Annotated in this window: 50 protein-coding genes, 1 tRNA gene and 4 pseudogenes (1 of these 55 running past the window's edge); 34 read left to right on the top strand and 21 right to left on the bottom strand. The window is 70.7% G+C overall.

Annotation, left to right across the window (positions count from 1 at the left end; translation table 11 throughout):
• The 4 genes and pseudogenes from RMT89_RS06810 to RMT89_RS06795 form a co-directional block, all read left to right on the top strand.
• A pseudogene (locus RMT89_RS06810) lies at positions 1–257 on the top strand (hypothetical protein); the annotation flags it as partial.
• Between the two features lie 81 nt (positions 258–338).
• Entirely contained in the window at positions 339–1,802 is a 1,464-nt protein-coding gene (locus RMT89_RS06805; RefSeq protein ID WP_315883002.1) for an aminopeptidase P family protein, read from the top strand.
• Positions 1,803–1,827: 25 nt separating this feature from the next.
• Entirely contained in the window at positions 1,828–3,252 is a 1,425-nt protein-coding gene (locus RMT89_RS06800) for a PLP-dependent aminotransferase family protein (RefSeq protein ID WP_399497678.1), read from the top strand.
• Between the two features lie 68 nt (positions 3,253–3,320).
• A complete protein-coding gene (locus tag RMT89_RS06795; protein WP_315883000.1) occupies positions 3,321–4,550 on the top strand; it encodes an MFS transporter in 1,230 nt (409 codons plus the stop codon).
• Here RMT89_RS06795 and RMT89_RS06790 read toward each other — a convergent pair.
• The 5 genes from RMT89_RS06790 to RMT89_RS06770 form a co-directional block, all read right to left on the bottom strand.
• On the bottom strand, positions 4,514–5,332 hold the full coding sequence (locus RMT89_RS06790; RefSeq protein ID WP_399497681.1) for a triphosphoribosyl-dephospho-CoA synthase: 819 nt from the start codon (positions 5,330–5,332) through the stop codon (positions 4,514–4,516). The genes RMT89_RS06795 and RMT89_RS06790 overlap by 37 nt on opposite strands.
• 168 nt (positions 5,333–5,500) lie before the next feature.
• On the bottom strand, positions 5,501–6,184 hold the full coding sequence (locus tag RMT89_RS06785; RefSeq protein ID WP_315882998.1) for an HAD-IB family hydrolase: 684 nt from the start codon (positions 6,182–6,184) through the stop codon (positions 5,501–5,503).
• A gap of 81 nt (positions 6,185–6,265) precedes the next feature.
• Positions 6,266–6,715 (bottom strand): carboxymuconolactone decarboxylase family protein, encoded by a 450-nt coding sequence (locus RMT89_RS06780; protein ID WP_315882997.1) that lies wholly within the window; start codon positions 6,713–6,715, stop codon positions 6,266–6,268.
• Positions 6,712–7,458 (bottom strand): dienelactone hydrolase family protein, encoded by a 747-nt coding sequence (locus RMT89_RS06775; protein WP_315882996.1) that lies wholly within the window; start codon positions 7,456–7,458, stop codon positions 6,712–6,714. The genes RMT89_RS06780 and RMT89_RS06775 overlap by 4 nt, the downstream gene beginning before the upstream one ends.
• A 49-nt stretch (positions 7,459–7,507) precedes the next feature.
• Positions 7,508–7,951, bottom strand: coding sequence for a hotdog fold thioesterase (locus tag RMT89_RS06770; RefSeq protein WP_315882995.1), 444 nt, complete (start codon positions 7,949–7,951; stop codon positions 7,508–7,510).
• Between the two features lie 226 nt (positions 7,952–8,177).
• On the opposite strand from RMT89_RS06770, the gene RMT89_RS06765 reads away from it, so the two are divergent.
• From RMT89_RS06765 to RMT89_RS06725, 9 genes are all read left to right on the top strand, one after another.
• Positions 8,178–9,203, top strand: coding sequence for an AvrD family protein (locus RMT89_RS06765; protein WP_315882994.1), 1,026 nt, complete (start codon positions 8,178–8,180; stop codon positions 9,201–9,203).
• A gap of 39 nt (positions 9,204–9,242) precedes the next feature.
• Positions 9,243–9,956: an AAA family ATPase gene (locus RMT89_RS06760; RefSeq protein WP_315882993.1), complete on the top strand. Its 714-nt coding sequence runs from the start codon at positions 9,243–9,245 to the stop codon at positions 9,954–9,956.
• A complete protein-coding gene (locus tag RMT89_RS06755; protein ID WP_315882992.1) occupies positions 9,953–10,984 on the top strand; it encodes a beta-ketoacyl-ACP synthase III in 1,032 nt (343 codons plus the stop codon). The genes RMT89_RS06760 and RMT89_RS06755 overlap by 4 nt, the downstream gene beginning before the upstream one ends.
• A gap of 90 nt (positions 10,985–11,074) precedes the next feature.
• A complete protein-coding gene (locus tag RMT89_RS06750; RefSeq protein ID WP_315882991.1) occupies positions 11,075–11,314 on the top strand; it encodes an acyl carrier protein in 240 nt (79 codons plus the stop codon).
• Positions 11,311–12,246, top strand: coding sequence for an NADP-dependent oxidoreductase (locus tag RMT89_RS06745; protein ID WP_399497674.1), 936 nt, complete (start codon positions 11,311–11,313; stop codon positions 12,244–12,246). The genes RMT89_RS06750 and RMT89_RS06745 overlap by 4 nt, the downstream gene beginning before the upstream one ends.
• 86 nt (positions 12,247–12,332) lie before the next feature.
• Positions 12,333–13,592: an MFS transporter gene (locus RMT89_RS06740; protein ID WP_315882990.1), complete on the top strand. Its 1,260-nt coding sequence runs from the start codon at positions 12,333–12,335 to the stop codon at positions 13,590–13,592.
• Between the two features lie 33 nt (positions 13,593–13,625).
• On the top strand, positions 13,626–15,185 hold the full coding sequence (locus RMT89_RS06735) for an MFS transporter (RefSeq protein ID WP_315882989.1): 1,560 nt from the start codon (positions 13,626–13,628) through the stop codon (positions 15,183–15,185).
• Positions 15,182–16,699 carry an FAD-dependent monooxygenase gene (locus RMT89_RS06730; protein WP_315882988.1) on the top strand — a complete coding sequence of 506 codons (1,518 nt, stop codon included), beginning with the start codon at positions 15,182–15,184 and terminating at the stop codon, positions 16,697–16,699. Before RMT89_RS06735 ends, RMT89_RS06730 begins: the two co-directional genes overlap by 4 nt.
• The gene (locus RMT89_RS06725; protein ID WP_315882987.1) at positions 16,696–17,097 is read left to right on the top strand and encodes a nuclear transport factor 2 family protein; all 402 of its coding nucleotides are present in this window, start codon (positions 16,696–16,698) and stop codon (positions 17,095–17,097) included. The genes RMT89_RS06730 and RMT89_RS06725 overlap by 4 nt, the downstream gene beginning before the upstream one ends.
• Here RMT89_RS06725 and RMT89_RS06720 read toward each other — a convergent pair.
• Together RMT89_RS06720 and RMT89_RS06715 are read right to left on the bottom strand one after the other, a co-directional pair.
• Positions 17,064–17,993 (bottom strand): helix-turn-helix transcriptional regulator, encoded by a 930-nt coding sequence (locus tag RMT89_RS06720; RefSeq protein WP_315882986.1) that lies wholly within the window; start codon positions 17,991–17,993, stop codon positions 17,064–17,066. The two genes, RMT89_RS06725 and RMT89_RS06720, sit on opposite strands and share 34 nt — an antisense overlap.
• 283 nt (positions 17,994–18,276) lie before the next feature.
• Positions 18,277–18,729 (bottom strand): ATP-binding protein, encoded by a 453-nt coding sequence (locus RMT89_RS06715; protein ID WP_315882985.1) that lies wholly within the window; start codon positions 18,727–18,729, stop codon positions 18,277–18,279.
• 223 nt (positions 18,730–18,952) lie between these two features.
• Here RMT89_RS06715 and RMT89_RS06710 point away from each other — a divergent pair, with 223 nt between their 5' ends.
• The 9 genes and pseudogenes from RMT89_RS06710 (at position 18,953) to RMT89_RS06670 (ending at position 27,980) form a co-directional block, all read left to right on the top strand.
• Complete coding sequence (locus RMT89_RS06710; RefSeq protein ID WP_315882984.1) at positions 18,953–19,738, top strand: hypothetical protein; 786 nt, start codon at positions 18,953–18,955, stop codon at positions 19,736–19,738.
• A 48-nt stretch (positions 19,739–19,786) separates the two neighbouring features.
• Positions 19,787–20,017: pseudogene (locus tag RMT89_RS06705) on the top strand (hypothetical protein); the annotation flags it as partial.
• Positions 20,018–20,085: 68 nt separating this feature from the next.
• Positions 20,086–20,739 (top strand): SCO family protein, encoded by a 654-nt coding sequence (locus tag RMT89_RS06700; RefSeq protein WP_315882983.1) that lies wholly within the window; start codon positions 20,086–20,088, stop codon positions 20,737–20,739.
• Positions 20,736–21,182: a copper chaperone PCu(A)C gene (locus tag RMT89_RS06695; protein ID WP_315882982.1), complete on the top strand. Its 447-nt coding sequence runs from the start codon at positions 20,736–20,738 to the stop codon at positions 21,180–21,182. The genes RMT89_RS06700 and RMT89_RS06695 overlap by 4 nt, the downstream gene beginning before the upstream one ends.
• A 13-nt stretch (positions 21,183–21,195) precedes the next feature.
• The gene (locus RMT89_RS06690) at positions 21,196–23,085 is read left to right on the top strand and encodes a copper resistance protein CopC (protein ID WP_315882981.1); all 1,890 of its coding nucleotides are present in this window, start codon (positions 21,196–21,198) and stop codon (positions 23,083–23,085) included.
• Positions 23,086–23,090: 5 nt separating this feature from the next.
• The gene (efeB, locus tag RMT89_RS06685) at positions 23,091–24,374 is read left to right on the top strand and encodes an iron uptake transporter deferrochelatase/peroxidase subunit (protein ID WP_315882980.1); all 1,284 of its coding nucleotides are present in this window, start codon (positions 23,091–23,093) and stop codon (positions 24,372–24,374) included.
• 69 nt (positions 24,375–24,443) lie between these two features.
• Positions 24,444–25,376: a prephenate dehydratase gene (pheA, locus tag RMT89_RS06680; protein WP_315882979.1), complete on the top strand. Its 933-nt coding sequence runs from the start codon at positions 24,444–24,446 to the stop codon at positions 25,374–25,376.
• A gap of 532 nt (positions 25,377–25,908) precedes the next feature.
• Positions 25,909–27,186, top strand: a complete 1,278-nt coding sequence (gene serS / locus RMT89_RS06675; RefSeq protein ID WP_315882978.1) for a serine--tRNA ligase — start codon at positions 25,909–25,911, stop codon at positions 27,184–27,186.
• Positions 27,183–27,980: an HAD family hydrolase gene (locus RMT89_RS06670; RefSeq protein WP_315882977.1), complete on the top strand. Its 798-nt coding sequence runs from the start codon at positions 27,183–27,185 to the stop codon at positions 27,978–27,980. Before serS ends, RMT89_RS06670 begins: the two co-directional genes overlap by 4 nt.
• 82 nt (positions 27,981–28,062) lie before the next feature.
• Here RMT89_RS06670 and RMT89_RS06665 read toward each other — a convergent pair.
• The 6 genes from RMT89_RS06665 to RMT89_RS06640 form a co-directional block, all read right to left on the bottom strand.
• Positions 28,063–28,147, bottom strand: a tRNA-Ser gene (locus RMT89_RS06665).
• A 208-nt stretch (positions 28,148–28,355) separates the two neighbouring features.
• A complete protein-coding gene (locus RMT89_RS06660; RefSeq protein WP_315883008.1) occupies positions 28,356–28,550 on the bottom strand; it encodes a hypothetical protein in 195 nt (64 codons plus the stop codon).
• An 84-nt stretch (positions 28,551–28,634) separates the two neighbouring features.
• Complete coding sequence (locus tag RMT89_RS06655) at positions 28,635–29,354, bottom strand: ABC transporter permease (RefSeq protein WP_315882976.1); 720 nt, start codon at positions 29,352–29,354, stop codon at positions 28,635–28,637.
• A 10-nt stretch (positions 29,355–29,364) separates the two neighbouring features.
• Positions 29,365–30,276: an ABC transporter ATP-binding protein gene (locus RMT89_RS06650; RefSeq protein WP_315882975.1), complete on the bottom strand. Its 912-nt coding sequence runs from the start codon at positions 30,274–30,276 to the stop codon at positions 29,365–29,367.
• A complete protein-coding gene (locus RMT89_RS06645; RefSeq protein ID WP_315882974.1) occupies positions 30,273–31,172 on the bottom strand; it encodes an ABC transporter permease in 900 nt (299 codons plus the stop codon). Before RMT89_RS06645 ends, RMT89_RS06650 begins: the two co-directional genes overlap by 4 nt.
• Positions 31,162–32,124 carry an ABC transporter ATP-binding protein gene (locus RMT89_RS06640; protein WP_315883006.1) on the bottom strand — a complete coding sequence of 321 codons (963 nt, stop codon included), beginning with the start codon at positions 32,122–32,124 and terminating at the stop codon, positions 31,162–31,164. The genes RMT89_RS06645 and RMT89_RS06640 overlap by 11 nt, the downstream gene beginning before the upstream one ends.
• Before the next feature lie 227 nt (positions 32,125–32,351).
• On the opposite strand from RMT89_RS06640, the gene RMT89_RS06635 reads away from it, so the two are divergent.
• The 4 genes and pseudogenes from RMT89_RS06635 to RMT89_RS06620 all read left to right on the top strand — a co-directional run.
• Entirely contained in the window at positions 32,352–33,194 is an 843-nt protein-coding gene (locus RMT89_RS06635; RefSeq protein WP_315882973.1) for a M24 family metallopeptidase, read from the top strand.
• Positions 33,191–34,948: an SDR family oxidoreductase gene (locus RMT89_RS06630; protein WP_315882972.1), complete on the top strand. Its 1,758-nt coding sequence runs from the start codon at positions 33,191–33,193 to the stop codon at positions 34,946–34,948. The genes RMT89_RS06635 and RMT89_RS06630 overlap by 4 nt, the downstream gene beginning before the upstream one ends.
• A gap of 176 nt (positions 34,949–35,124) precedes the next feature.
• Positions 35,125–35,700 carry an RNA 2'-phosphotransferase gene (locus RMT89_RS06625; protein WP_315882971.1) on the top strand — a complete coding sequence of 192 codons (576 nt, stop codon included), beginning with the start codon at positions 35,125–35,127 and terminating at the stop codon, positions 35,698–35,700.
• Positions 35,697–35,990, top strand: a pseudogene (locus tag RMT89_RS06620) (LLM class flavin-dependent oxidoreductase); the annotation flags it as partial. The gene RMT89_RS06625 and the pseudogene RMT89_RS06620, both read left to right, overlap by 4 nt.
• 57 nt (positions 35,991–36,047) lie before the next feature.
• On the opposite strand, the gene RMT89_RS06615 reads toward RMT89_RS06620, so the two are convergent.
• Together RMT89_RS06615 and RMT89_RS06610 are read right to left on the bottom strand one after the other, a co-directional pair.
• Positions 36,048–36,449: a DNA-binding protein gene (locus RMT89_RS06615; RefSeq protein ID WP_315882969.1), complete on the bottom strand. Its 402-nt coding sequence runs from the start codon at positions 36,447–36,449 to the stop codon at positions 36,048–36,050.
• Positions 36,446–36,694, bottom strand: coding sequence for a hypothetical protein (locus RMT89_RS06610; RefSeq protein ID WP_315882968.1), 249 nt, complete (start codon positions 36,692–36,694; stop codon positions 36,446–36,448). The genes RMT89_RS06615 and RMT89_RS06610 overlap by 4 nt, the downstream gene beginning before the upstream one ends.
• A gap of 377 nt (positions 36,695–37,071) precedes the next feature.
• Between RMT89_RS06610 and RMT89_RS06605 the strand changes: the two genes are divergently transcribed.
• The 4 genes from RMT89_RS06605 to RMT89_RS06590 all read left to right on the top strand — a co-directional run bounded on the left by RMT89_RS06605 (position 37,072) and on the right by RMT89_RS06590 (position 44,139).
• The gene (locus tag RMT89_RS06605; protein WP_315882967.1) at positions 37,072–39,306 is read left to right on the top strand and encodes a plasmid pRiA4b ORF-3 family protein; all 2,235 of its coding nucleotides are present in this window, start codon (positions 37,072–37,074) and stop codon (positions 39,304–39,306) included.
• Positions 39,307–39,435: 129 nt separating this feature from the next.
• The gene (locus tag RMT89_RS06600; RefSeq protein ID WP_315883005.1) at positions 39,436–42,273 is read left to right on the top strand and encodes a DEAD/DEAH box helicase; all 2,838 of its coding nucleotides are present in this window, start codon (positions 39,436–39,438) and stop codon (positions 42,271–42,273) included.
• The gene (locus RMT89_RS06595) at positions 42,270–43,502 is read left to right on the top strand and encodes an SWIM zinc finger family protein (RefSeq protein WP_315882966.1); all 1,233 of its coding nucleotides are present in this window, start codon (positions 42,270–42,272) and stop codon (positions 43,500–43,502) included. Before RMT89_RS06600 ends, RMT89_RS06595 begins: the two co-directional genes overlap by 4 nt.
• A gap of 352 nt (positions 43,503–43,854) precedes the next feature.
• Positions 43,855–44,139, top strand: coding sequence for an SHOCT domain-containing protein (locus RMT89_RS06590; protein WP_315882965.1), 285 nt, complete (start codon positions 43,855–43,857; stop codon positions 44,137–44,139).
• A gap of 58 nt (positions 44,140–44,197) precedes the next feature.
• Here RMT89_RS06590 and RMT89_RS06585 read toward each other — a convergent pair whose 3' ends face one another.
• Positions 44,198–45,121 (bottom strand): LLM class flavin-dependent oxidoreductase, encoded by a 924-nt coding sequence (locus tag RMT89_RS06585; RefSeq protein WP_315882964.1) that lies wholly within the window; start codon positions 45,119–45,121, stop codon positions 44,198–44,200.
• 191 nt (positions 45,122–45,312) lie between these two features.
• Between RMT89_RS06585 and RMT89_RS06580 the strand changes: the two are divergent.
• Both RMT89_RS06580 and RMT89_RS06575 read left to right on the top strand, forming a co-directional pair.
• A pseudogene (locus tag RMT89_RS06580) lies at positions 45,313–45,447 on the top strand (LLM class flavin-dependent oxidoreductase); the annotation flags it as partial.
• An 87-nt stretch (positions 45,448–45,534) separates the two neighbouring features.
• Entirely contained in the window at positions 45,535–46,422 is an 888-nt protein-coding gene (locus tag RMT89_RS06575) for a Cof-type HAD-IIB family hydrolase (RefSeq protein WP_315882963.1), read from the top strand.
• Here the strand turns inward: RMT89_RS06575 and RMT89_RS06570 are convergent, their stop codons facing one another.
• The 4 genes from RMT89_RS06570 to RMT89_RS06555 form a co-directional block, all read right to left on the bottom strand.
• The gene (locus RMT89_RS06570) at positions 46,423–47,469 is read right to left on the bottom strand and encodes a M23 family metallopeptidase (protein ID WP_315882962.1); all 1,047 of its coding nucleotides are present in this window, start codon (positions 47,467–47,469) and stop codon (positions 46,423–46,425) included.
• 166 nt (positions 47,470–47,635) lie between these two features.
• A complete protein-coding gene (gene cydD, locus RMT89_RS06565) occupies positions 47,636–51,124 on the bottom strand; it encodes a thiol reductant ABC exporter subunit CydD (protein WP_315882961.1) in 3,489 nt (1,162 codons plus the stop codon).
• A 59-nt stretch (positions 51,125–51,183) separates the two neighbouring features.
• Positions 51,184–52,188, bottom strand: coding sequence for a cytochrome d ubiquinol oxidase subunit II (gene cydB, locus RMT89_RS06560; RefSeq protein ID WP_315882960.1), 1,005 nt, complete (start codon positions 52,186–52,188; stop codon positions 51,184–51,186).
• 20 nt (positions 52,189–52,208) lie between these two features.
• Positions 52,209–53,717 carry a cytochrome ubiquinol oxidase subunit I gene (locus tag RMT89_RS06555; protein ID WP_315882959.1) on the bottom strand — a complete coding sequence of 503 codons (1,509 nt, stop codon included), beginning with the start codon at positions 53,715–53,717 and terminating at the stop codon, positions 52,209–52,211.
• A 220-nt stretch (positions 53,718–53,937) separates the two neighbouring features.
• On the opposite strand from RMT89_RS06555, the gene RMT89_RS06550 reads away from it, so the two are divergent.
• Positions 53,938–54,321, top strand: a complete 384-nt coding sequence (locus tag RMT89_RS06550; RefSeq protein ID WP_315882958.1) for a cyclophilin-like fold protein — start codon at positions 53,938–53,940, stop codon at positions 54,319–54,321.
• On the opposite strand, the gene hisC is transcribed toward RMT89_RS06550, so the two are convergent.
• Entirely contained in the window at positions 54,318–55,412 is a 1,095-nt protein-coding gene (hisC, locus tag RMT89_RS06545; protein ID WP_315882957.1) for a histidinol-phosphate transaminase, read from the bottom strand. The two genes, RMT89_RS06550 and hisC, sit on opposite strands and share 4 nt — an antisense overlap.
• Positions 55,413–55,839: 427 nt before the next feature.
• Here hisC and RMT89_RS06540 point away from each other — a divergent pair, with 427 nt between their 5' ends.
• On the top strand, positions 55,840–56,531 hold the 5' portion of the coding sequence (locus tag RMT89_RS06540) for a LacI family DNA-binding transcriptional regulator (protein WP_315882956.1). 421 nt of this gene lie beyond the right edge of the window; the window shows 692 of its 1,113 coding nt (coding positions 1–692); the start codon lies at positions 55,840–55,842; its stop codon lies off the right edge, out of view.

The raw sequence follows: 56,531 nt of genomic DNA, 5'->3' as shown, positions 1-56,531 counted from the left end.
GGGCAGCGCGGAGGACGTGGTGCTGCTCGCCGCGCGCTTCGAATGACGTCGGTAACAGGTCCTTCGGCCCTGGGCCCGCCGACGCCACGGACCGGGCCTTCGCGCGGCTGCACACGGCCGCGGCGAGCGTCCCCCGGGCGATCCGGCACGATCCGGACGCCATCGCCGATCACGTCCTGCGGGCGGTGCTGCCCGACGGTCTCGACGCGGCGGGCAGCGCGGAGGACGTGGTGCTGCTCGCCGCGCGCTTCGAATGACGTCGGTAACAGGTCCTTCGGCCCTGGGCCCCCTTCCGTACGACCGTACGATGGAGGGGGCCCAGTGCCGTATCAAGGAGGATGACCGTGGCGGAAGAGCTCACTCCGGAGACCCCGGAAGAAGCTGAGGAGCCGATCGAGCAGCGAAAGAACGGCCTGTACCCGGGCGTGTCCGACGAGCTCGCCGAGAACATGAAGTCCGGCTGGGCCGACACCGAGCTGCACGACCTGCAGCCGATCCCGCAGGCCGCCGAGACCGCCGCCCGGCGCGCCGCGCTGTCGGCCCGGTTCCCCGGTGAGCGTCTGGTCGTCCCCGCGGGCAATCTGAAGACCCGCTCCAACGACACCGAGTACCCCTTCCGGGCGTCGGTCGAGTACACCTACCTCACCGGCAACCAGACCGAGGACGGCGTCCTCGTCATGGAGCCCGTCGCCGACGGTCACAAGGCGACGATCTACCTGCTGCCCCGCTCCGACCGCGAGAACGGCGAGTTCTGGCTCTCCGGCCAGGGCGAGCTGTGGGTCGGCCGCCGGCACTCCTTGAGCGAGGCCGAGAAGCTCTACGGCATCCCCGCCTCCGATGTGCGTGAGCTGGCGGACGCGCTGCGCGAGGCCAGGGGTCCGGTCCGGGTCGTCCGCGGTTACGACGCCGGGATCGAGGCCGCGCTGACCGACAAGGTCACCGCCGAGCGGGACGAGGAGCTGCGGGTCTTCCTGTCCGAGGCGCGGCTGGTCAAGGACGCCTTCGAGATCGGTGAGCTGCAGAAGGCCGTCGACTCGACGGTGCGCGGCTTCGAGGACGTGGTGAAGGTCCTCGACAAGGCCGAGGCCACCTCCGAGCGGTACATCGAGGGCACCTTCTTCCTCCGCGCGCGGGTCGAGGGCAACGACGTCGGCTACGGCTCCATCTGCGCGGCCGGTCCGCACGCGTGCACGCTGCACTGGGTGCGCAATGACGGGCCCGTGCGCCCCGGTGATCTGCTGCTGCTCGACGCGGGCGTCGAGACGCACACGTACTACACCGCCGACGTCACACGGACGCTGCCCGTCGACGGGCGGTACACCGAGATCCAGAAGAAGATCTACGACGCGGTGTACGAGGCCCAGGAGGCCGGGATCGCGGCCGTCAAGCCCGGCGCGAAGTACCGGGACTTCCATGACGCCGCCCAGCGGGTGCTGACCGAGAAGCTCGTGGAGTGGGGTCTGGTCGAGGGGCCCGTGGAGCGGGTGCTGGAGCTCGGGCTTCAGCGGCGGTGGACGCTGCACGGCACCGGGCACATGCTCGGGCTCGACGTCCACGACTGCGCTGCCGCGCGGGTGGAGACGTATGTGGACGGTGTTCTTGAGCCGGGGATGTGTCTGACGGTCGAGCCCGGTCTGTACTTCCAGGCCGATGATCTGACGGTGCCGGAGGAGTACCGGGGTATCGGTGTGCGGATCGAGGACGACATTCTGGTGACGGAGGACGGTCACCGGAATCTGTCCGCCGGGCTTCCTCGGCGGTCGGACGAGGTCGAGGCCTGGATGGCTTCGCTCAAGGGCTGAGTGTTGGATTGATGGCCGGGCACCGATGGGGTGTCCGGCCATCGTCGCGGGCTGCGGGTGTGTGGGGGTTGTTCGCGCAGTTCCCCGCGCCCCTAGGGGGGTTTGTGTGGACCTGCATGTAGAGCTTCTGTCCGCTGAAGGGCGGCGGGCCGGGCTTGAGCGGGCTCTTCGGGATGCTGTGCGGGAAGGGCGGCTGGCTCCTGGGACTCGATTGCCCGCCACCCGGAAGCTCGCTGATGAGCTGGGGGTTTCGCGGAACACCGTCAAGGGGGCCTACGACCAGCTTGTCGCCGAGGGGTACTTCACCGCTCGGCAGGGGTCGGGGACCGAGGTGGCGCCCTTGCCCTCCGATGAGTCCGCGCCCTCGGAAGCTGCCGCACGCGCGCGTGAGCCTCGGTTCGATCTGCGGCCCGGGAGCCCTGATGTGGGGGCGTTTCCTGCGGCTGCCTGGTTGCGTGCGCTGCGCCGCGCCATCGCCACCGCGCCCTCCCTGGCCTACGACTACGGCGACCCCCGGGGGCGGATCGAGCTGCGGACCGCGCTCTCCGGCTATCTCGGGCGGGCGCGGGGGGTGATCGCTCCCCCGGAGCGGATCGTCATCACCTCGGGGTATGTGCAGGGGCTCGCGCTGCTCACGCGCGTGCTGGACGGCGGCGAGCTCGCCATGGAGGATCCGGGGCTGCCGTTCCACCGGGACGTCGTACGGCGCAATGGTGGCGTCGTGGTGCCGGTGCGGGTCGATGAGCGGGGGGCCTGTGTGGACGGTCTCGGGGAGCCCGCGGCCGTCGTGGTGACGCCCGCTCATCAGTATCCGACCGGGGTCACGCTCCACCCCGAGCGGCGACGGGCGCTCACCGACTGGGCACGCGCGCGTGACGGGCTGATCGTCGAGGACGACTACGACGGGGAGTTCCGTTACGACCGGCAGCCCGTCGGGGCGTTGCAGGGCATGGCGCCGGGGCAGGTCGTGTACCTCGGGACCGCGTCCAAGACGCTCGGGCCCGCGCTGCGGCTCGGGTGGATGGTGTTGCCGCCGCGCCTTGTCGACGCGGTCGCCGACGCCAAGCTGCACAGCGACCATCACACCGAGTCGCTCGGGCAGTTGGCGCTCGCCGAACTGATCGGCAGTCATGCCTACGACCGTCATGTGCGCGCCTGCCGGCTGCGGTACCGCAGGCGGCGGGACCAGCTGGTGCACCGGCTCGGCGCGCGGCGAGGGGTGCGGGGGATCGCTGCCGGGCTGCATGCGCTGGTCGAGGTCGGCGACGAGGCCGAGGTGCTGGCGCGGGCCGAGGCGGAGGGGCTCGCGGTGGGGTCGCTCGGGGAACACTGGCACTCACCCGAGGGTGAAGGGCGGCCGCAGGGGCTGGTCGTGGGGTACGGCACGCCTCGGGAGCGGGTGTATCCGGAAGCGTTGGAAGCGCTGGGGAAGGTGCTCGACGCCAGGTGAACTGGGCCAGGTATTTTGGCACTTAGTGGTTCTGCACAGGGATCCAGTCCGCGCCTAGTGTCCTAGGCATGACGAACTCCCTGGTACCGCCCGCGGGTCCGCAACGCGTCCTGGCTCTGGCCCAGTTGGCCAACTCGGTCGGGGACGGCGCCTTCTATGTCACCTCGGCGCTCTACTTCACCCACGTCGTCGGGCTCGACCCCGCGCGCGTGGGGCTCGGGCTGACCGTCGCCTGGGCGGTCGGGTCGCTGGCGGGGGTGCCGATCGGGCGGCTCGCGGACCGGCGGGGGGCGCGGGGGACGGCGGTGCTGCTGGCCTTGGCGACGGGGATGGCGGTCGCCTCCTTCCTGGTCGTACGGGGGTTCTGGCCGTTCGTGGCCGCCGCCGTCGGCTACGCCACCGCGCAGTCCGGGCTCGCGGCGGCTCGGCAGGCCTTGCTGGCGGGGCTGGTGTCCGCCGGGGAGCGGACGGGGTTGCTGGCGCATCTTCAGTCCACGCTCAATGCGGGGCTCGCTGTGGGGGCGGGGCTGGGGGGGCTGGCGCTGCATGTGGGGACGCGGGGGGCTTATCTCGGGGTGTTCGCGTTGGACGCGGTGAGCTTTCTGCTGTGTGCGGGGGTGTTGGTGCGGTTGCCTTCGGTGGCGGCGGTCGGCTCGGTGAAGGGGAACGGGCTCGCGGTGCTGCGTGATCGGCCGTATGTGGTGCTGACGGTGCTCAACACCGTGCTGTTGCTTCGGATGCCGCTGCTGAGTCTTGGGCTGCCCCTGTGGATCGCCGAGCGGACGGCTGCGCCCACCTGGCTGGTGTCCGCGCTTTTCGTGCTCAACACCGGTGCGGTGATGCTGTTCCAGGTGCGGATGGCGCGTGGGGTGACCGGGGTCGCCACGGCCGCGGGAGCGGTGCGGCGGTCGGGGTGGGTGATGCTGGCGGCGTGCGCGGTGTTCGCGTTCTCGGCGGGTGTGCCGACGTGGCCGGCGGTGGGCGTGCTGGTGGCCGGCGCCGTGCTGCTGGTCGTCGCGGAGATGGGGCAGTCGGCGGGGGCCTGGCAACTGTCCTTCGACCTTGCGCCGGATGATCGGGTCGGGGAGTACCAGGGGTTCTTCGGTACGGGGATCACGGTGGCGCGTACGGCTGGGCCGCTGGTGCTGACCACGCTGCTGGTGCAGTGGGGGACGCCTGGGTGGCTGTTGTTGGGTGGGGTGACGTTGGTGGCTTCGTATGCGATGGGGCCGGTGGCGAGGAGGGCGGCACGGCCCCGGAACTACGTGGCGCCGGTCCCGGCACCGGCCCCCGCGTAGGCCACGACCGGAAGCGGGTCCAGGAACAGAGCCCCCGCCAGCAGCCCCGCGCTGCCGCGGGGGCTCCACGCGCGGGTGCGGAGGTCCGTGTCCAGTGCCGCCAGTGCCTCCGCTCCCTCGGCCGTCTCCGTACCCCCCGCGTCCAGCACCCCTCGCGCCGCCGCCTGTACGTGCCGTAGGCCTATCGGGCCCGCCGTGTACAGGAGTTCCGTGTCCTGGAGGGTGGACATGATCGTCAGTAGGGCGTTCAGGCGGCACTGGGGTTCTGGAATATTCGAGGCTCGGGAGGTCGCCAGTGCGGACAGCGCCCGCCGGACGTGGGGGAATCCTGCCCTTGCCTCTCCCCTCGCCCCTGCCGCTCCGTACTTCGCCGACATCGACGAGCCCCGGGAAGGTCTGCGCGGGGCCCCCTTGTCGGGGTGGGCGGCGATTCGCTTGGCCATGGCTGTGGGGTCCCGGGGATCCAGCGCCGCCCCCGCCACCAGCAGCCCCAGCGTCCACAGCGCACCCCGATGACCGCCGCCCGCCAGGCCCACGGAGTGCTCCGTGCCGCGGCCTGTCGCGCCCAGCTCCGCCCGTAGGGCCGGAGTCGGCTCGCCGGTGCGGCGGGCGGCTGCCGACATGGCCGCGAGGCCGGGCGCCAGTGCCTTCGCCGACCAGCGCAGGGCGTTGTGCTCCCGGTGGGACGGGCCCGGCAGCCCCGGCTTCCCGGTCAGCGCCAGCTGGTCCGTCAGCGCGGTCACCGCGGCCCGCGCCGACGCCTCGTCCTCGCGGCTCGTCATCGCCAGCCCGCCCGCCGCCACCGTGCCGCCGGTCACCGCGAGGGCGCGGCGCCTGGTGATCGAAGTGTCCTTGTGGTTTCCCGTCATGCACATGAACGTAGGAACGGCGCCCGTCAGGACCGTGAGCGGCGGCTGTGCGTGGGCTGAGAGTCCTGAGGAAGCTGAAATTCAGCGGGTGAGCGTGGGCGCCGGGGTGCGCGGCCACACCGTCCAGCCGTGGCGGCGGGCCTGTTCCCGCATCTCCGGGTCGTCGCCGACCACGACCGCCCGGCCGGTCATGCGCAGCAGCGGCAGGTCGGAGCTGTGGTCGCCGTACGACGTGGATGCAGCCAGGTCCAGCCTGCCCGTGGTCGCGAGGGCGCGGACCGCGTCCGCCTTCGCCTCGCCGATCATCGGGCGTTCCACCTGACCGGTGTACATGCCGTGCGCCGTCTCCGGATCCGAGCACACGACGATGTCCGCGTCGAGGTGCCGGGCGACGGGGGCCAGGCAGGCCCGGAACGAACCCGAGACCAGCACCACCAGGTCCCCCGCGCGCTGATGCCGGCGCAGGGCGGCGACCACGTGCTCGTTGAAGAAGGCGCCCTGGTCCAGCTCGGCCCGGAACCACTGCTCGGCCAGTGCGGCGACGGCGCGTACGTCCGCTCCGGCGTAGGAGGCGAAGTAGGCGCGGTTCGTCTCGGCGCGCGGGACCCCGGCGGCCGTCATGGCCTTCAGCCGCTGGCGCTCGTAGCGGTACGCCGACGGCGGATGCCCCTCGGCGGCCAGCCGGAACTCCAGGAACCGGAACATGCTGGTGACGTTGATGACGGTGCCGTCGACGTCGAAGAACGCGGCTGTACGTCGTCGCAAGGCGGTTCCCTCCTGGGTGAAATGGGTGTCCCGCCCCGCGCGGCCGACGGGGGGTCGAGGGCACGCGCGGGGCGGGAGCGGTCAGGCCGTCGCCGCCGCCTCGGCGGCTACGGGAGCTTCGGCCACCGGCAGCAGGCCCCGCTCGGCGAACACCCGCTTCGCCGTGCTGAGGCTGTTGAAGGTGCGCGGGAAGCCGACGAAGGCCAGGCCGTGCACCAGGGCGTCCACCACCTCCTGCGGGGTGACGCCCGCGTTCAGGGCCAGGTTCAGATGGAAGGCGAACTGGCGCTCGGTGTCGCCGAGAGCGGTGAGCAGCGACAGCGTGACCAACTGCCGCTGCCGGTCGTCGAGTCCGCCCCGGCCGTACAGATCCCCGAAGACGAACTCGGCGACGTAGCGGCCCATGTCGGGCGCCACGTCGGCGAGCGCCGTGAAGATCGCGTCACCCGAGTCGCCGAGTTCGAGGAGCTTGGCGTGGCCGCGCTCGAAGCGGGGGTTGCCCTTTTGTTCGTCGCGGATGTCGCGGGTCATACGGCGGGCTCCGCGTGGCGCGCGGTGAAGTCCAGGAGGCGCTGCCAGGCGTCGGCGCTGATGTCCTTCCACTCCGGGGCGCCGCCGTCGAAGAAGGAGTGCGGGGCACCGTCGTAGATCTTGTACTCGTACGGCTTGCCCGCGTCGTCCAGCTTGCCGCGGAAGGCGGCGAAGTCCTCCTGGGTGGTGGCGACGTCGTCGCCGGCGAGAAGGAGGAGCAGCGGGGCGGAGATGTCCTTGAGGCGGTCCTCGGCGAGGCCGGGAAGGCCGTAGAAGCCGATGGATCCGGCCAGTTCGAGGCCGCTGCCCGCGAGCCGCCAGGAGTGGCCGCCGCCGAGGCAGAAGCCGACCGAGAAGACGGTGACGCCGGGGTTCTTCTCGGTCAGACAGGCGACCGCGGCGCGGGCGTCGTCGGCCACGCTGTCCGGGACCAGCTGCTTGAAGTGCGGCTGCCACTCGAACTCGTCGTCGCGCGGCCCGAGTCCGGCGGTGCGCCCGTAGTAGTCGAGCACGACGGCGGCGAACCCGGCCTCGGCGAACCGGCGGGCCAGCTCCTGGTAGTAGGCGTGCACGCCGCGGATGTCCGGAAGGATCACCACGCCGCGTCCGTTGGGCTCACCCGGCTGCGCGTGGAAGGCGCTGAACGCCGTCCCGTCCTGGGAGGTCAGCTCGATCAGCCCCTCCTCGGCCACGCTGCCGGGGTTCTCGACGGCGGGGGGCCTGCTGTCGGTGCTGTGGCACATGGGGTGTTGGCCTCTCTTCGATGGTGATTGCGGGGGGACCCCGGATCCCTCACGCCGTGCGCAGAACGCCGCGGGAGCGGGCGCGGACACTGATGGCGCAGGTCAGTCGAGCGGTGCAGGTGCGTCTGCCGGAGCTGTCGGTGATGACGATCTCGTAGGTGGCGGTGGTGCGGCCCTCGTGCAGGGGGCGGGCTTCACCGGTCACCGTGCCGCCGGCCACCCAGCGGTGGTGGGTGCAGGACAGGTCCAGGCCGACCGCGTGGCCGCCGGGTCCGGTGTGCAGGAACGCGGCGAGGGACCCCAGGGTCTCCGCCAGTACGGCGTTGGCGCCGCCGTGCATGATGCCGACGGGCTGGCGGTTGCCGTCCACGGGCATGGTGCCGATGACCAGTCCCGGCTCGCAGCGCACCAGCTCGATCCCCATCTTCGAGACGAGCTGCTGATGGCTGAACTCGGGCGTCACGACCCAGGGGCCGAGCGTGATGTCGGACATGGCTGCCTCCCCGTGTGCGGCACTGGAATCCGTGTCCGCGAACACCTCGGACGCTAGTCAGTTCCGGGGGTCGGGAAAAGGGCGGCAACTGGTGGTGTCCAGGGTGGTGTTGGCAGTAACCGCATGAGCCGACTCTCGTTGCGGCGAAAGATTTCGGCTAGCTTCGAGCCCACCGGGAAGCACACCGAGAAACCGCCCCGCTGGGCCCGACACAAGGGAGTTAGCTTTGTCTGGAATACTGCCTGCCAAGGAATTACTCCTCGACTCGGTCGACGACTATCTGGGGCCCGGCGAAAAGCGGTTCTTCGGTTCCGGTTTCCGGCGTGTGCAGTACCGCTACGACAAGATCGAGATGACCGGCGGCCGGGATCTGCCCACCGAGCTCGGCACCCGGCTCGACGTCGTCTACCCGGCCGACTGGTCGACCAAGGCCAACAAGCGCGGCGACCTGCGCCCCCATCTGAGCACCGTCGACGGCCTGATCATCGCCGTGCACATGAGCGAGACGGCCCTCACCCACGCGCTCGGCCTCGGCCCGGTGAGCCGGCGCGCGGGCCGGGTGCTGTCGGTGCGGATCAAGGCGGGCACCGGGCCCGACGAGGAGCTGACCGGTCTTCCGGTGCGCACCACCGTGCTCGCGGTGCCGGTCCCGGACCGTGAGGGCGAGGCGCTGTCGCGGCTGCAGACCATGGTCGGCGCGATGCGGGTCCGCACCGACCTGCGCCATCCGCTGCCGGGGCCCACTGCCGGCGGCGCCTCCGCGGCCACGTACACCGGCCCGGCGGAGCTGCTCGGGCCGGTGGAGCGGCAGTACTACGGCACCGGTTTCGCGGCCCGGACGCAGAGCGTGCGCAAGGTCGCGGTCCGGGTGGCCGAGGCCCGCGCGCACGCGGTGGTGGACGTGGCCCAGGAGCCCGGCACCGTGCTCGCCACCGAGGGCACCGAGGGCCTGTACCAGCCCTTCGTCGGGCTGATCGACACCTTCGTGACCAGCCTTCAGCTCGGCCAGATCCTGCTGTACGAGACCGACGGGATCTCCCGGGGCGCCAGCAACACGCTGTGGATGCGCACGACCGCCCTCCAGGCGAGCGCGGAACCCGATCCCATCCGCTACGAGACCCCGCTCGATGTACGGCTGGAAAACAGCACGTTGCTTCGGCGGGACGAAGAGATCTGGCGGGCCGCCGACATCGTCGGACGCCTTGCCGGAAACACCGTGCGCTGCTCTGTCGCGCACCGGCTGCCCGACTGAATTCCCTTTCCTCCGACGCTTTCTCGACTGGAGCCTGTCATGCGTATCGCCATATCCGGCACGTATTCCTCCGGAAAGACCCTCACCTCGTACGCTCTCGCGCATTACGTGGGAATTCCGCGCACCCGTGCCCGCACCATGCGGGAGCTGCTGCCCGAGGCCGTGCCGGGCAAGACCCTGGAGCAGTGCACCGCGGCCGAGCTGGTCCAGCTGATCGTCCGCCGCCATGTGGACCGGGCCGTGCACGAGAGCCGCTTCGAGGGCTCGTTCATCTCCGACGGCTCCTCGCTGCAGGAGTGGATCTACGGCGCGGTGCGGGTCGTCGTCGGCATCAACCCCAACGACTCCGTGCACCTCAGCGAGCTGGAGAGCGTCGAACGCACCGCGGACATCCGGGTGTTCGACGCGGTCATGGAGCAACTGGGCATCGCCTTCAAGCAGCATGTGAAGCAGACGTACGACGTCTTCGTGCACCTTCCCAACGAGCTGGCGCTGGCCGCCGACGGGCACCGCCCCGTCAACGAGCGGTTCCGTTCCATGGCCGACGAGCGGCTGCTGGAGGTCGCGGCCGAACTCGGCATCCCCGCCCATGTGGTGGGCGGCACCGTCGAGGAGCGGCTGGTGGAGATCGCCCGGCTCTTCGACCTGCCGGCGCTGATGTCGCCGGAGGAGGCCATCGCGAAGGCGCAGGCCGAGTACGAGGCCCTCGACATGCGCACCGAGTCCGACCGGGCGTCGGTGATCGTGCGATGACCGCACGGACCGCCGTTCTCGCGGGCCTCGGCTCCGCACTGCCGCCCCGGGTGGTGACCAACCATGATCTGACCGCCCGGATGGACACCTCCGACGAGTGGATCCGCACCCGGACCGGTATCGCCGAGCGGCGGATCGTCGACCCCGGCACCGCCACCAGCGACCTCGCCATCGAGGCCGGACGGCGGGCACTGGACTCGGCGGGCGAGCCGGACGTCGGGGCCGTGGTGCTGGCCACCGCCACTCCGGACCACCCGTGCCCGGCGACCGGCCCGACCGTCGCCGCGGGCCTCGGGCTCGGCACCGTGCCCGCCTTCGACGTCGGGGCCGTGTGCTCGGGGTTCCTGTACGCCCTGGCCACCGGCGCCGGTCTGATCGCCTCCTCGGTGGCGGACAGCGTCCTGGTGGTCGGCGCCGACGCCTTCACCACCATCGTCGACCCCTACGACCGCAACACCGCGCCGATCTTCGCGGACGGCGCCGGAGCGGTGGTGCTGCGCGCGGGACGGGCCGACGAACCGGGCGCGCTGCGCCGTACCGAACTCGCCAGTGACGGGCTGCAGGCCGATCTGATCCGGGTGGCGGCCGGCGGCTCCCGGCAGCGCAGTCACCACAGCGCGGCGCTGCGCGAGGACCAGTACCTGACCATGCGCGGCGGCGAGGTGTTCAAGAACGCGGTGCTGCGCATGACGGAGGCCTCCCGGACCGTCCTCGACCGCACCGGCTGGTCCACCGCCGACGTGGACCTCCTCGTCGGCCACCAGGCCAACGTCCGCATCCTGCACGCCGTCGCCGAACAGCTCGGCATCGGCCAGGAGCGGGCCTACGTGAACATCGGGCACACCGGGAACACGGCCGCCGCGTCGATCCCGCTGGCCCTGGACGACGCGCACGGCGAAGGGCGGCTGCGGGCCGGGGACAAGGTGCTCCTGACCGCCTTCGGCGCCGGCACCACCTGGGGCGCGATCACTCTGACCTGGCCCGAGGGCCTCCAGTACACCGGACTGCCGCGCTCCGCCGCCGCCTGATCCGGACCGGCGCCCGCACCCCGCACACCTCACCCCCGCCTCACCGATCCACGCAAGCCCCGGAGCCCGGCTCCGAGGAGGGAGTACGAGATGCCTGTCACGGCATATCCCGGACTGGTCGCGTTCATAGCCGAGAAGGCCGAGATCCCCATCGAGGAGATCGACCCGGAGCGGACCCTGGAGGACCTCTCGCTGGACTCGCTCACGCTGATCGAGATCGCCCTGTTCATCCAGCGCGAGTACGGCATCGAGGTGCCGGAGGGCGACCTCGTCCTCGGCCAGAAGCTGTCCGAGTGGGCCGCCTACCTCGACGAGCGGAGCGGCCGGTGAAAGCCGTCGTCACCACCGGGTCCGGCGCCCCGGACATGCTGCGCCTGACCGAGGTCGACCGCCCCGCACCGCTGCCCACCGAGGTGCTGGTCCGCGTCGAGGCGGCGGGCGTCAACCCCGTCGACTGGAAGATCCGCGCGGGAGTCTTCCCGCCCGGCGCGCTCGGCGCCCCGCCGTTCGTGCAGGGCTGGGACGTCGCCGGAGTCGTGGAGTCCGGGCCCCGGGTGACCCGGTTCGAACCCGGCGACGAGGTGTTCGGCCTCATCGGCTTCCCTCGCCCGGGCGGCACCTACGCCGAGTATGTGACCGCGCCCTCCCGGCAGTTCGCCCGGAAACCGGTGGGGCTGAGCTTCGAGGAGGCGGCCGCGCTGCCGCTGGCGGGGCTCACCGGCTGGCAGACGCTGGTGGAGACCGCCCGGATCCGGCAGGGCGACAAGGTGCTCGTCACCGCGGCGGCGGGCGGCGTCGGCCACCTGGCCGCCCAGATCGCCCGGGCCCACGACGCCGAGGTCACCGGCACGGCCCGCGCCGAGAAGCACGACTTCCTGCGCGAGGTCGGCGTGGACCACCCGGTCGACTACACGGCCGGCCCCCTCCACCACATGGTCACCGGGCAGGACGTCGTCCTCGATCTGCTCGGCGGGGAGCACAGCTTCGAGCTGCTGCGCACCCTGCGCCCCGGCGGACTGCTGATCACCGTGATCGGACACGTCAGCCCCGAGCTCGCCACCCACGCCGCCAGTCTGGGCGTACGCGTGACGGGCTTCCTGGTCGAGCCCGACCACGCCGGGCTCGAAGCGCTCGCCGCGCTGGTAGAGGCGGGACGGCTGAAGGTGCGCGTGGACCAGGTGTTCAAGCTGGCCGAGGCCGCGAAGGCACACGAGTACGGCGAGGCGGGCCGCACCACCGGAAAGATCGTGCTCGTCCCATGACGTCGCCCCTCGCCGCGAACAGTCCGGCCGGACGCCGCGTCGCCAAGCCCAGTCCGGCGGTTCAGGTCGGCCGGAAGGGACGGCACATGGCAATCGAGTCGAGCGGCGGCGATGGGGGCGTCCCCTCGGCGGGAGCCCGTACCAAGGCCCGCGCCGGGGCGCTGCGCCCGGCGGGCGGTCTGCCGGACCGGCTGGTCACGGTGTTGGCCGTGGCCGCCGGGATGGCCGTGGCCAACATCTACTACGCGCATCCGCTGCTCACCTCGATCGCCTCTGCCTTCGGCGTCGGCAGCACCGCCGCGTCGCTGGTGGTCACGGCCTCCACCGCCGGGTACACCCTGGGCCTCGCCCTCCTGGTGCCGCTCGGCGACACGGTGAACCGGCGCCGGCTGCTGGTGGCGCTGCTGCTGGTGACCGCGGTCGGGCAGGCCGCCTCGGCCGCCGCCCCCACGGTCACCGCGCTGGTCGTGCTGTCCGGTCTGATGGCGGTGACGGCGGTGGGCGCCCCGCTCCTGGTGGCGTTCGCCGCCGCCCTCGCCCGGCCCGAGCAGCGCGGCCGGGTCACCGGACGGATGCTCAGCGGGGTCCTGCTCGGCGTGCTCCTCGCCCGCACCGGCGCGGGCCTGCTGGCCCAGTGGACCGGCAGCTGGCGCTCGGTGTTCGCGGTCGCGGCAGTGGGGATGCTGGTGCTCGCGGCGCTGCTGTGGCGGCTGCTGCCCGACCTCGAACCGGCCGAACGGCTCGGCTACTTCACCCTGCTGCGCTCGGTCGCGTCGGTGGTCGCCCAGGAACCGCTGCTGAGGCTGCGCTGCCTGTACGGCTTCCTCACCTTCGCCTCCTTCAGCGTCTTCTGGACCTCGGCGGCCTTCCTGCTCGCCGAGCCGCCCTACTCGTACGGCGAAGCCCTGATCGGCGCGTTCGGGCTGCTCGGGGCGGCCGGGGCGCTGGCCGCGCGGTTCATGGGGCCGCTGGTCGACCGCGGCCGGGACCGGCTGGCCTCGACCCTGCTGTACGTCGCGAACCTGGCCGCCTGGGGGCTGCTCGCCCTCGACGGCGGCCGGCTGCTGGTGTGCCTGGTGCTCGGTGTGCTGCTGCTCGACTTCGGTGTGCAGGGCGCTCAGGTGACCAACCTCGGTGTGCTGTACCGGCTGCGCCCCGAGGTCCGCAGCCGGATCACGATGGCCTACATGACCGCCTACTTCCTGGGCGGCGCGGCGGGTTCGGCGCTCTCGGGCGCCGTGCACTCCGCCGCCGGGTGGGCCGGAGTGTGCGCGGCCGGGGGCGGCCTGGCCGCGCTCGTGCTGGTGCTGTGGGCCGTGGAACAAGCGCGCACCCCGCGGCCGTAGCGAATCCCTCCCCATACGAACCCTGGAGTTCTCGTGTCCACTCCTCCGACGGGTGCCGCACGTTCCCGTCCCCTTCTCACCCTCATCGCGGTCTGTGTCTCCTGCGGACTGCTCCCCGCCTCCCTGACCGGAACCTCCGTCGCCCTGCCCGACCTCGGCAGTGATCTGGACGCCTCGCTGGTGACCGTGCAGTGGGTCGTCAACGCCTACAACCTCACCTTCGCCAGCGTGATGCTGGTCGCGGGCTCGCTCGCCGATCTGCTCGGCCGGCGGCGGATGTTCACGCTCGGCCTCGTCGTCTTCGTGCTGTGCACGGCCGGTTCGGCGCTCGTCTCCGAGGTCGTGCTGATCGATGTGCTGCGCGGCGCCGCCGGCGTCGGCGCGGCGATGGTGCTCACCGCGGCGACGGCGCTGCTCGCCCAGGCCTACGAAGGCCCCGCGCGCGCGAAGGCGTTCGGCTTCCTCGGCTCCTCCTTCGGGCTCGGCCTCGCCCTCGGCCCCTCCCTGTCGGGGCTGCTCGTCGGGGCCTGGGGCTGGCGCTCGGTGTTCCTCGCCCATGCCGCCGTCGCCGCGGCCGTACTGCTGCTGCGCCCGGCGCTGGCCGAGTCCCGCGACCCGGAGGCCTCCGGCGTCGACTACGCCGGCGCGACCACCTTCAGCGGCGCCCTGTTCGCCTTCACCCTCGCCCTGGTCGAGGGGCCGCAACTCGGCTGGGCGCACCCGGTGGTGCTGGCGCTCGCGGTGCTGGCCGTCGCATTGATGGTGTCGTTCGTGCGGATCGAGAAGCGGCGGGCGCGGCCGATGCTGGAGCTGTCGCTGCTGCGCGAGCCCAAGTTCGCCGCGATCAGCCTGATGCCGGTGCTGCTGGCCTTCGGGTTCGTGTGCCTGCTGGTCTTCCTGCCGTCGTTCTTCATCGGCGTGAACGGCATGAGCTCCTCGCGAGCCGGTCTGACGATGCTGCTGCTCAGCGGCCCGGTGCTGGCGCTGCCCGTGATCAGCGGGGTGCTCGCCCGCAAGGTCAGCACCTCGGTGCTGCTCGGGGTCAGCCTGCTGCTGGTGGCGGGCGGCGCGGCCTGGCTGACCGTCCTCGACCAGAACTCCACGACAGCCGTGCTCGCCGGGCCGCTGCTCGTCATCGGAACCGGCGTCGGCATCTCCTTCGGTCTGCTCGACGGCGCCGCGATCGGCTCCGTGGACGCGAGCCGGGCGGGTATGGCGGCCGGGCTGTTCAACACCATGCGGCTGACCGGCGAGGCCGTCGCCATCGCCGGTATGGGCTCGGTGCTGGTCAGCCTCACGCAGCGCAATCTGCAGGGCTGGGAGGGGAGCGTCGACGACCTCGCCAACCGGGTCGTGCAGGGCGAGATCAGTGCCGCGGCGGATCAGGTGCCCGCCGAACAGCGAGCCGACTTCACGGCGTTCGTCTCCGGCGCCTACACCGACGCCCTGCACACCGTGCTGTGGCTGCTCGCCGCCGTGTGCGCGCTGGGCGCCCCGCTGATCATGCGGATGCTGCGCCCCGCCCCGGCCGGCAAGGCCGCAGCCGCCGACCGCGACACCCGGGAACCGATCACGATGGGAGAGACCTCATGAGCACATCCGACAGGAGCACCCCCGATGACAGGGCGGTGCTGGTCGTCGGCGCGGGGCCGGTGGGCCTGACCGCCGCGGCCGAACTGGCCCGCCGGGGCACCCCGGTGCGCCTGGTCGACCGGACCGAAGGGCCAAGCCCCCTGACCAAGGCGCTGATGGTGTGGCCGCGCACCCTGGAGGTGTTCCGCGGGCTCGGCGCCGCCGCCTACATCGACAAGCACGGGCTGCCCGTGCACTCCTTCCGCTACAACTCCGGCACCGACCCGATCTGCGACATCGTCTTCGGCGACCGCACCCGTCCCATGGTGATCATCCAGCCGGACGTCGAGGAACTGCTCCGCGAGGCCTTCACGGAGGCCGGCGGAAAGGTCGAGTGGCGCACCGAGCTGACCCGGCTGAGCCAGGACCCGGACGGGGTGCTGGCCACCCTGCGCGCCCCGGACGGTACCGAGACCACCGAGGAGTTCGCCTACGTCATCGGCGGCGACGGAGCGAGCAGCACCGTCCGAAAGTCGCTGGGCATCGAGTTCAAGGGCGCCACCTACCCGAACGTCTTCATCCTCGCCGACACCGAGATCGACGGGGACCTCCAGCGCGACGCCGTGCACTACTACTGCACCAAGAACGGGATCATGGTGCTGGTCCCGCTCTACAACGGCCGCTTCCGCGTCTTCACCGCGGGCCCGCCCGGTATGCGCCCCGAGGACCTCACCGAGGAGGTCCTCCAGGACTTCGTCGACAAGCGGGGCCCCGGCGGCCTGAAGCTGTACGACGTCTCCTGGCAGACCACGTTCAGCATCCACGCCCGGCACGCCGAGCGGTTCCGCGCCGGACGCGTCTTCCTCGCGGGCGACGCCGCGCACATCCACAGCCCCGCGGGCGGCCAGGGCCTGAACACCGGGGTGACCGACGCCCACAACCTCGCCTGGAAGCTGGCGCTGGTGCACCGCGGCGCGGCCGCGCCGGGGCTGCTGGACAGCTACGGCAGCGAGCGCGCCGCGGTCGCCGAGGGGGTGGTGAAGCAGGCCGAGGTGCAGACGAAGGCGTGGATGCTCGCCAAGCGCTGGCAGATCGTGCTGCGCGATGTCTCCGCCCGGCTCGCCGAACGCTCCGGCGTCTTCGACCGGTTCTACTCGCCCTGGCTGGCCGGTCTGACCAACCACTACCCGGCGGGACCCGCCGTCGACGAGGAGCAGGGCGGACGGCTGCGGCGGCCGCGCCCGCGCAACGGCCATCTGGTCGCGGACGCGGCGCTGCGCGAGTCGCTCCCCGTCGACCGCTACACGCTCCTCGTCACCGGCCCCCGCCCGCCCCGGCTGGCGGAGCTGGAGGAGACGTACCGCGATCTGGTGACGGTCCGTTCGGCGCCGGGCCGGCGGTTCTCCGCCGTCCTGGTCCGCCCGGACCACTACGTCGCCGCTCAGGACACGACCGCAGAACTCGACCGTATCCATGGCCATCTGGCCACGCTGGCCCCGGCCGGCACGCTCACCAGGGAAGGACACAGCGCATGACGCGGAACACCACAGAGGTCGTCCAGGAGTTCTTCGGCCGCTTCGGGGTGGACGATCTGCCCGGGCTGCCGGAGCTGTTCGCCGAGGAGGCGGATCTGGTGGTGGCGGGCGCCCCCGTCGTCCCGTGGACGGGGCACCTCGTCGGCCGCCATGAGGTGGAGGGCTATTTCCAGCGGTTCGTGGCCGCGGTGGACACCCAGCACTTCGATGTCGAACGCATCGCCGTGGACGGTGAGGACGCCTTCGTCCTCGGGGAGTTCACCCACAAGGTGATCTCGACCGGCAAGTCGTTCTCGGGCCCCTTCGCGATCCGGATCACGGTCCGCGACGGCCTCATCCAGCGTTATCAGACCTTCGAGGACTCCTACGCGGCGGCGATGGCCTTCGACGGCAGCTGATCGTCGTCAGCCCCTCCTTCTGGGTCACCGTCCTCGCCCGGCCGGTCCGGATCGTCCGGACCGGCCGCGGCGAAGAAGGCGTCCAGTTTGTCCCGCGTCTCCTGCACCGTCGGCATGTGCAGGACCAGCTGGACCTCGTGGTCGGCGGCGAGTTCCCATTCGTGCACGTCGAAGCTGAGCGCTCCGACGGTGTCGTGGCTGATCTCCTTGGTTCGGCTTCTGGACGGTTCCAGCACTTCGTGGCTGCCCCACAGCCGGGCGAACTCCGGGCTCCTGTCGGTGAGCTCGTCGAGGATGCGCTCGACCTCGGGGCGGCCGAAGCAGTCGGCCACGTCCGCGCGGTAGCGGGCGACCGTGCTGCGGGCGAGCGCGTCGGCGTGTGCGTAACGGCGGCGGCAGCTCTCGTCGGTGAAGAACTCCACCAGGATGTTCCCGCCGGGTCCCCCGAAGCCCAGGAACTCCGGTACGGCCGAGTTGGCGGCCAGGATGTTCCAGGAGCGGTCCCGTACGAGCGCCGGGTTGGGAAACCAGTGGTTCACGATCTCCGCGAGACGCTCGGGGTCGGCGGGACCGCTGTCGGGCCGCTGGTCGACGTCCGGCGTCTTCAGTCCCGCCAGCCGGTGCAGGTAGATCTCCTCGGCGGGGTTGAGCCGTAGCGCTCCGCTGATCGCGCCGAGCACCGATTCCGAGACGTTGATGTCCCTTCCTTGTTCCAGCCAGGTGTACCAGGACGTGCCGACCCCGGCGAGGACGGCGACTTCCTCCCTGCGCAGTCCGGGAGTACGCCGGCGACCCGACGCGCTGAGCCCGACTTCCGCCGGGGACAGTCGCATTCGCCGGGTCCGTAGAAAGTGAGACAACTCTTCAAGTTGACGCTTTCGGCGACCTATCGTCATGAATCACGAGGCTCTACGAAGGGCAATAACCAGTCAAGCAAAAGGTTCGTCAAGGATGGCTGGAAACCGTCAGCCCCGGGCCTTCGAGTCACAGAACACCAGGTCTTGAGGGAGCTTCGAGAAACCTTTGAGTCTACTGTGTGGCTGATTCTGGCCGCCGATAAAGGCGGATTTCACACCTCCACTTTCGGCCATGGCGGGGTTACCGCGCGTTTTTCTGATCCGCTTTTCACATACCTCGGTGCCGCTTTCCCGAATGGGCCGCGGAATGTGACGCGCCGCACTACACCGCCAGCAAAGGCGAGGCGTCCTTCCGCCACTTGAGGATCTTGTCGAAGCTCACCACGGCGCCGCCCTGCCCCGGCTTGTTGCCGATGTGGACGTGGTCCGCGAGCTCCTGGATCAGATACAGCCCCCGGCCGCTCTCGGCCTCCATGGACATCGGACGCGAGCCCCGGCCCGTACCGCCGAAGCCGGGACCGGAATCGGCGACCTCGATCCGGCAGGTCTCCCCGTCGAGGTAGGCGGTGACGCGGTAGGCCTGGGAGCCGCCGTCGAGGGCGGTGTCCCCGCCGTGCTCCACGGCGTTCGCACAGGCCTCGCTGAGCGCGATGGAGAGGTCGTAGGACACGTCCGGGTCCACGCCCGCGCTCTCCATGGTGCCGAGCAACAGCCTCCGGGCGAGCGGCACGCTCGCAGCTTCCCGCCGCAAATGGAGTGACCACCAGATGCTCATGCTCCAGCCTCCCGGCCGCGGCTCGACATACCGTTACGTATTGCCGCGAGCACCGGGGTGTAAGCACATCGTTGACGTGATACCGCCCATATGGGCGATGCGCCTGCAGCCGCCGACGGTGTATGTGAGGGCGGTTCAGGCCAGAGGGGGATCTTCCGCCCGTAGGTCGCCTTGCGGACCTGCGGTATGGGCGCCGTAAGGCCAGTGCGATGATTGGGCCGCCATGAGTGCCCCCCACCAGCGCACGGCGCGTGCCGGACGCGACGTCCGGATCCTGCGGGCCGCGGTGTTCGCCGCGGTCTGTGTCGTGCTGGCCGCGGGCGGGCACGCACTCGGCTCCTGCGCCTCGATCCCCCTGTGGACCCTGGGTGCGGGATTCCTCGTGGTCCTCGCGGTCGCCGTACCGCTCGCCGGACGCGAGCGCTCGCTCCCCGGCATCGCGGCGCTGCTCGCGCTCGGCCAGACCGCCCTGCACGCGCTGTTCGGCCTCGCCCAGCACGGCACCGGCGCCACCACGACCGCCACCGCCTCCGACGCCTCGCACGTCGCCCAGGCCGCGCGGCTCGTGTGCGGGACCACGGCGTCGGCCATCAGCCCCGCCCAGGCCCACCGGATCCTCACCGAGGCCCGGCTCCGGCCGGCCTCCGCCGCCCCGCACCACCAGTCGGAGTCCGTCACCCAGTCCGCGTCGCTGCTGCCGTCCCTGCCGATGCTGCTGGCCCACCTGCTGGCGGCCGTGGCCGCGGGCTGGCTGCTGCGCCGCGGTGACCTGGCCCTCGGGCGACTCGTCGCACTGTCGGTCTCCGTCGCCGAAGGCGCGCTCGTACGGTCGCTGCGCGCGGCCCTCGCCCTGGTCCGCGTCGGGCTGCCGCGCATGCCCGAGCTCGGCCCTCGCCTGCCGCGCACCGCTCAGCTCGCACCGCCCCGGCTCCACGCCATCGCGCTCCAGCACTCGGTGATCCGCCGCGGCCCGCCCGCCGCCGCCCGCGCCCTCGCGCTCGCCGCCTGACGCGACCCGACCGCCGCTGGGAGTTCCACCTCGGATTCCGGTAGGGGGGCGCCCGTGCTGGCTCTCTCCGAGGCCTCGGAGGGCGGCCACCACGGCTCCGCAGCGAACGCGGAGCCCTCCGACGACGCCTCCCCGGCCGCCGCGACCACCACCGCCGACGACGCCGACTCCGACAGCGGTGACACCACCGCCCGCGTCCTGGGCGTCGTGGGCATCGTCGTCGGCGCGATCGGCGTGTCCTACGGTGTGCTCGCCGACCGTCGACGTACCAACGCCTAGTCCTGGGCACGCGCCGGGCTCTGCCGCCCGCCGCGCGCTCCGACCCTTCACCTCCGGGAAACATCGCCATGCGCACCAAGAAATTCGCGGCGGCCGCCCTGCTCGCCGCCGCCACCCTGACCCTCTCCGCCTGCAGCAGCGGTGACGACAACGCGTCTCCCGTCACCGTGGTCTCCGAGGAAACCGGCTCCGAGAAGGCCGCCATTGTCCTCGACAAGCCGTTCGAGAAGCCGGACCTGGTCCTCACCGACACCAACGGCAAGGAGTACGACCTCCGCAAGGAGACCGCGGGCAAGCCGACCCTGATCTACTTCGGCTACACCAACTGCCCCGACGTCTGCCCGCTGACGATGAACAACGTCGCCGTCGCCAAGAAGCAGCTGACCAAGGCCGAACAGGACGAGCTGCGCGTCGTGTTCGTCACCACCGACCCCGAGCGGGACACGGCGTCCGCGCTCGGCAAGTGGCTCAGGGGCATCGACTCCCAGGTCGTCGGCCTGACCGGCGACTTCGACACCATCCAGGCCGGCGCCCGCAGCGTCGGCATCACCATCGAGCCGCCGTACAAGGACAAGAACGGCAAGATGGTCTCCACCCACGGCACTCAGGTCGTCGCGTTCTCGCCGAAGACCGACGGCGGATACGTCCTGTACACCGAGGACGCCACCGTCGACGACTACACCAAGGACCTTCCCAAGCTGATCAAGGGGGAGAAGCCGTGAGGCGTCTCGTCGCGCCCGTCGCGGTGCTGACCGGAGCCCTGATCCTCGCGGGCTGCGGCTCCGAGGCCTCCAAGGCCGAACTGTCCGTCAGCGGCACCTACATGCCGCAGCCGGTCTCCGACTCCATGGCGGCCGGCTTCCTGACGGTCACCAACAAGGGTGATACGAAGGACGAGCTGACCTCGGTCACCAGCGATGTCGGCGAAGTAACCCTCCACACCGAGGTCAAAGAGGCGATGGTGCAGGTGGAGTCCCTCGATGTCCCCGCCCGCGGTCAACTCGTGTTCAAAAGCAGTGGCAACCACCTGATGTTCGAGAAGCTGAAGCGCAAGCCGAAGCAGGGCGAGATGGTGTCCGTGAAGCTGCACTTCGCCGAGTCCGGCACGGTCACGGTGAAGATGCCGGTGAAGTCGGCGACGTACAACCCGAAGACCGGCCACTGAGGGAGAGACCGCCGTGACACAGACCATCGCCCCCCGCGTCCGGACCCTGCTGCTGCTCATGCTGGCCGCCGCCGGCCTGCTCCTCGCCGGGGCCGGACCGGCCTCCGCGCATGCCACGCTGTCCGGCAGCGACCCTCAGCAGGGGGCGGTGGTCGACCAGGCCCCGGGCCGGGTCTCGCTGACCTTCTCCGAAGGCGTCGCACTCTCCGACGACTCGGTCCGCGTCCTCGCCCCGGACGGCAAGCGCGTCGACTCCGGCGAGCCGTCCAACGTGAGCGGCGCGACGGTCGCCGTACAGCTGGACAGCGGCCTGGCGGACGGCACCTACACCGTCTCCTACCAGGTCGTCTCGGACGACAGCCACCCCATCTCGGGCGGCTTCACCTTCTCCGTCGGCACCCCCTCGGCGACCTCCGTGTCCGCCTCCGGCCCGAGCGCGGGCGGCGGGGTCGTCGGCGTCCTGTACGGCCTGGGGCGCTACCTCTCCTACGCGGGCTTCGTCGTCATGGTCGGCGGCGCCGCCTTCGTCCTCGCCTGCTGGCAGCGCGGGTCCGGGGTGCGGGCCGTGCAGCGGCTCGTCGTCTCCGGCTGGCTCACGCTCACCGCGGCCACCCTGGCGCTGCTGCTCATGCGCGGCTCCTACACCGGCTCCGGCAAGGTCGGCGACTTCTTCGACCTGAACCTGCTCGCAGACGTCCTCGAAACGAAGACCGGCGCGGCCCTCGTCTCCCGGCTCCTGCTGGTGGCCGCGGCGGCGCTGTTCATCGCGGTGCTCTTCGGCGCCTATGACAAGCGTGAGGACCAGGAGAAGCGGGACCTCACCTTCGGGCTCACGATCGGCGGGACCGTCGTGGCGGCCGGGCTCGCGGCGAGCTGGGCCATGTCGGAGCACGCCTCCGCCGGCCTCCAGCCCGGGATCGCGATGCCGGTCGCCGTGGTCCATCTGCTCGCCGTCGCCGCCTGGCTCGGCGGGCTCACCGCCCTGCTCCTCGCCCTGTACCGCTCGCCCGGGACCTCGGTGGACACAACGGCCGTACGCCGGTTCTCGGCGCTCGCGTTCGGCAGCGTGGTCACGCTCGTGGTGACCGGGATCTACCAGTCCTGGCGTCAGCTCGGCTCCTGGTCGGCGTTCACCGAGACCCGCTACGGGCAGCTGCTGCTCATCAAGATCGGCCTGGTGGCGCTGCTCGTCGGCGTCGCCTGGATCTCGCGGCGGTGGACGGCGCGGCTGACGGACACGGTGGCGGCGAAGCCTCAGAAGCAGACCGTCGCGGCGACCGCCTCCGGCGACTCCAAGCGGGGCGCGTCCGGTGGTCCCAAGCGGGCCGCCCAACTCGCCCGGCAGCAGGCCGCCATGGACACCGCCCGGCAGAAGCGGCTGCGGGACGCCGACCCGATCCGCTTCGGACTGCGCCGCTCGGTGCTCGCCGAGGCGGGCGTCGCGATCGTGCTGCTGGCGGTCACCACCGCCCTGACCTCCACCGAACCGGGCCGTACGGCACAGGACGCCGCCAAGGCCGCTGCATCCTCGTCGTCCCCCTCCTCGTCCACCGACGCCTCCGGGGCGCTGACCCTGGACATATCCTTCGACACCGGCGGCGAGGACGGCAAGGGCGTCGTCCGGATCGAACTCGACCCCGCGAGCGTGGGCGCCAACGAGATGCACGTCTACGTCCAGCGGCCCAACGGACGGGCCTTCGACATCCCCGAGGTGAAGGTCGCCTTCACCCTCGAATCCCAGGACATCGGGCCGCTGCCCGTGGTCCCGGACCGCATCGCGACCGGCCACTGGTCGGCGAAGGGAGTGCAGCTCCCCATGGCCGGCGACTGGAAGATCACCGTGACCGTGCGGACCTCCGACATCGACCAGACGACCGTCTCCAAGAACGCGCAGATCGGCTGAACACCATGGCTGACCAGTCCATCCCGGAGGCCCGCACTCCGCTCGCCGAGGGGCCGGCTTCCTCCCCGGCGTCACCGCAGGCTCTTTCGCGACGGAAGCTGCTCGGCACCGCCGGTGCCACCGGGCTCGTGCTCGGCGCGGCGGGCGGGGCCGTGGGCTATGCCGCCGCGCCCTCGCAGGCGACCCCGCTCACCTCGCTGGGCGCGGACGAGGTGATGTTTCACGGGAAACACCAGCCCGGCATCCTCCAGGGCCTCCAGGCCCGCGGCCATGTCCTCGCCTTCGACCTGGCGGCGGGCGCGGGCCGCAAGGAGGCCGCCGCGCTGCTGCGCCGCTGGTCCGAGACGGCACGGCGGCTGATGGCGGGCGAGGCCGCTTCTTCCAAGGACACCGATGTGGCCCGCGACGCCGGGCCCTCCTCGCTGACGGTCACCTTCGGCTTCGGGCACAGCTTCTTCGCCCGCACCGGCCTGGAGAAGCAGCGCCCGGTCGCACTGGACCCGCTGCCCGACTTCTCCTCCGACCACCTGGACAAGTCCCGCAGCAACGGCGACCTGTGGGTGCAGATCGGCGCCAACGACGCGCTGGTCGCCTTCCACGCCCTGCGCGCGATCCAGAAGAACGCCGGGAGCGCGGCCCGCGTCCGCTGGCAGATGAACGGCTTCAACCGCTCGCCGGGCGCCACCGCCCACCCCATGACGGCCCGCAATCTCATGGGCCAGATCGACGGCACCCGCAACCCGAAGCCGGCCGAGCCCGACTTCGGCCGGCGGGTCTTCGTGCCCACCTCCGGAGAGCCCGCCTGGATGGCGAACGGCTCCTACGCCGTCGTACGCCGGATCCGGATGCTCCTCGACGACTGGGAGCGCCTCTCGGGCAAGGAGCAGGAGGACGTCATCGGGCGCCGCAAGGCGGACGGGGCGCCGCTCTCCGGGGGCACCGAGACCACCGAGATGGACCTGGAGAAGACGGACGCACAGGGCAACCTGGTCGTCCCGATCAACGCCCACGCCCGCATCACCCGGCCCGACCAGAACGGCGGGGCCGCGATGCTGCGACGGCCCTTCTCCTACCACGACGGCATCGACGCGGACGGGACCCCGGACGCGGGACTGCTGTTCATCTGCTGGCAGGCCGATCCGCTGCGCGGCTTCGTGACCGTCCAGCGCAAGCTCGACCGCGGCGACGCACTGTCGGCGTTCATCCGCCACGAGGCGAGCGGCCTGTACGCGGTACCGGGCGGGGCGGCCGAGGGAGAGTACGTCGGTCAGGCCCTGCTGGAGGGGTGAGATCTGGCATGTTCACCCGGTCGTGAGACACGTACGCCGGGCTTCCTCCGAGGCCATTAGGGTGAGGTCATGCCAGCGAGCTATGCGTATCTCGGTCCCGAGGGCACCTTCACCGAAGCCGCCCTGCGCACGCTTCCCGAGGCGGCCACGCGGGAGCTCGTCCCGTATGTGTCCGTGCAGTCCGCGCTCGACGCGGTGCGTGCCGGTGAGGCCGAGGCCGCCTTCGTGCCGATCGAGAACTCCGTCGAGGGCGGGATCACCACCACCCTCGACGAACTGGTCGCGGGCGCCCCGCTGATGATCTACCGCGAGGTGCTGCTGTCGATCACCTTCGCGCTGCTGGTCCGGCCGGGCACCAAGCTCTCCGACATCAAGACGGTCTCCGCGCACCCGGCCGCCCAGCCGCAGGTCCGCAACTGGCTGAAGAAGAACCTCCCGGACGCGCACTGGGAATCGGCCGCCTCGAACGCGGACGCCGCCCGCCTGGTCCAGGAGGGGCAGTACGACGCGGCCTTCGCGGGCGAGTTCGCCGCCGCCCTGTACGGCCTCGATGTCCTGGAGAGCGGGATCCACGACGCGGAGAACGCCCAGACCCGGTTCGTCCTGGTGGGCCGCCCGGCCCGGCCCGCGGCGCCGACCGGCGCGGACAAGACCTCCGTCGTGCTGTGGCAGCGCGACGACCACCCCGGCGGGCTGCGCGATCTGCTGGGCGAGTTCGCGACGAGGGGCATCAACCTGATGCTGCTCCAGTCCCGGCCCACCGGCGCCGGCATCGGCAACTACTGCTTCTGCATCGACGCGGAGGGCCATATCTCCGACCGGCGGGTGGCGGAGGCTCTGATGGGGCTGAAGCGGATCTGCCTGGAGGTGCGCTTCCTCGGGTCGTACCCGCGCGCGGATGTGGGCGTGGAGGAGGTGAGCGCGCCGCGGCCCGGGACCTCCGACGAGGCGTTCATGTCGGCCTCGGACTGGGTGGCGCGGTGCCAGGACGGGCGGTTCTGAGCGCTGGTCGTACCAGCGGTTCATCGTTGTCCACAGGAGTTATCCACAGGTCGGCCTCTCGACCTGGGGACAAGTCGACACCGCAACATGCCTCAGTCGACAAATCGCCCTACAGCACCCTCACTCGTCCACCGGCGCGCAGTTCACCCTTCGTCCACTCGTTTCCTGCGGGCAATCCTTTGGGGCGACGCATTTCCACTCGAACGTGGGCGTAAAGGAGGATTGCCCTGGGAATCCTCGGAGTCGGCCGCGCTATTCGGAGTGATCAATTCCGGCATCCACAGATCTTCCACACAGCCTGTGGATAACTCTTGGAGGGGTGTGGACACCTGTGGATGACGCGGCCCCAAGTCCCGTTCCCCACAAGGAAATCCAGTCAACACCGCGCCCGTCGCATGCCCCGTCCCAGGGACTGAGACACCTTTTATTGACACGGGGTGCAATTCCGTAATAACGGAACGTAAGCCACAGTTCGGGGCGCCCCGGAAAAGCGAGTCGTGAGTGGTGACTCGGCCCCGGTAGCCTTGAGCGCGTGATTGACCTTCGCCTGCTCCGTGAGGACCCCGACCGTGTGCGCGCGTCCCAGCGCGCCCGTGGAGAGGACGTCGCGCTCGTCGACGCTCTCCTGTCTGCCGACGAGCGGCGCAGGTCGTCCGGCGTCCGCTTCGACGAGCTGCGCTCCGAGCAGAAGTCGCTCGGCAAGCTGATCCCCAAGGCCACTCCGGAGGAGCGGGCCGAGCTCCTGCGGAAGGCGGAGCAGCTCAAGACGGACGTCAAGGCCGCCGAGGCCGCGCAGAACGAGGCCGACGACGAGACCAAGCGCCTCGCCCTCCAGCTCGGCAACCTCGTGCACCCGGACGTGCCGGTGGGCGGCGAGGAGGACTTCGTCGTCCTGGAGACGCACGGCACCATCCGTGACTTCGGCGCCGAGGGCTTCGAGCCCAAGGACCATCTGGAGCTCGGCGAGGCGCTGGGCGCCATCGACGTCGAGCGCGGCGCCAAGGTGTCGGGCTCGCGCTTCTACTACCTCACGGGCGTCGGCGCGCTGCTGGAGCTGGCCCTCGTCAACGCCGCGATCGCCCAGGCCACCGAGGCCGGCTTCACCCCGATGCTGACTCCGGCGCTGGTCCGCCCGCGCGCCATGGAGGGCACCGGCTTCCTCGGCCAGGCCTCGGAGAACGTGTACCACCTGGAGAAGGACGACTACTACCTGGTCGGCACCTCCGAGGTCCCGCTCGCCGCGTACCACATGGACGAGATCATCGACGCCGACCAGCTGCCGCTGCGGTACGCGGGCTTCTCGCCGTGCTTCCGCCGCGAGGCCGGCACCTACGGCAAGGACACCCGCGGCATCTTCCGCGTCCACCAGTTCGACAAGGTCGAGATGTTCTCCTACGTCGCTCCCGAGGACGCGGAGAACGAGCACAAGCGGCTCCTGGACTGGGAGAAGCAGTGGCTCACCGGCCTGGAGCTGCCCTTCCAGGTCATCGACGTCGCCTCGGGCGACCTGGGCGCCTCCGCCTCCCGCAAGTACGACTGCGAGGCGTGGATCCCGACCCAGGGCAAGTACCGCGAGCTGACCTCGGCCTCCAACTGCGACGGCTTCCAGGCGCGCCGCCTGTCCGTGCGGATGCGGGACGGCAAGAAGGTGCAGCCGCTGGCGACCCTCAACGGCACGCTGTGCGCGGTGCCGCGGACGATCGTGGCGATCCTGGAGAACCACCAGCTGGCCGACGGTTCGGTGCGGGTGCCGGAGGTGCTGCGGCCGTACCTGGGGGGCCGGGAGCTGCTGGAGCCGGTCGCCAAGTGAGTTTCGCCTATCGGCTGATCGCGACCGACCTCGACGGCACGCTCCTGCGCTCCGACGACTCGGTCTCCGGGCGCACCCGTGACGCGCTCGCCGCGGCCACCGCGGCGGGCGCCGCCCACATCGTCGTGACGGGACGCGCGGTCCCCTGGACCCGGCACATCCTCGACGACCTCGGCTATCAGGGCCTCGCGGTCTGCGGGCAGGGTGCGCAGGTGTACGACGCCGGTGAGCGCCGTCTGCTGACCTCGGTGACGCTCGACCGGCAACTGGCCGGGGTGGCGCTCGCGAAGATCGAGGCGGAGGTCGGCCCGCTCTTCCTGGCGGCGAGCCGGGACGGGCTGGAGGGGGAGGTGCTGGTCGGGCCGGGGTATGCGGTCACGGGCTCGCTGCCGTCGACGCCGTTCACGGACGCGTCGGATCTGTGGTCGGCCCCGCTGAACAAGATCTACATACAGCACCCTGAGCTGTCGGACGACGAGCTCGCGGACGCCGCGAGGCGCGCCGCGGGCGGGTTCGTGACGGTCGCGATGGCGGGCGCGGGGATTGTGGAGCTGTTGCCGCTCGGGCTGTCGAAGGCGACGGGGCTGTCCATCGCGGCCCGCCGCCTGGGCCTGAAGGCAGCGGACACGATCGCCTTCGGCGACATGCCGAACGACCTGCCGATGTTCGCGTGGGCGTCGTACGGCGTGGCGATGGCGGGCGCGCATGAGGAGCTCAAGGCGGTGGCGGACGAGGTCACGTCCTCGAACGACGAGGACGGGATCGCTGTTGTCCTGGAGCGTCTGCTCGGCTGAGGTTGTGGGGTGACTGTCGGCCGTCTGTGGCTGGTCGCGCGGTTCCCCACGCCCCTTGGGTAGTTCCAGTTGCCGTGTCTTGCGGAGGATGCACGGATCGAACGTGCGCGGGCGTCAACCCGACCGCGGCTTAGCAAGCCGGTGCCTTACCTCTCGGCCAATCCTCCGGGTGGGCGGCCTCACGCGAAGTGGGATTCGCGTGCTCGAAGCGGCCGCCCCGGGCAGCTCCCCGATGCGGAGCGGACTCGACGGTGGGGTAACTACACCGGAGTCCGCCGCGGGCTGCCCTGCGGGGAACTCGACGGACTGTCGTGCATGGACATCGTCGCGCTCCTCCCCAGTTGGTGGCGCCGACGGGATCCGGCGTCCTGGACATCAACCATCCTGCCCGCCCCCGGAGTTGGCCGCCACCGAATAAACCGCCTCAGCGCCGACGCCACCTGCGACGGCGCCCTTGCTGAAGAACCAGCCCGCCGGGGCCCGGGCGGACGGCTCGGAGGACCCGGCGGAGCGTACGAACTCCTCGTCCAGGACGAGGTCGTCCCAGGCGTTGTCGTGGGGTTCGTCCACCGTCCCGGCCCTCCTGGCCGTGCATCCCCGTTTCGCCCCAGTGTGACCGGACCGGGTTGAAGTCCCCGTCGACAAGCGGGCCGTCTACTCCTCGCCCGCCAGCGTCAGCGAGCGCAGCTTCTGGCCCGCGTAGCAGGTGGCGAGGACGGTCACCGCGACCAGCAGCACCGTCGCCGTGGTGATGCCCACGTCCGATGTGACGAGGTCCCCGCCGGTCACCTCATGGGCCACCGCCAGCGACCACTGCTGGACGCTCAGCGTGCGCGCGCCCTCCACCAGGGAGCCGAACAGGGCCTCCCAGACCAGGGCGTAGACGAGGCCGAAGACGACCGCGTGCCGGGAGACCGTGCCGAGCAGCAGGAAGAGCGCCGCGTAGGCGATGGAGGCGACCAGCGCGGCCACCGTGTAGGCCACGGCGATCTGCTGGCCGTTGCCGTTGAGGATGAAGCCGGAGATCAGGGTCGGCACCGCGGAGAACACCATCGTCACCGCGATGGCCACGATCAGCTTGGTGAAGATGATCGTCGGGCGCTTGATGGGCTTGGACAGCAGGTAGACCACGGAGCCGTCGTCGATCTCCGGGCCGATCGCCCCGGTGCCCGCGATGACGCCGATGATCGGCACCATGGTGGCGAGCGCGATTCCGCCGAGCAGGTCGGAGGCCGTCTGGTCGTCGGCGCCGGCGAGGGCACGGACGATCACCGAGATCACGATCAGCAGCAGCGGCAGGGCGCCGAGGATGAGGGCCCGGCGCCGGCCGAGCAGGGCCCGGTAGGTGAGTCGGGCGACTGTGGGATCGTACATCTTGGGCCTCCTACGCCGCGACCAGATACGAGAACACGGATTCGAGGGACTCGTCGGACGGCGAGACCGTGTGCAGCCGGATGCCGTGGTCCCTCGCCACACGAGGCAACAGCGCCGTGAAGCGGGCGAAGTCGACGGCCTGGATGCGCAACGCGCCCTCCGCCAGGTCGACTTCGATGCCGGACGTCGACGGGTCGGCGATGAGCGCGGCCGCGAGGGTGCGGTCGTCGCTGGAGCGCACCAGGTAGCGGTGCGGCCGGTCGGTCATCAGGCGGCGGATCTTGCGGAAGTCACCGCTGGCCGCGTGCCGGCCCGCGACGACGACCTCGATGTGCCAGGCGAGTTGCTCGACCTCTTCGAGGATGTGGGACGAGAAGAGGACCGTGCGGCCCTCGTCGCCCATCTTCCGCAGGAGGTCCATCAGCTGCATGCGCTGGCGCGGGTCCATGCCGTTGAAGGGCTCGTCGAGCAGGAGCAGCGAGGGGTTGTGGACCAGCGCGCTCGCCATCTTCACGCGCTGGCGCATGCCCTTGGAGTACGTCTGGATCTTGCGGTCCTGGGCGTACTCCATCTCGACCGTGGCCAGCGCCTTCTGGGCGGCCTTGGCGCCCAGGCCGTGCAACTCGGCGTTGGCGACGACGAATTCGCGTCCCGTGAGGAAGTCGTACATCGCCTCGCGCTCGGGGACGATGCCGATGTGCTTGTAGATGTTCTCGTTGCGCCACACCTGCTGGCCGTCGAGCGTGACGGTGCCGGTGGAGGGGGCCAGGAAGCCGCCCATCATGTTGATGAGGGTGGACTTTCCGGCGCCGTTGGGGCCGAGCAGGCCCGTGACACCGGGGCCGATGGTCATGGTGATGTCGTTGACGGCGACCACGTTGCCGAACCAGCGCGATACGTGGTCGATGTTGAGCGTGGTCACAGTCCGACCTTTCGGTAGCGGCGCATCAGCAGGCCGTAGCAGGCGGCGATCAGGCCGAGGGTGACGAGGACGTAGACCACGCCCTCCCCGTTCGTCGGGCCGACCCCTCCGGGGAACGCCGAGGTCGCGCCGAGGAACGCGGACTGCACTCCGTCGATGAGCGTGACCGGCGAGAAGAGGCCGATCCAGGCGATGGATCCGGTGCTGTCCTGCACCTCGGCGATGGCCTGAAGGGTGGAGACCGCGCCGTAGGAGATGGTCAGTACGGCGATCACGGCGGCGATGCCGAAGCCGCGGCGCGGGGTGACCGAGGCGATGACCAGGCCGAGGCCGGCGAAGAGCAGCGAGAGCAGTGCCACCGAGACGAGTCCCTGTGCGAATCCCTTGGTCTGGTCGGTGAAGTCGAGCTTGGCCAGCAGCGCGCCCACATACAGGACGAGCAGCGGGGCGGCGGTCAGGACGAACAACGCCGAGGCCAGCGCCGCGAACTTGGCGCGTACGTAGTCCGCGGTCTCGATCGGCCGCGAGAAGTACAGCGGCACGGTCTTGAAGCGCAGGTCGCGGGAGACGGACTGGGGCGCCTGGGAGGCGACGTACAGGCTGATGACCGCCTGCATGACGATGGCGTAGCGGGTGTAGTCGACCGGCAGGTCGTTGGCCTTCGTCGCGACGGCGACGGCGACCATGATGGCCGCGGGCACGCACATCACCACGAAGAGCAGCATCGGCAGCACCTTGGACTTCACCGAGCGGCCGAGGCCGTAGGCGCCGCGCAGGGACTGCGAGTAGAGGGAGCGGGTGGCGTAGGTACGGCCGAGGCGGGGACCGTCGTAGTTGCGGTAGCCGATGTCGTGGATGCGGGTCTGGTCACCCGCAACGGGCTGGTCAAGAGCCATGGACGGCCGCCTCCTTCCGCTGCTGGTCGCTGTCGGTGAAGACCTCCGCGATGTGGTGCCGGCGCTGCTCCATGCGCACCAGGCCGAGGCCGAGGTCCGCGATCACGTCCCGGACCAGGTCGTACGTCTCCTCGCCCCGCGCCGTCAGCAGCAGGATGTGCCCGGCGCCCGGCAGGCCGCTGCCGGCCTCGACGGTGACCCCGCGCGCGTGGAGCGCCTCGCGCACCGCTTTGGTGCCGTCGGGGTGTTCGTCGGTGTCGGTGACCTCGATCGCGAGGGTGGTCGTGGTCTGGGTGAAGTCCGTGGTGGAGCTGGAGCGCAGGAGCTTGCCGCCGTCGATGACGACGACGTGGTCGCAGGTCCGCTCCAGCTCGCCCAGCAGATGGGAGGTGACCAGCACCGAGATGCCGAAGTCGGTGTGGATCCGGCGGATCAGGCCGAGCATCTCGTCGCGGCCGACCGGGTCGAGACCGTTGGTCGGCTCGTCGAGGAAGACCAGGTCGGGGTCGTGGACCAGGGCCTGCGCCAGCTTGACGCGCTGCTTCATGCCGGTGGAGTAGCCGCCGATGGGGCGGTAGCGCTCCTCGTACAGGCCGACATGGCGCAGCGTGTCCGCGGTGCGCTCGCGCGCGGCGGTCGGCGGCAGCCCTGACATGCGCGCCATATGGACGACGAACTCGGTGGCCGAGACGTCCGGCGGCAGACAGTCGTGCTCGGGCATGTAGCCGACGCGCTCACGGATGGCGGCGCCCTTGGTGGCGACGTCGAGGCCGAGCACTTCGGCGCGGCCCTCCGTGGCGGGGGACAGACCCAGCAGGATCTTGATCAGTGTGGACTTGCCGGCTCCATTGGCTCCGACGAGTCCGGTCACACCGGGCCCGACGTCCACGGAGAGCCGGTCAAGCGCGGTCACCCGGGGGAACCGCTTGCTCAGGCTTTCGGTCGCGATCACAGTCACGACAATGACGGTAGTGACACGGAACACGCCGGTCGTCAGACCGTAGAGCCGTCTTGGGGTCCCTCTGGAGTCGTACGGGTCCTTAGGGGTCACCCTGAGGTCGAACAACGGGAGCCTCGGTAGAGCCGTCGGCACCCGCCTATTGACGGTGGGTCTAACAAGTGCCAGATTCTCCGATGTCAAGTTACGAGCGCGTACCGCAACCAGTGGGACGGGGTGCCATGGCTACGGCAGTGACCAGTGAACGCTCGGCGGAGCTGCAAGGTTTCCGGAGAGTGCAGCGCCTCGCCTACGAGTGCGCGGAGGCCGTGGCGGCCCAGCTGCAACCGGGTGTCACCGAGCGTGAGGCGGCGCGGATGCAGCGGGAGTGGCTGCGCGAGCGCGGGGTGCGGGACTGGTTCCATCTCCCCTTCGCCTGGTTCGGCGACCGTACGGCGTTCGTGAACTTCCGTGTCCCGCTGCAGTTCTTCCCGACCAATCGCCGCCTGGAGCCGGGGATGCCGTTCATCCTGGACATGGCCCCGGTGTTCGAGGGTTTCACCGCCGACATCGGCTATTCGGGCTCGCTCGGCGTGAACCAGGTGCAGCACAAGCTGATGGACGACCTCCAGGCGCATCGCGAGCTGATCCTCAGCGAGGTGCGTGAGCGCCGGTCGCTGCGGGAGATCTACGAGGACGTGGACCGGCTGATGGTCCGCCAGGGCTATGCCAACCGGCATCGCGCGTACCCCTTCGGTGTGATCGCCCACAAGGTGGACCGGGTGCGGGAGCGGCGCTGGTCACCGCGGCTCTTCGGGTTCGGCACCCAGTCCCTGAAGGGCCTGGCCGCCGACGCGGTGCACGGCCACCGTGAGGGCTGGTCCCCGCTGTGGTCGCCGTACCGCTTCTCCGACCACCCGCCGCGGCCGGGCCTGTGGGCGGTCGAACCCCACCTCGGGTTCCGGGGCACGGGCGCGAAGTTCGAGGAGATCCTGGTCGTCACGGACTCCGCGGACCCCGAGGAGAGCGCCTTCTGGCTGGACGACGATCTGCCGCATGTGCGGCGCTGGGCGGAGGAGAAGTGACGGTGCTGACGGGCGCGCGTGAGCGCTGGGTGCGGACCGGCGGGGTCGAGCTGTGCGTGGCGGAGCTGGGGGATCCCTCTCAGCCAACTGTGCTGCTGGTGCACGGTTATCCGGACAGCAAGGAGGTCTGGTCGGAGGTCGCCGCCCGGCTGGCCGACCACTTCCATGTGGTGCTGTACGACGTCCGGGGCCATGGCCGCTCCACCGCGCCGCAGCCGCTGCGGGGCGGGTTCACGCTGGAGAAGCTGACGGACGACTTCCTCGCGGTCGTGGACGCGGTCAGCCCGGACCGTCCGGTGCACCTGGTGGGCCATGACTGGGGCTCGGTGCAGTCCTGGGAGTTCGTGACGGTGAGGCGCACGGAGGGCCGCATCGCCTCCTTCACCTCCCTGTCGGGCCCGTCCCTGGACCACTTCGGCCACTGGATCCAGCGGCGGATGAAGCGCCCGACCCCGCGCCGGGTGGGCCAGCTCCTGGGCCAGGGCGCCAAGTCCTGGTACGTCTACCTGCTGCACACTCCGGTCCTGCCGGAACTGGCGTGGCGGGGACCGCTGGGCAAGACCTGGCCGCGGATCCTGCAACGGATGGAGAAGGTTCCGGCGGGCGACTACCCGACGTCCTCGCTCCCTTCGGACGCGGCCCACGGCGCATGGCTGTACCGGGACAACGTACGGTCGCGACTGCGCCGCCCGCGCGGGGACGCGTACGCGCACGCGCCGGTGCAGCTGATCACACCCCTGGACGACGCTTTCCTCTCGGAGCGGCTCTACGACGAACTTGAACTGTGGACTCCGCAGTTGACGCGCAGAACACTCCCGGCCAAGCACTGGGTGCCGCGTAGCCGACCCGACCAACTGGCGTCCTGGATCACTGAATTCGTGACCTCGGTGGAGGGCGGCCGACAGGAGCCGAAGGCCACCGGCCGCTACGCCGACCGCTTCGGCGGCCAGTTGGTGCTGATCACCGGCGCGGGCAGCGGCATCGGCCGGGCTACGGCGTACGCGTTCGCCGAGGCGGGCGCGCGTGTGGTGGCGGTGGACCGGGACGCGGACGCGGCGGCCCGTACGGCGGAGATGTCCCGCTTGGTCGGCGCCCCGGACGCCTGGGCGGAGACGGTGGACGTCTCCGACGAACAGGCCATGGAAAAACTGGCGGAGAAGGTCGCCACGGAGTACGGCGTGGTCGACGTCCTGGTGAACAACGCCGGGATAGGACTGTCGGGCTCCTTCCTGGACACGACCTCCGACGACTGGCGCAAGGTGCTGGACGTCAACTTGTGGGGCGTGATCCACGGTTGCCGTCTGTTCGGCAGGCAGATGGCCGACCGCGGCCAGGGCGGCCACATCGTCAACACCGCCTCGGCGGCGGCGTATCAGCCCTCCAGGGCCCTTCCCGCCTACAGCACGACCAAGGCGGCGGTCCTGATGCTGAGCGAATGCCTCCGCGCGGAACTGGCGGACGAGGGCATCGGCGTGTCGGCGATCTGTCCCGGCTTCGTGAACACCAACATCACATCGACGGCGCGGTTCGCGGGAGTTGACGCGGAGGAGGAGGCCCGCCGCCAGAAGAAGTCGGCGCGTCTGTACGGCATGCGCAACTACCCGCCGGAGAAGGTCGCGGAGGCGATTCTGCGCGGAATCGTCACCAACGAGGCGGTTGTTCCGGTGACTCCGGAGGCACGTGGGGCGCATCTGTTGTCGCGGTTCGCTCCGGGGGTGCTGCGGAGGATCGCGCGGGTCAAACCGCCGGTGTGAGAGGGCAGTTGGCCAACTCGTCACGCACCGACGGAGCTTGACGAAACCCCTTGAAACGACGGCTCATTGTCCACAGGACCGCCAATTCCCCTGTGGATAACCACACTTGGCTGTGGATCAAACATCGTCCTCAAAATCATTCGCGTGATCCAGGTCTCTCCCGCCACCCTGAGGAGATGAACGAAAGACCCATCGACGACCGCCGCACGGTGAGGGTGTCGAAGTACCTCTCCAAACACCTGCGCCATCAACCCGAGCGCATCGGCCTCACCCTCGACGAGGCCGGCTGGGTGGAGATCGACACCCTTGTCGCCGCGGCGGCGGCCCACGGCTTCCGGTTCACGAGGGAAGAGCTGGACCACGTGGTCGCCACGAACGACAAACGCCGCTTCGCCATCGACGGCACCCGCATCCGGGCCAGCCAGGGCCACAGCATCGAGGTCGAACTGGGCCTTCCCCCGGCGACGCCACCGCCGTACCTCTACCACGGCACAGTGGTCGGCTGTCTGGACGCGATCCGTGCGGAGGGCCTGCGCCCCATGAACCGCCATGACGTCCACCTCTCGGCCGACCGCGAGACAGCCACCCGCGTAGGGGCCCGCCGAGGCCGACCGGTCGTCCTCTCCGTCGACGCGGGCGCCATGCACCGCGACGGCCATGTCTTCCACGTCAGCGCGAACGGCGTCTGGCTGACCCGGACCGTTCCGCCCCCGTACCTGCGCTTTCCGGAGTCGCGCCACGTCACACAGTGACGGTTTCACGTGAAACGCGTTCGGCCGCATACGCTCGATGCATGAGTCTGCGTCTGAGCACCGTGATCCTCCCGTACCGGCGCTGGCACGAGGGGAGCCGTGAGGCTTGGCAGCGGTCGGAACAGCTCGGCTTCCACACCGCCTACACCTACGACCACCTGTCCTGGCGCAGCTTTCGGGACGGCCCGTGGTTCGGTGCCGTACCGACCCTGACCGCCACAGCGGCCGTCACCGACCGGCTCCGCCTCGGCACTCTGGTCACCTCAGTCAAGCCTTTTTCGCCTGTCACAGCGTGAGCAGGGCGGACTCCCTTCGCGGCCGGGGCACGGGCACCTGTGCCTGCCCGCTCAGATGCCAATGAGCCGGACGCGGTCACCACACAGCCGGGCCATGTCATCGACGTCGGACGTCAGCATCGCCACCGGACCCGGCTGGCGCAGTGCCACCTCGGCCACAGTCGCGTCAATCGCGTACTTGTGGCCGTGCAGACCCGCGGCCTTGAGCAGTTCCGCGGATGCTTTCGCCGCGCCCTCGGTCACCGGCCCGACCTTGACGCGGGACAGCGCCCACCGCAGCCGAGGCAAGTTCACCCGCGTATGGCTGACTTCCACGATGGTGTTGGCTCCGATGACGAAATCGGCACCCATGGCATGGAACACCTGGAACATCGCAAGGATCTTGCGATCCTGTGCGATCCAGCCGGAGAGCCCCTGGGAGTCCAGGACGACCGTCTCGACGTGCTCGTTCACGCCGCGCTCGCCGACCCGCCGGCGTCCGGCGTCCCGGAGATCCTGGAGCGGGCCTCCGCCAGCTCCTCCTCGGTGAAGGCCCCGTGCTCCTCCTGATGGCGCAGCAGATCGGCGCCGAGCAGCTGGTGCCGCAGCTGACGCGCCACCGCCTCGGCGACATAACCGGAGACGTTGTCGGTGAGCTTCCTCAGTTCGGTGACCTGCTCGGTCGGCAGCGTCACCGTGATCCGTGTCGTATCCGCCATGTAACGAGCATACTGCGATATGCGCGCCCTTTGGTCGTCTCGCTCGGCAGGCGTCCACGCACGGGTGGGGCCGTGGGGACGGCCCGTCGCGGTCCTGGGACAGTCGTCGTGACGCATCCGGATTCGTCAAAGCCGCCTGTCTGCTGGTCGATACGCATGCCGAGGGCTGCGACAGCCGTTGACCGCCAGGGCCATGGGCTCCCGAGCCGCTCGCGCGGCCCGCGAAAGGTCGCGAGGACGCAGGATATCCACTGCTGGCGGGGCCGAGGCCATGTGTGCTCAAAAGGACGGCCGCCGCCACAGCCGGTTTGGGCACCGAACGCCAGCGGCGCAATGATGGAGCCGTCCGAGTAGCCCCGGTGCGGTGGGAGCAGCAGATGCGGCGAGACGGGAACACATCCCCGTCCGATCTCCAGCTGAAGATCGTGTTGCACGGTACGAGACCGCCTCTGTGGCGGCGCCTCGTGCTGCCGTCCGACACCTCGCTCGGCACGCTGCACGACGCAATCCAAACCGCCTTCGGCTGGCACGGTGGTCATCTGCACCTGTTCACCGACGAGTTCGGTCGAGGGTACGGCGTCGCGGCCGACCTCGTCGATCTCGGTTTCGGCCGCGAGGTCGGCGACGAGGACGCCACCGCGCTCGGCGACGTGCTCGCCGAGGAGGGGGCACGGCTGCGCTACACCTACGACTTCGGGGACGACTGGGAGCACGGGATCACACTGGAGAAGACGCTGCCACGCCCGGCGGACGCTGAACGCACGGTGCGCTGCGTGGGCGGGCGCCGCGCCGATGTGCCCGGCGAGGACATCGGCGGCGTGTGGGGGCTGGCCGACGTGCTGGAACTCCTCGATCGCCCGGACGGGGCCGAGCACGACGTGCACGGCGCACTCGTCGCCGGGCTCCGCGCGGTGGGTTACGATCCGGCGGCCTTCGACCGGGACGAGATCACCGGGCGGCTGCTCCGGCTGACGCCGGACAGGGCGTCCGGCACGGCGAGGCAGCCGCCCGGTGGTCCGGCCGGACGCGGCGGTGTCCGTCGGCTGACCGCCGAGGACGTGGCGTTGTGTACCTGCGGGCGGTGCCGGGTGGGCGATCCGGCCGATGCCGGAGTCGACGGACCGGCCGAGGATGCGCCTGTGCTGCGCCCGGTCACCCTGGCTCCGCAGGAGGACCTTGTCGCCGCTGTGCGGGATGTCCCGCTCTTCGACGCGGCGCTGCGGCTCGCCGCCTGGTGCCGCGAGGGACGACAGGTCACCGCCGGCCGGGTGCTGCGGCCCGCGCTCGCCCGTGAGGCCGTCGAGAAGCTCCGGCTGTGGAAGCTGGCCGGCGACGACTCGCCGTACGCCGATGCCATCGCGCGGGCTCGTGCGTTGAAAACGCTGCGCAGCGCCAAGGACGCGGCCGTTCTCGACGACCCGTGGAGACTCGCCGTGGACGGCGGGATGATCACGATCAGCGGGGGCCGCGCGTGGGGTGGCGCGGCGACCGACTTCACCGGTGAGGACCTTCTGGAGTTCTGGGCTGCCACGATGGGCGAACTGCTGGAGGAGATCGGTGAGAGGGGGGTGCTGGACGGGTGGCACGGTGAGCTCGGCGAGCTGACGGCCGAGCTCACCGACGGACTGGTCGGCCTGCTGTACGACGCCCCGGACGCCGCCTGGGTGGATGTCAACGACCTGCGCGCGCAGGCCCGTGAGGCGGGCGAGAACGGACCGGAGTTCGATCTCTTCCAGGCTCTGTTCGCGGCGTCCTTCCGGGAACTGGGGGAAGGGCTTGCTCTGTTGGGCGCGGTGGAGTATGAGCCCGGTGACAGCGACGATTCGCCCGAGCAGGCTCTGCGCACACTCCTGAACGCCATGGGCGGGCAGGAGCCGGGCAGTTCAGGAACCTCCTCGGCGGCGTCGGACCGGTCTCGGGACGACAGGCGCGGCGACCGGATGCGGCTCACCCCTCTCGGCCGCTACGGGCTCCGCGCCTACCTGATGGAGTGCGGTGTGCCCGCGCCGCTGCTCGGTGAGTACGCCGAAGCGGACGCCGGCGCTCTGCTCCAGGGGCTCCTGGGCTACTCCCCCGAGGAGATGCGCCGAGAGGTCGAATGGTGGCTCGAACACCGTTCTGCGGCGGATGCCGCGGTGGGGCTGCTCGACGCCTGCGCGGGAGACGGCCCCGAGGCCGCGGCGAAGCGCGCCGTGGCCCAACTGGTGCTGGTCGAAATCGACGATCCCCGGGCACTGCGGGTGCTACGGAAGGCAGCGGACTCCGATGTCGCGGGATGCCGCCAGGTAGCCACCGCGACTCTGGGCGCACGCCCCGGGGCAGAAGCGCACGTGGACCCGGCGCGGGCGGAGGAGGCCGGGTTGTGGCTGCTCATCGACGGGCTGTCGCTCCTCGCCGGTCCTCAAGAGAGCGAGGAGCTGGTCCGGGGCTTCCTGGAGAACTGGAACACGGCGCCGGAGGCGCTCGAACAGCGGGTGGACGATCTGTGGCGGGTGGAGCACCCGGCCACCGCGCAGGTCCTCGCCGAACTGGGTGAGGGCTTGCGCGGCGTCGACAAGCGGCTGGCCAAACGCATACGCGCAGCGGCGAACAAGGCGCACTCCCGCCGGTGACGGAAGAGCGGCCGGAACCCGCTGGTGGGTGACGGCGCGTGGTGGTGAGCGGGGCGCGGTCCGGCTCGCTCGCAGAACGATGGGGGAAAGAGAGTGGCACGAGTCGTCGTACGGGAGCCGGGCAGCGGCATGAGGAGCGTGCCGCCACTGGCCGCACCGGAGTCGGCCGCCTGGGCGCGGGGTCTGCTCGACGGCGGCTGGGCGGCGGTGTTTCTGCCTGGCGAGCCCGCCCGCCTCGGCCGACTGCTGCTGTGGCAGCCCGCCGGAGCAGCCGACGGGGATGGCATGGCACCAGCGGGTGTCGAGGCCGAGGCGGTGGAGCTGGTGCTGCCGCACGGCCGCTCGGTCAGGCGGCGCAAGGTTGAGGGCTACGCGCTGCCCGTCGCTCTCGCCGTTGCCGCCCTGACCGGGGCACAGCCACCGCATCCGTCGGCGGCGGCCTGGCAGGCCGCCGTCCGCTTCGGGCTGCGGCTGCTCGCCGACGGCCGTGTCCACCCGGCCCTCACCCCCGCCGGCTACGACAGCTGGCAGGCAGGTCCCTTCACTGCCGACCAGCGGCAGACTCTGGACGCCCTCGCCGCCGCGTTCCCGCCCCACGCCCACTGCCTGCCCGAGCCCGGCCCGGCACCGCTGCGGATCACCGAACCGGCCGCGCTGGTACGCCAGTTCTGCGACGCGGTCGCGGACGAACTGGTTCGTACCCCGGCCGCGCCGCTCGCGGTGGGAGCGCTGCCGTACGCGAGGCGCGAGGCGCGTGCCGTGCCCGCCCTGCGCGAGTGGGCCGAGGAGACCGCCGCCGCGTTCACCGCCGAGGTCGGCGTCTCACTGCGCGTCGACCTGCCCGAGGGGCGGCGCCGGCAGTTCCGGGCGGTCCTGCAACTGCACACCGCGGCGGATCCGGCACTGGTCATCGACGCCGCACGGCTGTGGAGCGAACCGGCCGAAGTGGAACGGCTGCTCGGCCCGCGCGCCGAGATGGAGACGCTGCTCGCGCTGCGCCGCGGCGCCCGCGCCTGGCCACCGCTCCAGCGGCTGCTGAAGGACGCCGCTCCCGATCAGCTCCGGCTGACCGACGACGAAGCCTTCGAGCTGCTGGGTGACGCCACGGACGCGCTGCGCGCGGCCGGTGTCGACGTGCACTGGCCTCGCGAGCTGGTCAAGGCACTCACCGCGACCGCGGAGATCGGGCAGCGCACCGCCCCCGGCTCCAGCGCGGGCGGCCTCCTCGACGCCGACGCCCTCCTCGACTTCCGCTGGCAGGTCTCGCTAGGCGGCGAGCCGCTCACCGAGGCCGAGATGGACACCCTCGCCGAGACCCGCCGCCCCCTCGTCCGGCTGCGCGACCAGTGGGTGGTCGCCGACCCGAAGCTGGTGGCCCGCGCCAGGCGCCGTCGGATGGAACCGTTCACCCCCATGGAGGCGCTGAGCGCCGCGCTGACCGGCGAGGTGGAAAGGGACGGCGAGCCGATCCCCTGTGCGGCGGTCGGCGCGCTCGGCGACCTCGTCGCCCGTATCCGCGATCCCGAGTCACGTACCCCCGCCCCACAGCCCGCCGCGCTCAAGGCCATGTTGCGCGACTACCAGAAGCGGGGCCTGGCCTGGCTGGCCGAGATGTGTGAACTCGGCCTCGGCGGCTGCCTCGCCGACGACATGGGCCTGGGCAAGACCATCACTCTTCTCGCCCTGCATCTGCACCGCCAGACCGACCCCGCCACCGCGGGCCCCACGCTCGTCGTCTGCCCCGCCTCCCTGCTCGGCAACTGGCAGCGCGAGGCGGCCAGGTTCGCGCCGTCCATCCCCGTGCGTCGCTACCACGGCGGCGACCGACACCTCGACGACCTGGCCGGCGACGAGATCGTCCTGGTCACCTACGGGGTGCTGCGCCGCGACCGCGAAGTCCTCGCCGAGACCGCCTGGTCGCTGGTCGCGGCCGACGAGGCCCAGCACGTCAAGAACCCCTACGCCGTCACCGCCCGTGAACTGCGTGCCCTGTCCGCCCGCGCCCGCGTCGCCCTCACCGGCACCCCCGTGGAGAACAATCTCTCCGAACTGTGGGCGCTCCTCGACTGGACCACCCCCGGACTTCTCGGCTCGCTCACCGCGTTCCGCGACCGGCACGCCCGCCCCATCGAGGCCGGCGAGGACCCCGAGGCCGCCGAGCGCCTGTCCCGTCTCGTCCGTCCCTTCCTGCTGCGCCGCAGGAAGTCCGACCCGGGCATCGCGCCCGAACTGCCGGCCAAGACCGAGACCGACCGCGTCGTCTCACTGACCGCCGAGCAGACCAGCCTGTACGAAGCGGTGGTCCGCGAGACCATGGCGAAGATCGAGGAATCCGAGGGCATCGCCCGCCGCGGCCTGGTGCTCAAGCTGCTCACCGCGCTGAAGCAGATCTGCAACCACCCGGCCCAGTACCTGCGCCAGTCCAATCCGTTGCGCGGCCGCTCGGGCAAGCTCGACCTGCTCGAGGAACTGATCGACACCATCACCGCCGAGGGCGAGTCGGTGCTGGTCTTCACCCAGTACAAGCAGATGGCGACCCTCTTGGAGAAGCACCTCGCCGAACGCGGCACCCCCACCCTCTTCCTGCACGGCGGCACCCCCGTCCTGCGGCGCGAGGAGATGGTGGAACGCTTCCAGCGCGGCGAAGTGCCGGTGTTCCTGCTGTCGCTGAAGGCGGCGGGCACCGGACTCAACCTCACCCGCGCCACCCACGTCGTGCACTACGACCGCTGGTGGAACCCGGCCGTCGAGGACCAGGCCACCGACCGCGCCTACCGCATCGGCCAGGACAAGCCCGTCCAGGTACACAAGCTCATCGCCGAGGGCACCGTGGAGGACAAGGTGGCGAAGCTGCTGGAATCCAAACGCGCGCTCGCCGACGCCGTGGTCGGTTCCGGCGAGGCCGCTCTGACCGAACTGTCCGACGCCGACCTCGCCGAACTCGTCGCCCTCGGGAGGCAGTCATGAGCCCCTCGGTCCCCGGCCCGCGCCGCGCGCCCGTCCGCGGCAGGCGTGCCTTCGCCGCGACATGGTGGGGCCAGGCGTGGGTGGCGGCCCTGGAGGACTCCACCCTGGACGCCGGGCGCCTGTCACGCGGACGCACCTACGCCCGCAAGGGCATGGTCGGCGCGACCACCGTGGCCCCGGGCCAGGTCAAGGCAGCTGTCCAGGGAAGCCGGCCGCGCCCGTACCGCTCCTCGGTCCACCTGCCCGTCCTCACCGGCGCCCAGTGGGACACCCTCCTCGACACCATCGCGGCCCGAGCCGGGCATCTCGCCGCGCTCCTCGACGGCGAGATGCCCGCCGAACTCGTCGACGACGCCCGCCAGGCAGGCGTCCCCCTGCTGCCGCAGCCCACCGAACTCGACCCGGACTGCTCCTGCCCCGACTGGGGATACCCCTGCAAACACGCCGCCGCCCTCTGCTACACCATCGCCGCCACCATCGACGCCGACCCGTTCGTCCTCTTCGCGTTGCGCGGCCGCAGCCGCGAGGAGGTCCTCGTCCAGCTGCGCGCACGCCGTACGGCAACCCAGGAGACCGTGAGTCCACCGGCCTCGACCGGCATCCCGGCCGCCGCCGCGTACACCCGCTGGGCCGAACACGCCCACGAGTTGCCCGGCGCCCCCGAACCGACCATCCACACCGTCGCGCTCCCCGTCACCCCGCCATCCGGTAGCGGCCTGGCCACCACGGACCTGGAGCGCCTCATGACCGACGTCGCCGCCCGCGCCACGCGGCTCCTCGCGGGCGACACCGCCAGCCTGCACCTGACCCAGCACCAGGACGCGGTACGGATCGCCGCGAGCGGCCCCGGACCCGAGTGGTTCCACCGCCTGATCGAGAACACCGGCGCCAAACCGACCGCGTTCGCCCGCCTCACCCGCGCCTGGCGCCACGGGGGCGCGATGGGCCTCACCGTCGCCGAACAACCCCACACCCCCGACCCGTCGGCGATGGCAGCGGCCCGCACCGCACTGACCACAGCCCTCACCGAGATGACCGACGCCCACGTCCCCCTCAGGGCCTGGCGCAACCGCCTCACCCTCACCGCCCACGGCATCCAGCTGCGCCTGGGCCCCGACGCCCGCTGGTACCCCTACCTCCAGGATGACGACGGTGAATGGTGGCCCGCGGTACCGGCCGACCCCGACCCCGTTGCCGCGCTCACCGCGGTCTGGCAGCAGCGCCAGTGAGCCGAGGGGACCAAGTTCACGTCAGTCAAGCCGTTTTCGCCTATCACATCCTGACCTGCAGGTTCCCGCGCAGGGTGATCGTCATGGCGGCGAGAGGAACGCGTAGGCGGACTGGCCGTCAGCCATGACGGTGTCCTCTCGCAGCGCGCGCCAGGCAGGGTGTTGAGGATGGTCGCGTCCCGCGTCGTGCCACTTGGCGGGACGCCATCTCACGCGACGGCCAGCCCCGACACGGCACGGGACATATCGGGCAGCCAGCCGACCATCGCGACGATGCCAGCCTTTGGAAGAATCGAGGCTGGCGCGCACCAATTCACCAAGGCGTACGACAGAAAGCGCGTCGTGCGCGGTCATGTTCCTCAGCCGCCTCGTGATTCTTGACCATTCGGCATCCGACAGCCCCGAGGTTCGCTGTCCGCTCAGTGCGGCCAGCAGACCCCACGCGTTGCGCGCGGAAAGCGAACGGCCCCCTGCTCAACCACGGGTCCAGGTCAATGGGCAATCGACAGACGCCGTTGAAGCTACGACTAGCGTTGCCGATGAACTTACCAAGTTGGCGTCACTTCACGCCGATGGCCACTTGACCGATGAAGAGTTCTCCGAAGCCAAGGCGCGAATTCTTCGAGGTAACCTCTGAAACCTTGACGCGATTCAAGAATGGCAACCTCAAATAGTAAGCCAAACTGGTCGCCGCTTCAGAAGGATCCTGATTCCAGCTGCTTAACCGCCTCCGTGGCGATTTGCTCGAAAATGCGCGTGTCCGCGGCGAAGTCCGAGTCCGGGATCGGCCAATGAATGACGATCTCGGTGAAGCCAAGCTCCCGGTGCTTGCCGACGAAGTCGACGAAGGCATCAACTGACTCCAGGGGGCGGCCTCGGTCCGGAGTGAACCCCGTGAGCAGGACCTTGTCCATGGCATCGACGTCGCGGCCGAGGTCCGCGCACGCCTTGCCCAGCTTCTCGACCTGGTCACGCAGGGCCCGCCGGGACTGCTCAGGCGTACCCCTCTCATACAACTTGGGGTCGCCTGTAGTCACCCACGCCTGGCCGTAACGCGCGGCAAGCTGCAACCCACGTGGGCCAGTCGCGGCCACTGCGAACGGCAGGCGCGGGCGTTGCACACAGCCGGGAATGTTGCGCGCTTCGTGCGCCGAGTAGAAGTCGCCAGCGTACGAAACGCCCTCCGTGCCGTCCTCAGTCAGCAGCCGGTCAAGCAGCGGCACGAATTCGGTAAATCGGTCGGCACGCTCGCGCGGGGTCCACGGCTCCTGGCCGAGCACGGTGGCGTCGAAGCCGTTGCCGCCAGCTCCGACACCCAGTGTGACCCGGCCGCCGGAGATGTCGTCGAGCGAGATCAGCTCCTTGGCCAGGTTCACCGGGTGCCTGAAGTTAGGCGACGTGACGAGGGTGCCCAAACGCATCTGCTCCGTGACGCCCGCCGCAGCCGTTAGCGTCGGGATCGCACCGAACCACGGGCCGTCCCGGAACGAACGCCAGGAGAGATGGTCGTAGGTGTATGCGGTGTGAAACCCGAGCTCCTCCGCACGCTGCCATGCGGCACGGCCCCCCTCATGCCAGCGGCGGTACGGAAGGATCACGGTGCTCAGGCGCATACTCATGGCTCACAAGCCTACGGGGCCCCTCGATGCGTCCGGGACGCTCGTCGTAGAGCCGCCCACCCTCAGCGCACGTCGGACCACCGCCTTGGTGCTGCTGCTCCGGTTCCCGCCTGGTCTGCCGGGTGCACATACGTCACGGTGGCCCCCTGTGTACGCACAGCTACCTTGTGAACAGCTACTTCGAGGCGTCGGACTTCGCGGGCCGCCACCGCGAGCTGGGCTTCACCGAGATCGTGATCCACTGGCCCGTCCCGGACTCGGACTTCGCCGTGGACGAGAAGATCTTCGAGCAGATCGCGATGGAGGCGACGGCCCAGCTGGGCTGAGCCGAAGCACAGGTGAGGGCCCTTCCCACCAGACGCGAGGGCCCTTCCCCTTCAGATGTGCACACTCCCGCACGGGCGTGCGGGCATATGCGGGACAATGGCCCGGTGACCTCAGCGACTCGACAGCCCGAGACCCCGGCCGCCGCCCTCCCGCCCCGGCTGATCGCCACCGATCTCGACGGCACTCTGCTGCGGGACGACAAGTCGGTCTCCCCGCGGACGATCGCGGCCCTCGCCGCCGCCGAGGAGGCGGGCATCGAGGTCTTCTTCGTCACCGGCCGGCCCGCCCGCTGGATGGACGTCGTCAGCGACCATGTCCACGGTCACGGCCTGGCGATCTGCGGCAACGGCGCCGCGGTGGTCGACCTGCACGGCGGCCCCGGCGCCCACCGGTTCGTGATGGTGCGCGAGCTGGCCCGGGAGAACGCCCTGGACGCCGTACGCCATCTGCGGGACGCGGCGCCCGGCACGGTCTACGCGGTCGAGCAGACGTACGGCTTCCACCAGGAGCCGGACTATCCGAAGCTGCACATGGAGATCCCGGACAGCCTGGCGCCCGCCGAGCGGCTGCTCGCCGAGGACGCCCCGCACGCCGACGAGCCGGTGCTCAAGATCCTCGCCTACCACCCCGACCTCGACCCGGACGCCTTCCTCACCCTGGCCCGCCTCGCCATCGGCGACCGCGCCAACGTCACCCGCTCCAGCCCCAGCGCCCTGCTGGAGATCAGCGGCCCCGCCGTCTCCAAGGCCAGCACGCTGGCCCTGTGCTGCGCCGAGCGCGGGATCTCGCACGAGGAGGTCGTCGCCTTCGGCGACATGCCGAACGACGTCGAGATGCTCACCTGGGCCGGCCGGTCCTACGCGATGGGCAACGCCCACCCGGACGTGATCGCCGCAGCCTCCGGGCGGACGGTCGCCAACAACGACGACGGGGTGGCGGTCGTGATCGAGCGGCTGCTGGCCGAGCACGGGTGACTACCCGAGGTTCACCTCCCGCGCCGCCAGCCAGGCCGAGGGGTCGACCGCCGATCCCGTCTCCGGGGTGACCCGCACCTCGAGGTGCAGATGCGGTCCGGTGGAGTTGCCGGTGGTGCCGGACTGGCCGATCCACTGCCCGGCATCCACCCGCTCGCCCTGGTCCACGGCGACCGCGGCGAGATGCGCGTACTGCGTGTAGTAGCCGCCCGCGTGCTCCAGCACGATCTGGATGCCGAAGGGCCCGCCACAGGACACCCGCACCACCCGTCCCGCACCGACCGCCCGCACCGGAGTGCCGATCGGCACCGCGAAGTCCTGTCCCGTGTGCCCCCGCGCCCAGCGCTGCCCACCACTGCCGTAGGACGCGGACAGCTCGTACGTCTCCAGGGGCGCCACCCAGCGGCTGCTGAATTGGGTCCCCGGCTGGTCGAGCCGTACCGCGCCCCGGCACGACCCCGCCGCCACCGAGGCATCGGCGCGGCCCTGCAACTGCAGGCGGGCCTCTTCGAGTTTCCCCTCGATGTCCTTCTTCAGATCGGCGAGCTCGGTGGTGCGCTGGTCCAGGGCCCGCCAGGCCGCTGCGGCCTTCTCCTCGTCCGCGGCGAGCCGTGCCTCGGCCCTGAGGCTCTTCTCGATGGCGTTGTTGACGGCCAGGTTCGTCCGCGAGAAGGCATGCTGACCGCGCATCAGCTCGTCCGGGCTGTCGGCGAGGATGATCTGCGCGGCGGCCGGAATCCCGCCGCCGCTGCGGTACTGGGCGCGCGCGATCCGGCCGAGATCCTCGTGCAGAACCCCGATCTTCCGCCGCTGCCGGTCGAGCAGCGCCTCCAGCCTGCGGGCCCGCGCCCGCTGCGCCTCCGCCTCCCGCCGCCCCGCCTCGTACTGCTGCGTCGCCAGTGCGGCGTCCTCGTACAGCCGCGCCATCTCGGCGCTGAGTCCGGAGTCGCTGTCCGCGTCGGCTGCGGCGGTGGGGCGGGCCGCGAGCACGGCGAGCGCGCACAGCAGCGCCGGAACGAGCAGCGGGTGACGGCGAGATGAGCGCATGTCAACGATCGTGTCCCGGGCGGGGGCGTACGGTCCTGTTCAAGTCGTACGGGTGGGGGAACGGTTGGTCCGGACGGACCAGCGGGGCTCTGCCGGAGCGCTCGGGGGGCGCCTGCGACACCACCGTCATGCCGCCGCCGTGCTCGCCGATGCGGGGTCGAATCCGCTACCCCACGGCCACCAACAGGTCCGCCTCCCCCTCCCGTTCCGCCATCGCCCGCAACGGCCCGTCCACCGCCACGAGCTCCGCGTAGGAACCGCGCTGCACGACTTGTCCCTGATCGAGGACGACGACCTCGTCGACAGCCTCAAGTCCCGCCAGCCGGTGGGTGATGAGGAGGGTCGTACGGCCCTCGGTGACCGCCAGCAGATCGGCGGTGAGCGCGTCGGCCGTGGGCAGGTCGAGATGCTCGGCGGGCTCGTCGAGCACCAGCACGGGGAAGTCGGCGAGCAGCGCACGCGCCAGCGCCAGCCGCTGCCGCTGCCCACCGGACAGCCGGGTCCCGTGCTCGCCGACCAGCGTGTCGAGCCCGTCGGGCAGTCCGTCGGCCCACTCCAGCAGCCGGGCCCGCCGCAGGGCGTCCCGCTGCTCGTCCTCGCCGGCGTCCTTCTTGGCGAGGAGCAGGTTCTCGCGCACCGAGCTGTCGAAGAGGTGCGCGTCCTGCGCGCACAGCCCCACCAGCCGCCGTACGTCGTCGCCGTCGAGGGCGTACGCGTCGACGCCGCCCAGCGTGTATCCGCCCGTCCGCGCGTCCAGGAAGCGCAGCAGCACCTGGGCCAGTGTCGTCTTGCCGGAGCCGGACGGCCCGACCACGGCGATCCGTCGGCCCTCCTCCAGGGTCAGGTCGAGCCCGGCGAGCGCGTCCCGGCCCTGCCCGGCATGACGGGCGGTCAGGCCCTTGAGGTGGACCGGGAAGGGCGAGGCGGGCGCCCGCCGGGGCCGCTCCGGCTCCCGTACGGGCTCGGGCGCGTCCAGCACCTCACAGACCCGCTCGGCGCTTCTGCGCACCCGCTGGCGGTATTGCACGGCGAGCGGCAGTCCGAGGACCGCCTCGAAGGCGGCGAGCGGGGTGAGCACCACGACGGCCATCGCGACCCCGCTCAGCCGTCCGTCGGCGACGCCCTGGGCGCCCACGAGGGCGGTGGCGGCAACCGTCAGGCCGGACAGCAGCGCGGTGAGCCCGTCGCCGAGCGCGGTGGCGGTGGCGGCGCGCGAGGCGATCCGGGTGAGCGTCCCGTCGGCCCGCCGTGCCTCGGCGGTACGGGCGGGCAGGGCGCCGGCGACGGTCAACTCGGCGGTTCCGGTGAGCAGATCGGTCACCCGGGTCGCCAGCACCCCTCGGGCGGGGGCCAGTCGGCGCTCGGCGCGCCGGGCCACGGCACCGGTGAGCAGCGGGACACCGGCACCGGCCGCCAGCAGTCCTACGGCGAGCACCGCACCGGCCTCCGGCAGCAGCCAGGCCGTGAACCCGACGGACACCGCCGACACGGCGGTCGCGGCACCGGCGGGCAGCAGCCAGCGCAGCCAGTAGTCCTGGAGCGCGTCCACGTCGGCGACCAGTCGTGACAGCAGGTCGCCGCGCCGGGCCGTGCGCAGTCCGGCGGGCGCGAGCCGCTCCAGGCGCCGGTACACGGCGACCCGGGTGTCGGCGAGCATCCGCAGGACGGCGTCGTGCGAGACCAGCCGCTCCGCGTACCGGAAGACGGCCCGTCCGATACCGAAGGCGCGCGTCGCTGTCACGGCGACCATCAGGTAGAGCACGGGCGGCTGTTGCGAGGCCCGGGAGATCAGCCAGCCGGAGGTGGCCATCAGACCGACGGCACTGCCGAGGGCGAGGCTCGCGAGCAGCAGGGCGAGGGCGAGCCGGCCCCGGCGGGCGCCGGACATCGCGCGGACGCGGGCGAGGACGCCACCCGCGGTCTTCGAGGGCTCCGCCTCGACGGCGGGAGCTTCGGCCGCCGCTTCCTCGATGGCGTGGACCGTGGGCGCCTTGGAGACGGCCGCGGTCGCCGGAGCGGGCACGGCGGCCTGCGCCAGCCGGACCACGCGGTCCGCGATCCCCAGCAGCGCGGGCCGGTGCACGACCAGCAGGACCGTACGGCCCACGGCCAGCCGTCGCACCGCGGCCACGACCTCCGCCTCGGTCTCCCCGTCCAGCGCGGCCGTCGGCTCGTCGAGCAGCAGCACCGGCCGGTCCGCGAGGAACGCCCGGGCGAGGGCGAGCCGCTGTCGCTGCCCGGCGGACAGCCCGGCGCCGTCCTCACCGAGCACGGTGTCGGCGCCCTGGGGCAGCGCGGCGACGAACTCCAGCGCCCCCGCGTCCTCCAACGCTCGCGCCAGGGCGGTGTCGTCGGCGCCGGGGCGGGCCAGGCGGACGTTCTCGGCGATGGTGCCCGCGAAGAGGTGCGGGCGCTGCGGCACCCAGGCGATCCGCGACCGCCACCGCTCCAGATCCAGTTCCGCGAGGTCGGCGCCGCCGATCCGGACCCGCCCCTCGGCGGGCCGCACGAATCCCAGCAGCACGTTCAGCAGCGTCGACTTGCCCGCGCCGCTCGGCCCGACGAGCGCCACGGTCTCCCCGGGTGCGATGACGAAGGACACGTCCGACACGACGTCCCCGGACCGGCCGGGGTAGCGGACGGTCACGTCCTCGAAGGCCAGGGCACCCGACGTCACCTCCGCGCTCCCCGACGCCGGCACCGGCGTCTCCAGCACGGCGAAGATCTCCTCGGCCGCCGCCAGACCCTCGGCCGCCGCGTGGTACTGCGCGCCCACCTGGCGCAGCGGCAGATACGCCTCGGGCGCGAGCACCAGGATGACCAGACCGATGTAGAGGTCCATCTCTCCGTGGACGAGCCGCATGCCGATCGTCACGGCGACCAGCGCGACGGAGATCGTGGCCAGCAGCTCCAGCGCGAAGGAGGACAGAAAGGCGATGCGCAGGGTCCGCATGGTGGCCTGCCGGTACTCACCCGTGATCCGGCGGATCGACTCGGCCTGCGCCTTGGCCCGGCCGAACACCTTCAGCGTCGGCAGCCCCGCGACGACGTCCAGGAAGTGCCCGGACAGCCGGGACAGCAGCCGCCACTGACGGTCCATCCGGGACTGGGTCGCCCAGCCGATCAGCATCATGAAGACCGGGATGAGGGGGAGGGTTCCGACGATGATGGCCGCCGAGACCCAGTCCTCGGTGACGATCCGCGCGAGCACCGCCACCGGCACCACCACCGCGAGCCCCAACTGCGGCAGATAGCGCGAGAAATAGTCGTCGAGGGCGTCGACCCCGCGGGTGGCGAGGGCGACCAGCGATCCGGTCCGCTGTCCGCCGAGCCACCCCGGGCCCAGCGCGGCGGCGCGCTCCAGCAGCCGCCCCCGCAGCTCCGACTTCACCGCCGCGCTCGCCCGGTGCGCGGCGAGCTCGGTGAGCCAGGCGACCAGAGCACGCCCGCACGCGACGGCCGCCAACAGCAGCAGGGGAGTGCGGAGTTCACCGACCGACAGCCCGTGCTGGAACGCGCCGACCACCACCTCGGCGATCAGCATCGCCTGGGCGATGACCAGCACCGCTCCGACCGCCCCGAGGCCGACGACGGCCAGCAGGAAGAGCCTGGTGGCGCGGGCGTGGCGGAGCAGTCGCGGGTCGATCGGTTTCACGTGAAACACACCCTCTTCTCAGGGGGCATGTTTCACGTGAAACATGCCCCAAAGCGGACTCAGTGTGCGGGTTCTGCGATGTGCTGCGTGCCGATCCGCTTGCGGAACACCCAGTAGGTCCAGCTCTGGTACAGCAGCACGACCGGCGTGGCGATCGCCGCGCACCAGGTCATGATCTTCAGGGTGTACGGGCTGGACGAGGCATTGGTGACCGTCAGGCTCCACTCCTCATTGAGCGAGGACGGCATGACGTTCGGGAAGAGCGACAGGAAGAGCATCGCCACGGCGGCCACGATGGTGACGCCGGACAGCGCGAACGCCCAGCCCTCACGCCCGGCCTGATTGGCCACCAGCGCCGCCACCAGCGCGGCCACGGCCACGACGAGCGCGACCAGGCTCTGCCCGTCCCCGTTCTCGACCTGCGTCCACATCAGGAAGATCAGCGCGAGCACGGCCGTGACCAGGCCGACCTGAAGCGCCAGCTTCCGCGCCCGCTCCCGGATGTCCCCGACGGTCTTCAGCGCCACGAACACGGCACCGTGGAAGGTGAACAGCGTCAGCGTCACCAGACCGCCGACGAGGGCGTACGGGTTGAGCAGGTCCCAGAAGGTGCCGACGTACTCGAAGTCCTGGTCGATCTTCACGCCCCGCACGATGTTGCCGAAGGCCACACCCCACAGGAACGCCGGGATCAGCGAGGACCAGAAGATCGCGGTCTCCCAGTTGCGCTGCCAGTTCTCCTCGGGCCGCTTGGCCCGGTACTCGAAGGCCACGCCCCGGACGATCAGGCAGACCAGGATGATCAGCAGGGGCAGATAGAACCCGGAGAAGAGAGTCGCGTACCACTCGGGGAAGGCGGCGAAGGTCGCGCCGCCGGCGGTGAGCAGCCACACCTCGTTGCCGTCCCAGACGGGACCGATGGTGTTGATCAGCACCCGCTTCTCGGGCCGGTTCCGGGCCAGCAGCCGGGTGAGGATGCCGACCCCGAAGTCGAAGCCCTCCAGGAAGAAGTAGCCGGTCCACAGGACGGCGATCAGGACGAACCAGACGTCGTGCAGTTCCATGACTGTGCAGCTCCCTCGGCCTAGTACGAGAAGGCCATCGGCTTGTCGGCGTCACGGGAGTCGCCGCCGATCTTCGTGGGCGGATTGAGGTCGGCCTCGGTGAGCTCGGGCGGGCCGGCCTTGACGTACTTGGCGAGCAGCTTGACCTCGATCACGGCGAGGATGGCGTAGAGCGAGGTGAAGACGATCATCGAGGTGAGCACCTCGCCCTGGGAGACACCGGGGGAGACCGCGTCGCGGGTCTGGAGCACGCCGTAGACGACCCACGGCTGGCGGCCCGTCTCGGTGAAGATCCAGCCCCAGGAGTTGGCGATCAGCGGGAAGGCCAGGGTCCAGATCGCGATGCGCCAGTACCACGTGGTGAGCTTGGGGCCGAGGGCCTTCTTGCGGAACAGGACCAGATTCGGCACCTCGTCGTCCCCGACCCTCAGGGCCTGTGGAAGCAGGAACTTCTTCCGGGTCAGCCACAGTCCGATCAGGCCGATGGTGAAGGACGCCATACCGAAGCCGATCATCCAGCGGAAGCCCCAGTAGGCGACCGGGATGTTGGGCCGGTAGTCACCGGGCCCGAACTGCTCCTGTTCGGCCTTCTGCACATCGTTGATGCCGGGGACGTACGAGCTGAGGTCGTCCTTGGCCAGGAAGGACAGCAGTCCCGGAATCTGTATGGCGACCTTGTTGTGGCCCTCGTCGACGTCGCCGTAGGCGAAGATCGAGAAGGGTGCGGGCGCCTCCCCGTCCCACAGCGCCTCGGCGGCGGCCATCTTCATCGGCTGCTGCTCGTACATGATCTTGCCGAGGACGTCACCGCTGACCGCGGTGAGCAGTCCGCCGATGGCGACCGTGACCAGACCGAGCCGCAGCGAGGTCTTCATGTCGCTGATGTGCTTCTTGCGCAGCAGATGGAAGGCGGAGATGCCGACCATGAAGGCGCCACCGGTGAGGGAGGCCGCGGAGAGCGTGTGGAAGCCCTGAGCCAGCGCGGTGTTCTGGGTCAGGACCAGCCAGAAGTCGGTGAGTTCGGCCCGACCCTTGGCCTCGTTGATCCTGTAGCCGACCGGGTGCTGCATCCAGGAGTTGGCCGCGAGGATGAAGTACGCCGACAGGATCGTGCCGATCGACACCATCCACATACAGGCCAGGTGGATCTTCTTCGGCAGCTTGTCCCAGCCGAAGATCCACAGACCGATGAAGGTGGACTCGAAGAAGAACGCGATCAGTGCCTCGAAGGCGAGCGGGGCGCCGAAGACGTCACCGACGAAGCGCGAGTAGTCGGACCAGTTCATACCGAACTGGAACTCCTGCACGATGCCGGTGACGACGCCCATCGCGATGTTGATCAGGAAGAGCTTGCCCCAGAACTTGGTGGCCCGGAGGTACTTCTCCTTCTCCGTGCGCACCCAGGCCGTCTGCAACCCGGCCGTGAGAGCGGCGAGCGAGATCGTCAGGGGGACGAACAGGAAGTGGTAGACGGTGGTAATGCCGAACTGCCATCGCGCCAGGGTCTCCGGCGCCAGAGCCAGGTCCACGTCGTCAGTCTCCTTACATCGCCGTGATCACAGCGGCAGTGTGCCCCTTATGTCCTGCGCAGCACGGGAGCAACCCGGACTGCGACCGCACGCTTGTGAACGCGTTCACATTCACAAGCAATTATGACGCACCGATTTTCGACAACGGAAGGGGGGTCCTCCTCACACCTTCACGTCAGGGTCTTGGCAGCGAATTCAACATCTTGTTGAATTGCCCGTCATGCAGATACTGATCTCCTGGCCCGCGGGACACCTCACCGCGACCCTCGACGACACCCCGACCACCCAGGCCCTCGCCAAGGCCCTGCCGCTCGTCTCCACCGCCCGCACCTGGGGCGAGGAGGTCTACTTCGACACCGGCGTCTCGGTTCCACGTGAAACCGACGCCCGACAGGTCGTCGAGCCGGGCACGGTGGCCTTCTGGACCGACGGGGATGCCCTCGCCCTCCCCTATGGCCCCACACCGATCTCGCGAGGCGACGAATGCCGCCTCGCGAGCCCGTGCAATGTCCTGGGCCGCCTCGACGGCGACCCCCGTCTTCTCTCGACGGTGCGCAACGGAGACCCCGTGCGCGTGGAGCCTGCTGAACCGACGGACTTCTAGAGCTCCTTGCGGAACGCTTCCGTCACCTTCAGGAAGATGTCGTTCGCCTCGGTCTCCCCGATCGTCACCCGCACACCCTCGCCCGGGAACGGCCGGACCACCACGCCGTGCTGCTCACACGCCGCCGCGAAGTCGACCGTGCGCTCCCCCAGCCGCAGCCACACGAAGTTGGCCTGGGTCTCGGCCACCGTCCAGCCCTGGGCGCGCAGCGCGTCGACCACGCGGTTGCGCTCGCAGACCAGCGAGCCGACCCGGCCGAGCAGTTCGTCCTCCGCCTGCAGCGAGGCCACGGCCGCGTCCTGGGCGAGCTGGCTCACGCCGAAGGGCACCGCGGTCTTGCGCAGCGCCGCCGCCACCGGCTCATGGGCGATGGCGAAGCCGACCCTCAGCCCCGCGAGGCCGTACGCCTTGGAGAAGGTGCGCAGAACGCAGACGTTCGGCCGGTCCCGGTAGATCTCCACGCCGTCGGGCACCGCACCTCCTTCACCTTCGGCGGCCCGGATGAACTCCCGGTAGGCCTCGTCCAGCACCACCAGGACATCGCCGGGCACCCGGTCCAGGAACCGCTCCAGCTCCGGCCGCTTCACGACCGTGCCGGTGGGGTTGTTGGGGTTGCAGACGAAGATCAGCCGGGTCCGGTCGGTGATGGCCTCGGCCATCGCGTCCAGGTCGTGCACATCACCGGAGGTCAGCGGCACCCGTACCGAGGTCGCCCCGCTGATCTGTGTGATGATCGGGTACGCCTCGAAGGACCGCCAGGCGTAGATGACCTCGTCGCCGGGGCCGGAGGTGGCCTGCAGCAGCTGCTGGGCGACGCCGACCGAGCCGGTGCCGGTGGCCAGGTGGGAGAGCGGGACGCCAAAGCGCTCGGAGAGCTCGTTCATCAGGCCCGTGCACGCCATGTCCGGGTAGCGGTTGAAGGCGGAGGCGGCGGCCGTCACGCTCTCCATCACCCCGGGCAGCGGCGGATAGGGGTTCTCGTTGGAGGACAGCTTGTAGGCGACCGGGCCGCCGGCCGCGGCGGGCTTGCCCGGCTTGTAGGTGGGGATACCCTCCAGCTCGGCGCGCAGCTTGGGGCTCGTCTCGCTCACCGCAGTCCTCCTCGCGACCACCGGCGGCCCATCGTCACCACCGGCTTCCAATGCTTCTCACCTTATGAGGATTCGGCTCGGCTGCGTACAGGTGCGGACCGACCTCCTGCGTCACACCGGCATCAGGGGCATCAGGGGCATCAGGGGCAGAAGCTGTACGAAGTAGGGGGCGCGTCACACATATATCTATGCGCCGGTGGCTCGCGCCGTGGCGCGCATCCCTCGTGAAGGTGAGTTGAGACCTCTTCGAAACATCGGAACCTTGGCAGGTGTGCGCACGCCGACAAGTCACGTATTGCCATGGGAGCGCTCAACTCCCTTGCAATCCAAAGCTTCTGACGGTGCATGACCTTGCAGAAACGTGCCTGTCAACCGCTGCATATGCGTCCGCACTACCCCACCGCATGAGCCCTACTATCGGCTCGCCATGACAGCAGCAGGGAAGCACCAGGTGAGCCGCGCGGAGACCGCCCGCCGGGGCAACCGGCCGGGCCGGGCAGGCATCAGAGACGTCGCCGCCGCCGCCGGAGTCTCCATCACGACCGTCTCCGACGCCCTCAACGGCAAGGGCCGGCTCCCCGACGCCACCCGACGCCACGTCCGCGAGGTCGCCGACCGGCTGGGGTACCGCCCATCGGCCGCGGCCCGAACCCTCCGTACCGGAAAGTCGGGCCTCATCGGCCTGACCGTGACGACGTACGGGGATGAACCTTTCACCTTTACCGAGTTCGCCTACTTCGCCGAGATGGCCAGAGCCGCCACCTCAGCCGCGCTCGCCCGCGGCTACGCCCTCGTCATCCTCCCCGCGACCTCCCGCCACGACGTGTGGTCGAACGTCGCCCTGGACGGCACCGTCGTCATCGACCCCTCAGACCAGGACCCTGTGGTCAGCGAACTGGTCCGGCAGGGTCTCCCGGTCGTCTCCGACGGCCGCCCGGGAGGCTCGCTGCCGGTCACCGCCTGGGTCGACAACGACCACGAGGCCGCGGTCATGGGCATCCTCGATCATCTCGCCGACGCCGGCGCCCGCCGGATCGGCCTGCTGACCGGGACGACGACGGACACGTACACCCATCTGTCCACCACCGCCTACCTCCGCTGGTGCGAGCGGGTCGGCCA

It is taken from the genome of Streptomyces sp. P17, from assembly GCF_032436805.1.
Taxonomy (GTDB): Bacteria; Actinomycetota; Actinomycetes; order Streptomycetales; family Streptomycetaceae; genus Streptomyces.
Note: the sequence above shows the minus strand (reverse complement) of the source record. Positions and strands in the feature narration are given on the sequence as shown.

Coding starts and splice junctions, on each gene's coding strand:
- RMT89_RS06805 (WP_315883002.1), top strand. CDS start 339: ATGACCGTGGCGGAAGAGCTCACTCCGGAGACCCCGGAAGAAGCTGAG.
- RMT89_RS06800 (WP_399497678.1), top strand. CDS start 1,828: ATGGGGTGTCCGGCCATCGTCGCGGGCTGCGGGTGTGTGGGGGTTGTT.
- RMT89_RS06795 (WP_315883000.1), top strand. CDS start 3,321: ATGACGAACTCCCTGGTACCGCCCGCGGGTCCGCAACGCGTCCTGGCT.
- RMT89_RS06790 (WP_399497681.1), bottom strand. CDS start 5,332: ATGACGAGCCGCGAGGACGAGGCGTCGGCGCGGGCCGCGGTGACCGCG.
- RMT89_RS06780 (WP_315882997.1), bottom strand. CDS start 6,715: ATGACCCGCGACATCCGCGACGAACAAAAGGGCAACCCCCGCTTCGAG.
- RMT89_RS06775 (WP_315882996.1), bottom strand. CDS start 7,458: ATGTGCCACAGCACCGACAGCAGGCCCCCCGCCGTCGAGAACCCCGGC.
- RMT89_RS06770 (WP_315882995.1), bottom strand. CDS start 7,951: ATGTCCGACATCACGCTCGGCCCCTGGGTCGTGACGCCCGAGTTCAGC.
- RMT89_RS06760 (WP_315882993.1), top strand. CDS start 9,243: ATGCGTATCGCCATATCCGGCACGTATTCCTCCGGAAAGACCCTCACC.
- RMT89_RS06755 (WP_315882992.1), top strand. CDS start 9,953: ATGACCGCACGGACCGCCGTTCTCGCGGGCCTCGGCTCCGCACTGCCG.
- RMT89_RS06750 (WP_315882991.1), top strand. CDS start 11,075: ATGCCTGTCACGGCATATCCCGGACTGGTCGCGTTCATAGCCGAGAAG.
- RMT89_RS06740 (WP_315882990.1), top strand. CDS start 12,333: ATGGCAATCGAGTCGAGCGGCGGCGATGGGGGCGTCCCCTCGGCGGGA.
- RMT89_RS06730 (WP_315882988.1), top strand. CDS start 15,182: ATGAGCACATCCGACAGGAGCACCCCCGATGACAGGGCGGTGCTGGTC.
- RMT89_RS06725 (WP_315882987.1), top strand. CDS start 16,696: ATGACGCGGAACACCACAGAGGTCGTCCAGGAGTTCTTCGGCCGCTTC.
- RMT89_RS06720 (WP_315882986.1), bottom strand. CDS start 17,993: ATGACGATAGGTCGCCGAAAGCGTCAACTTGAAGAGTTGTCTCACTTT.
- RMT89_RS06715 (WP_315882985.1), bottom strand. CDS start 18,729: ATGAGCATCTGGTGGTCACTCCATTTGCGGCGGGAAGCTGCGAGCGTG.
- RMT89_RS06710 (WP_315882984.1), top strand. CDS start 18,953: ATGAGTGCCCCCCACCAGCGCACGGCGCGTGCCGGACGCGACGTCCGG.
- RMT89_RS06700 (WP_315882983.1), top strand. CDS start 20,086: ATGCGCACCAAGAAATTCGCGGCGGCCGCCCTGCTCGCCGCCGCCACC.
- efeB (WP_315882980.1), top strand. CDS start 23,091: ATGGCTGACCAGTCCATCCCGGAGGCCCGCACTCCGCTCGCCGAGGGG.
- pheA (WP_315882979.1), top strand. CDS start 24,444: ATGCCAGCGAGCTATGCGTATCTCGGTCCCGAGGGCACCTTCACCGAA.
- RMT89_RS06655 (WP_315882976.1), bottom strand. CDS start 29,354: ATGTACGATCCCACAGTCGCCCGACTCACCTACCGGGCCCTGCTCGGC.
- RMT89_RS06645 (WP_315882974.1), bottom strand. CDS start 31,172: ATGGCTCTTGACCAGCCCGTTGCGGGTGACCAGACCCGCATCCACGAC.
- RMT89_RS06635 (WP_315882973.1), top strand. CDS start 32,352: ATGGCTACGGCAGTGACCAGTGAACGCTCGGCGGAGCTGCAAGGTTTC.
- RMT89_RS06625 (WP_315882971.1), top strand. CDS start 35,125: ATGAACGAAAGACCCATCGACGACCGCCGCACGGTGAGGGTGTCGAAG.
- RMT89_RS06610 (WP_315882968.1), bottom strand. CDS start 36,694: ATGGCGGATACGACACGGATCACGGTGACGCTGCCGACCGAGCAGGTC.
- RMT89_RS06605 (WP_315882967.1), top strand. CDS start 37,072: ATGCGGCGAGACGGGAACACATCCCCGTCCGATCTCCAGCTGAAGATC.
- RMT89_RS06600 (WP_315883005.1), top strand. CDS start 39,436: ATGAGGAGCGTGCCGCCACTGGCCGCACCGGAGTCGGCCGCCTGGGCG.
- RMT89_RS06595 (WP_315882966.1), top strand. CDS start 42,270: ATGAGCCCCTCGGTCCCCGGCCCGCGCCGCGCGCCCGTCCGCGGCAGG.
- RMT89_RS06590 (WP_315882965.1), top strand. CDS start 43,855: ATGTTCCTCAGCCGCCTCGTGATTCTTGACCATTCGGCATCCGACAGC.
- RMT89_RS06585 (WP_315882964.1), bottom strand. CDS start 45,121: ATGAGTATGCGCCTGAGCACCGTGATCCTTCCGTACCGCCGCTGGCAT.
- RMT89_RS06575 (WP_315882963.1), top strand. CDS start 45,535: ATGCGGGACAATGGCCCGGTGACCTCAGCGACTCGACAGCCCGAGACC.
- RMT89_RS06570 (WP_315882962.1), bottom strand. CDS start 47,469: ATGCGCTCATCTCGCCGTCACCCGCTGCTCGTTCCGGCGCTGCTGTGC.
- cydB (WP_315882960.1), bottom strand. CDS start 52,188: ATGGAACTGCACGACGTCTGGTTCGTCCTGATCGCCGTCCTGTGGACC.
- RMT89_RS06550 (WP_315882958.1), top strand. CDS start 53,938: ATGCAGATACTGATCTCCTGGCCCGCGGGACACCTCACCGCGACCCTC.